31 protein-coding genes and 2 tRNA genes (1 of these 33 running past the window's edge) are annotated in these 41,077 nt (G+C 75.6%); 14 read left to right on the top strand and 19 right to left on the bottom strand.

The genetic code is table 11. From position 1 onward, the window contains the following. The 7 genes from U5M74_RS03855 to mqo all read left to right on the top strand — a co-directional run. Positions 1-84, top strand: the 3' portion of a protein-coding gene (locus tag U5M74_RS03855; protein ID WP_410906310.1) for a MerR family transcriptional regulator. It extends 330 nt beyond the left edge of the window; only the last 84 of its 414 coding nucleotides appear in the window; its start codon lies off the left edge, out of view; the stop codon is at positions 82-84. Positions 85-195: 111 nt separating this feature from the next. Further along, a complete protein-coding gene (locus U5M74_RS03860; protein ID WP_410906312.1) occupies positions 196-1,377 on the top strand; it encodes a hypothetical protein in 1,182 nt (393 codons plus the stop codon). Continuing rightward, positions 1,374-2,705: a sensor histidine kinase gene (locus U5M74_RS03865; RefSeq protein WP_410906314.1), complete on the top strand. Its 1,332-nt coding sequence runs from the start codon at positions 1,374-1,376 to the stop codon at positions 2,703-2,705. Before U5M74_RS03860 ends, U5M74_RS03865 begins: the two co-directional genes overlap by 4 nt. Next, a complete protein-coding gene (locus tag U5M74_RS03870; protein ID WP_410906316.1) occupies positions 2,702-3,361 on the top strand; it encodes a response regulator in 660 nt (219 codons plus the stop codon). The genes U5M74_RS03865 and U5M74_RS03870 overlap by 4 nt, the downstream gene beginning before the upstream one ends. A 79-nt stretch (positions 3,362-3,440) precedes the next feature. Next, positions 3,441-4,667, top strand: a complete 1,227-nt coding sequence (gene eis, locus U5M74_RS03875) for an enhanced intracellular survival protein Eis (protein WP_410906318.1) — start codon at positions 3,441-3,443, stop codon at positions 4,665-4,667. A gap of 58 nt (positions 4,668-4,725) precedes the next feature. Continuing rightward, complete coding sequence (locus U5M74_RS03880) at positions 4,726-5,376, top strand: pyridoxal 5'-phosphate synthase (protein WP_410906320.1); 651 nt, start codon at positions 4,726-4,728, stop codon at positions 5,374-5,376. A gap of 256 nt (positions 5,377-5,632) precedes the next feature. Next, on the top strand, positions 5,633-7,159 hold the full coding sequence (mqo, locus tag U5M74_RS03885) for a malate dehydrogenase (quinone) (RefSeq protein ID WP_410906322.1): 1,527 nt from the start codon (positions 5,633-5,635) through the stop codon (positions 7,157-7,159). Between the two features lie 82 nt (positions 7,160-7,241). Here the strand turns inward: mqo and U5M74_RS03890 are convergent, their stop codons facing one another. Further along, complete coding sequence (locus U5M74_RS03890; protein WP_410906324.1) at positions 7,242-7,880, bottom strand: DUF6891 domain-containing protein; 639 nt, start codon at positions 7,878-7,880, stop codon at positions 7,242-7,244. An 84-nt stretch (positions 7,881-7,964) separates the two neighbouring features. Continuing rightward, positions 7,965-8,888 (bottom strand): LysR family transcriptional regulator ArgP, encoded by a 924-nt coding sequence (locus U5M74_RS03895; protein ID WP_410906326.1) that lies wholly within the window; start codon positions 8,886-8,888, stop codon positions 7,965-7,967. 73 nt (positions 8,889-8,961) lie between these two features. Between U5M74_RS03895 and U5M74_RS03900 the strand changes: the two genes are divergently transcribed. Next, complete coding sequence (locus tag U5M74_RS03900) at positions 8,962-9,585, top strand: LysE/ArgO family amino acid transporter (protein WP_410906390.1); 624 nt, start codon at positions 8,962-8,964, stop codon at positions 9,583-9,585. A gap of 35 nt (positions 9,586-9,620) precedes the next feature. Here the strand turns inward: U5M74_RS03900 and pntB are convergent, their stop codons facing one another. From pntB to U5M74_RS03915, 3 genes are all read right to left on the bottom strand, one after another. After that, complete coding sequence (gene pntB / locus U5M74_RS03905) at positions 9,621-11,057, bottom strand: Re/Si-specific NAD(P)(+) transhydrogenase subunit beta (protein WP_410906328.1); 1,437 nt, start codon at positions 11,055-11,057, stop codon at positions 9,621-9,623. A 1-nt stretch (position 11,058) separates the two neighbouring features. Beyond that, positions 11,059-12,633 (bottom strand): Re/Si-specific NAD(P)(+) transhydrogenase subunit alpha, encoded by a 1,575-nt coding sequence (locus tag U5M74_RS03910; protein ID WP_410906330.1) that lies wholly within the window; start codon positions 12,631-12,633, stop codon positions 11,059-11,061. A 285-nt stretch (positions 12,634-12,918) separates the two neighbouring features. Beyond that, positions 12,919-13,431 (bottom strand): GNAT family N-acetyltransferase, encoded by a 513-nt coding sequence (locus tag U5M74_RS03915; protein ID WP_410906332.1) that lies wholly within the window; start codon positions 13,429-13,431, stop codon positions 12,919-12,921. Positions 13,432-13,525: 94 nt separating this feature from the next. Here U5M74_RS03915 and treY point away from each other — a divergent pair, with 94 nt between their 5' ends. From treY to U5M74_RS03935, 4 genes are all read left to right on the top strand, one after another. Further along, entirely contained in the window at positions 13,526-16,069 is a 2,544-nt protein-coding gene (treY, locus tag U5M74_RS03920) for a malto-oligosyltrehalose synthase (protein WP_410906334.1), read from the top strand. After that, a complete protein-coding gene (treZ, locus tag U5M74_RS03925) occupies positions 16,066-17,886 on the top strand; it encodes a malto-oligosyltrehalose trehalohydrolase (protein WP_410906336.1) in 1,821 nt (606 codons plus the stop codon). The genes treY and treZ overlap by 4 nt, the downstream gene beginning before the upstream one ends. 95 nt (positions 17,887-17,981) lie before the next feature. Continuing rightward, complete coding sequence (locus U5M74_RS03930) at positions 17,982-19,139, top strand: ThuA domain-containing protein (protein ID WP_410906338.1); 1,158 nt, start codon at positions 17,982-17,984, stop codon at positions 19,137-19,139. A gap of 220 nt (positions 19,140-19,359) precedes the next feature. Then, positions 19,360-19,773 carry a cupredoxin domain-containing protein gene (locus tag U5M74_RS03935; protein WP_410906340.1) on the top strand — a complete coding sequence of 138 codons (414 nt, stop codon included), beginning with the start codon at positions 19,360-19,362 and terminating at the stop codon, positions 19,771-19,773. Between the two features lie 19 nt (positions 19,774-19,792). Here U5M74_RS03935 and U5M74_RS03940 read toward each other — a convergent pair whose 3' ends face one another. The 5 genes from U5M74_RS03940 to U5M74_RS03960 form a co-directional block, all read right to left on the bottom strand. After that, the gene (locus U5M74_RS03940) at positions 19,793-21,553 is read right to left on the bottom strand and encodes a DUF222 domain-containing protein (protein WP_410906342.1); all 1,761 of its coding nucleotides are present in this window, start codon (positions 21,551-21,553) and stop codon (positions 19,793-19,795) included. Positions 21,554-21,801: 248 nt separating this feature from the next. Beyond that, positions 21,802-22,935 carry a hypothetical protein gene (locus U5M74_RS03945; RefSeq protein WP_410906344.1) on the bottom strand — a complete coding sequence of 378 codons (1,134 nt, stop codon included), beginning with the start codon at positions 22,933-22,935 and terminating at the stop codon, positions 21,802-21,804. 47 nt (positions 22,936-22,982) lie between these two features. Next, positions 22,983-24,254, bottom strand: a complete 1,272-nt coding sequence (locus U5M74_RS03950; RefSeq protein WP_410906346.1) for a cellulase-like family protein — start codon at positions 24,252-24,254, stop codon at positions 22,983-22,985. After that, complete coding sequence (locus tag U5M74_RS03955; RefSeq protein WP_410906348.1) at positions 24,245-26,659, bottom strand: beta-galactosidase; 2,415 nt, start codon at positions 26,657-26,659, stop codon at positions 24,245-24,247. Before U5M74_RS03955 ends, U5M74_RS03950 begins: the two co-directional genes overlap by 10 nt. Next, the gene (locus U5M74_RS03960) at positions 26,656-30,078 is read right to left on the bottom strand and encodes a DUF5107 domain-containing protein (RefSeq protein WP_410906350.1); all 3,423 of its coding nucleotides are present in this window, start codon (positions 30,076-30,078) and stop codon (positions 26,656-26,658) included. The genes U5M74_RS03955 and U5M74_RS03960 overlap by 4 nt, the downstream gene beginning before the upstream one ends. Positions 30,079-30,134: 56 nt before the next feature. Between U5M74_RS03960 and U5M74_RS03965 the strand changes: the two genes are divergently transcribed. Beyond that, positions 30,135-31,037, top strand: coding sequence for a helix-turn-helix domain-containing protein (locus tag U5M74_RS03965; RefSeq protein WP_410906352.1), 903 nt, complete (start codon positions 30,135-30,137; stop codon positions 31,035-31,037). Positions 31,038-31,087: 50 nt separating this feature from the next. Here U5M74_RS03965 and U5M74_RS03970 read toward each other — a convergent pair whose 3' ends face one another. The 4 genes from U5M74_RS03970 to U5M74_RS03985 all read right to left on the bottom strand — a co-directional run bounded on the left by U5M74_RS03970 (position 31,088) and on the right by U5M74_RS03985 (position 37,337). Beyond that, positions 31,088-34,156: a glycoside hydrolase family 2 TIM barrel-domain containing protein gene (locus U5M74_RS03970; RefSeq protein ID WP_410906354.1), complete on the bottom strand. Its 3,069-nt coding sequence runs from the start codon at positions 34,154-34,156 to the stop codon at positions 31,088-31,090. After that, positions 34,153-34,950, bottom strand: a complete 798-nt coding sequence (locus U5M74_RS03975; RefSeq protein ID WP_410906356.1) for a carbohydrate ABC transporter permease — start codon at positions 34,948-34,950, stop codon at positions 34,153-34,155. The genes U5M74_RS03970 and U5M74_RS03975 overlap by 4 nt, the downstream gene beginning before the upstream one ends. 4 nt (positions 34,951-34,954) lie before the next feature. Continuing rightward, positions 34,955-35,866: a carbohydrate ABC transporter permease gene (locus tag U5M74_RS03980; RefSeq protein WP_410906358.1), complete on the bottom strand. Its 912-nt coding sequence runs from the start codon at positions 35,864-35,866 to the stop codon at positions 34,955-34,957. 154 nt (positions 35,867-36,020) lie between these two features. Then, positions 36,021-37,337: an ABC transporter substrate-binding protein gene (locus U5M74_RS03985; protein ID WP_410906360.1), complete on the bottom strand. Its 1,317-nt coding sequence runs from the start codon at positions 37,335-37,337 to the stop codon at positions 36,021-36,023. A 272-nt stretch (positions 37,338-37,609) separates the two neighbouring features. Between U5M74_RS03985 and U5M74_RS03990 the strand changes: the two genes are divergently transcribed. Further along, entirely contained in the window at positions 37,610-38,641 is a 1,032-nt protein-coding gene (locus U5M74_RS03990) for a LacI family DNA-binding transcriptional regulator (protein WP_410906361.1), read from the top strand. A 171-nt stretch (positions 38,642-38,812) separates the two neighbouring features. Here the strand turns inward: U5M74_RS03990 and U5M74_RS03995 are convergent. The 5 genes from U5M74_RS03995 to U5M74_RS04015 form a co-directional block, all read right to left on the bottom strand. After that, positions 38,813-38,885: transfer RNA gene (locus U5M74_RS03995), tRNA-Ala, on the bottom strand. A gap of 338 nt (positions 38,886-39,223) precedes the next feature. After that, positions 39,224-39,296: transfer RNA gene (locus U5M74_RS04000), tRNA-Ala, on the bottom strand. 119 nt (positions 39,297-39,415) lie between these two features. Next, positions 39,416-40,117 carry a histidine phosphatase family protein gene (locus U5M74_RS04005; RefSeq protein WP_410906363.1) on the bottom strand — a complete coding sequence of 234 codons (702 nt, stop codon included), beginning with the start codon at positions 40,115-40,117 and terminating at the stop codon, positions 39,416-39,418. A gap of 5 nt (positions 40,118-40,122) precedes the next feature. After that, positions 40,123-40,527: a ribosome silencing factor gene (gene rsfS / locus U5M74_RS04010; RefSeq protein WP_069984085.1), complete on the bottom strand. Its 405-nt coding sequence runs from the start codon at positions 40,525-40,527 to the stop codon at positions 40,123-40,125. After that, positions 40,524-40,859, bottom strand: coding sequence for a hypothetical protein (locus U5M74_RS04015; RefSeq protein ID WP_410906365.1), 336 nt, complete (start codon positions 40,857-40,859; stop codon positions 40,524-40,526). Before U5M74_RS04015 ends, rsfS begins: the two co-directional genes overlap by 4 nt. Positions 40,860-41,077: the final 218 nt, after the last annotated feature.

The raw sequence follows: 41,077 nt of genomic DNA on the forward strand, positions 1-41,077 counted from the left end.
GCGGCGGCGCAGGAGCGCCGGGCCGAGCTGGCCCGCAAGCTCGACATGGCCGACGAGCTCATCGCGCTGCTGCGGGCGCTCTAGCCCCGCGCGCCTCCCCCGCCAGGCACGGCATCTCCCCCGCCCGGGGGAGGGCCGCGGGCCCGCGGTCGCCGAGCGTGGTCGTACCCGCTCCCGCGACGAAAGGGTCCCGCCATGTCGTCCCCCGACCTCCTCCCCCGCCGCCCCGGCGACCGCCCCGGCGACCGCCCCGGCACCGGCGCCGACGCCGACGGCCGCCGACGGCCGGCCGGCCGGTGGTCCCGCCGCACGCTCGCGGCGGGCACCGTGCTCGCCGCGGCCGCCGCGCTCGTCGGCCTCGCCGCCCTGACAGGCCTGTGGCCCGCCGCCCTCCTCGACCCCGGGGCGGCGTGGCTGGCCGGCGCCGCCTCCCCGCGCGCCGCCGTCGTCGTGCAGACCGTCGCGGCCCTCGTCGGCACGGGCGGCGGCATCGCCGCCCTGGCCGGCGCGCTGCCCCGGCGCGCCGGCGCCGTGCTCGCCACGGCCGAGCTCGCCGTGTTCGGGATCCTGCTGCAGGGCACCGCGACCCTCGCCGTGCTCGGCTACCTCGTCGCGATGGCGCTGCCGGCGGCCGTCGTCGTGGTGCTGGTCCAGGTGGTGCGGCGCTACCCCACCGCCCGCTGGGCCGTCGGCGTGCCCGCGCTGGCGCTCCTCGCGGCCGGCGCGGTCGCGGCGCGCGAGCCGCTCGCCGCCCTCGCGGCGCACCTGGGCGGGGCGCTCGCCGCCCAGGCCGGCCGACTGGTCACCGTCCTGCTCGTCCTCGGCGTCGGCACGGCGTGGGCCGGCGTCCTGGCCGCGACGCTCGCCGGGACGCCCGCGCTCGACCGGGCGACGGCGTGGGTGGTGCGCCACCGGGTCCCGATCACGGTGGTGGCGGCCTGCGGACCGCTGCCCTACGCCCTCGTCCGGCTCACCTGGCTTACCCCGTGGCCCCTGCTGGGCCACGAGGCGCTCGACCTGCCGACGCGCATCTGGGGCCTGACGCTGTCGGGCGGCGCGTGGCTCGGCGTGGTGCTCACCCTGGGCCTGGTCCGCCCGTGGGGCGAGGTCTTCCCCCGGTGGGTGCCGCGGCTGGCCGGACGTCCGGTGCCCGTCGCCGCCGCGGCCGTGCCGGGCGGCCTGGTCGCGGCGGCCGTGACCTTCGCCGCCGTGCCCATGCTCCTGCTGCTGCCCGACGACGGGCTCGTCCCCGTGCTCGTGTCCGCCGTCGTGTTCCCGTGCTGGCTGTGGGGGCCCGCCCTCGCGCTGGCGGTGTGGGGGTACGTCGGGCACCGCACCTTCTCCGGCGCCCGCGCCCCGGGCAGGATGGCGCCATGACCGTGCCGCGCCGCCCCGCCGCGCCCCGGGCCGCCTCCCGGGTCGTGCGCGTGGTCGTGCGCGTGGTCGTGCGCCGGGTCGCGTGGCTCATGCTCGGCGCGGCGATCGGGCTGGCGGCGGCGCTGCTCGGCGTCTCCCTGGTCCGGTCGGCCGCCCCCGGGGCGCCGGTGGGCGTGGTCGCGGGCGTCACTGTCGCGGCCGCGGCGGCGCTGGGCCTGGTGCCGGGCGCCCGGGAGCTCGAGGTGACGGCCGCGCGCACGATGCTGGGCACCGGCGCGGAGCTCGTCGCCCCCCGCCGGCCACGGGCGACGCACCGGGCGCGCACCGCGGCGTGGGTGCTGGGCCACCAGGTCGCCGGGCTCGCCGTCGCGGCCGCCCTGTTCGCCGGCGTCCCGCTCGCCGTGCTCGTCGCCGCCGAGGCGGTGACCGGCCGGCCGCTCGGCTCCCCCGTCCCGCTCCCCCCGGCCGGCGCGGCCGCGGCGCTGCACGTCGCAGGGGCGGCCGTCGTCGGGGTCGCGCTGCTCGTCCTCGCGGTGCCCGTCGGCGCGGCGGCCGCCGCGCTCGCCGGGCGGGTGCTCGGCCCGACGCCGCACGACCGGCTGGAGACGGCGCTCGCCCGCGCCGACCGCGAGGCCGAGCACGTGCGCCTGGCCCGGGAGCTGCACGACGGCATCGGGCACGCGCTCACGATCGTCAGTGTGCAGGCGGCGGCAGGGCGGCGGGTCGTCGACCGGGAGCCCGCGCTGGCCGCCCGGTCGCTCGCCGCGATCGAGGACACCGCGCGGCGGGCCCTCGAGGAGCTCGACGAGCTCCTCGGCGCCCTGCGGCGGGACGCCGACCCGGCCGGTGCCGACCCAGCCGGTGCCGACCCAGCCGGCCCGGACGGTGCTGTCGGCCCGCCGCGCGACGCCGCCGGCACGGCGGTCGGGCTCGCCGACGTCGTCGCCGCCCACCGGCGCGCGGGCCTGGACGTCGAGGCGACGCTCGACCTGCCCGACCGGCTCCCGGCGCTGCTGGACCGCACGGTGCGGCGCGTCGTCGGCGAGGCGCTCGCCAACGCCCACCGGCACGGCGGGCCCGGCACCGTGCGCCTGGTCGTGGCGAGCACGCCGGGCGAGGTCACCGTCGACGTGCGCAGCCCGCTGCCCGGCGGGCGACCCGCCCGCGGGCCCGGGCGCCGCGCGGGCGGCGGGCGCGGCCTGGCCGGCGTGCGCGAGCGGGCCGCCCTCTTCGGCGGCGCCGTCGAGGCCGGGCCGCGCGGCGAGAGCTGGGTGCTGCGCGCGGTCCTGCCCCGGCCCGCGCCGCCCGACCGCGAGGAGGCCCCGTGACCGCACCCGCCGGCGCCCGTCCCGTCCGGGTCGTCGTGGCCGACGACGAGCCGCTCGTGCGCAGCGGGCTGCGGCTGATCCTCGACGCCGAGCCGGACCTCGAGGTGGTGGGCGAGGCGGGCGACGGCGCCGCGGCGGTCGAGGCGGTCCGGCGCCTGCGGCCCGACGTCGTGTGCATGGACGTGCGCATGCCCGGCGTCGACGGCCTGCGCGCCACCGAGCTCGTGCTGCGGCTGCCCGACCCGCCACGGGTGCTGGTGGTGACCACGTTCGAGCACGACGACCACGTGGTCGACGCGCTGCTGGCCGGGGCGTCGGGGTTCCTGCTCAAGCGGGCCAGCGCCGAGGCCATGGTGCAGGCGGTGCGCACCGTGGCCGCGGGCGAGAGCCTGGTGTTCCCGCAGGCGGTCCGCGAGCTGGTGCGGGGCACCCGCGCGCCGCGCGCCGCGCACACCGGGCCCGCGCTGACGCCGCGCGAGACCGAGGTGCTCCGGCTCGTGGCCCGCGGCATGACGAACGCCGAGATCGCAGCCGACCTCGTCGTCGGGGTGGAGACCGTGCGCACCCACGTCGCCGCGGTGCTGGCCAAGCTGCAGGCGCGCGACCGCACGCAGGCCGTGGTGCTGGCCCACCGCGCCGGCCTCGTCGAGCTCTGAGCGGACGCCGTGCATGAACGTCCTGCACGTGGGGGCATATGGGGGCGACGCCGCGCGCCCGGCACCGTAGCGTCGGGTCGTGACCGTCACCGTGCGCCCCGTCGACCTCGCCGACGCCCCGGCCTTCCAGGCGCTGGGCGCCGAGGCGTTCGGCGTCCCCGCCACGCCGCCGCCCGCCCCCACCGCCGAGACGTGGCCGCCCGCGGAGGCCCGCCCGTGGGGCGCGTTCGACGGCGACACGCTCGCCGCCCGCCTGCTGGTGCGCGGCTTCACGTCGTGGTTCCACGGCGCCACGCTGCCGACGGCCGGGTTCGCCGGTGTCACGGTCGCCGCCGAGGCCCGCGGCGGCGGGCTCGTGCGCAGGCTGTTCGACGCGGCGCTCGGCGAGGCGCGCGAGCGCGGCGAGGTGATCTCCACCCTCTACCCCAGCGCGGCCGGCATCTACCAGGGCCTCGGCTACGCGACCGTCGGCGCCTTCGACACCGTGCACGTGCCGCTCTCGGCGCTGGCGCGCGTGCCGGCCCCGGCCGACGGCACCCGCGCCCGGCGCGCCGGGGCGCGGGACCTGCCCGCGGTCCGCGCCGTCTACGACGCGTGGGCGGCCGGCCAGAACGGCCCCCTCACCCGCATCGAGGCGCCGTTCGCCGTCGACGAGTCCGTGCTCGACGAGCACACCGGGGTCACGCTCGCCGTCGACCCCGCCGACCGCGTCGTCGGCTTCGCCACCTGGGACCGCGGGTCCGGCCACGACCGCACCGGCCGGCTCGAGGTCGAGGACCTGGTCGCCCTCACGCCCGACGCCGCGCGGACGCTGTGGCGGGCGCTCGGGTCGTTCGGCATGGTCGTCGGCGCGGTCGCGCTGAGCACCTCCGGCCTCGACCCGGCCCGGCTGGTGCTGCCCGACCACGCCGCCACGCTCGCCGCGCACGACCCGTACATGCTGCGCATCCTCGACGTGCCCGGCGCGCTCGGCGCCGCCCGCGTCGCGCACCTCACCGCGCGCGTGCCCTTCGCCGTCGCCGGGCGGGGCCACGGCGTCGGCCCGAGCGACCGGCTGCGGGGCGCCTGGACCCTCGAGGTCGCCGACGGCGCCGTCCACGTCGCGCGCGACGGCGACGCCCCCGCCTCGCCCGCCGAGGCCGACCGCCCCACCTTCACGCCGGCCGGCCTCGCGGCGTCGTGGGCGGGCGCGCAGTCGGCGGCGAACCTGCGCCTCGCCGGCCACCTGGCCGGCCCGCCAGCCCACGACCTGCTCTGGGACGCCGTGTGGGGCGGGCGGCAGGTCCACGTGCGTGACTACTTCTGAGGCCACACCGCTCCGGGGGCCGCACCGCTCCCGGGGCACCACCGCGAAGGAGACCCGCATGAGCGACTTCCGCGACCGGCTGCGCGGGCTGCCGACCTTCCCCGACGACCTGCCGCCGTTCGAGGTGGAGGCCACGCCGACGGACCCGCTGGCGCTCTTCGCCGCGTGGTTCGACGACGCGGTGGCCGCCGGCGTGCCCGCGCCGCACGCCGCCAACCTCGCGACCGCGGACGCGGCGGGCACCGTGCACGCCCGGATGCTCACCCTCAAGGACGTCGACGCCGACGGCTTCTGGTTCGCCGCGCACGCCACCAGCCCCAAGGGCCGCGACCTGGCGGAGAACCCGCACGCGGCGCTGACCTTCTTCTGGCGGGACCTGGGCCGGCAGGTGCGCGTCAGCGGTGCCGTGCACCCGGGGCCCGAGGCGGTCTCGCGGGCCGACTTCCTGGCGCGCCCGGAGACCTCCCGCGCCGCGGGGCTGCTCACCCACCAGAGCGAGCCGCTGACCGACCAGGCGCAGCTGCGCGAGGCGTTCGACGAGGCGCTCGGGCGGGTCCGGGCGGACCGCGCGCTCGCCGCGCCCACGTGGACGGCCTACGTCCTGGCGCCGACCGAGATCGAGTTCTGGCAGGCGGCCGAGGACGGGCACGTGCGCCTGCGCTACCGCGCCGGCGCGGCCGGGTGGACGAAGGGGCTGCTGTGGCCGTGAGCCGCGCCGCCCGCGACACGCCCGACAACCCCGACACCCCCGCTATCTGACGTCGCTGCTGGTCGGGCGCGCGGCGTCGGGTACGGTGTGCGCCGGACATCCCGGCGGACGCCTCCCGTGACCGCCCCGGCGGACGGGCTCGCGCGCGGCGCGCGTGTGAGCGATCCCACCCGCCCCGTAGCCTCGTTTGTGACCGGTGTCATAGACGATCCCGCCATTTCGTGACGGTTTTCACGTGCTCCTACACTGGCGGATCGTGACTTCTGTTTCCACGAGCACCCGGGACGCCGTCGACGTCGTCCTGATCGGTGGCGGCATCATGAGCGCGACCCTCGGGACGCTGCTGCAGCAGCTGGAGCCCGACTGGTCGATCGACGTCTACGAGCGGCTCGACGACGTCGCGCAGGAGTCGTCGAACCCGTGGAACAACGCGGGGACCGGGCACGCCGCGCTCTGCGAGCTGAACTACACGCCCGAGCGGCCCGACGGCACGATCGACGTCACCAAGGCCGTCACGATCAACGAGCAGTTCGAGGTCTCCCGCGAGCTGTGGAGCCACCTGCTCACCACGGGCCGCCTGACGAGCACGGCGTTCATCAGCCGCACGCCGCACATGACGTTCGTGCGCGGCGAGGCCAACGTCGACTACCTGCGCCGCCGGTACGAGACGCTGTCGGCCCACCCGCTGTTCAGCGACATGGAGTTCAGCACCGACCGCGCGCAGATCGCCCGGTGGGCTCCCCTGCTCGTGGAGGGCCGCGACCCGGCCGAGCCCGTGGCCGCGACCCGCAACGCCCTGGGCACGGACGTCGACTTCGGGACGCTGACCCGCCAGCTGCTCGACACCATGGTGGCGAACGGCGCCCGGCTGCGCCTGCAGCACGAGGTGAGGAGCATCAAGCGCACCCGCGACGGGCGCTGGCGCCTCAAGATCAAGGACCGCTCGTGGAACGCGCCCGAGCGCACCCGGACCGTCACGGCGCGCTTCGTGTTCGTCGGCGCCGGCGGCGGCGCGCTGCCGCTGCTGCAGTCGGCCGGCATCCCGGAGATCCAGGGCTTCGGCGGCTTCCCGATCTCCGGCGAGTTCCTCCGCACGGCGAACCCCGAGCTCGTCGCCCGCCACCAGGCGAAGGTGTACGGCAAGGCCGACGTCGGCGCGCCGCCCATGTCGGTGCCGCACCTGGACACCCGCGTGGTGGACGGCCGGACGTACCTGATGTTCGGCCCGTACGCCGGGTTCAGCCCCAAGTACCTCAAGAAGGGCAAGTACCTGGGCCTGGTCACCTCGCTGCGCGCGCACAACCTCACCTCGATGCTGGGCGCCGGGCTCAAGAACCTGGACCTCACGCAGTACCTGGTCAAGGAGCTGCTCAAGAGCCCCGAGGCGAAGTTCGAGTCCCTGCAGCAGTTCTTCCCCGAGGCCATGCCCGGCGACTGGGAGAAGATCGTGGCCGGCCAGCGCGTGCAGGTGATCAAGCGCGACAAGGACGGCAAGGGCGTGCTGGAGTTCGGCACCGAGGTGGTCGCCGCGGCCGACGGCACCATCGCCGGCCTGCTGGGCGCCTCGCCGGGCGCCTCGACGGCGGCGTCGGCGATGGTCGGCGTGCTCGAGCGCTGCTTCCCCGCGCGGGCCGAGGCGTGGCGCCCGCGTCTGGCCGAGATGATGCCGAGCCTCGGCGGCGTGCCCGCCGACACCGCGGCGCTCGACGCGGCCCTCGACGGCGCCGAGCGCACGGTGCTGGACGCCTCGGTCTACGAGTCGCAGGCCGACTCGCGGGTCTGACCCGCCCGCCGACGCACGACGGACGGCGCGCCCGGGAGGTCCCGGGTGCGCCGTCCGCGTCTGGCCGTTCGCGTCTGCAGGCTCAGGCCACCGAGCCGCGCACGCCGGGCAGCCGACGGCGCCAGCGCGGCACCCGCACCACGATCCCGTCGTCGTCCGCCGTCGCCGCGAGACCGTGGCGCTCGAGCACGGCCACCACGCGCCGCGCGAGCTCGGCCGCGCGGGCCGGGTCGCCGTCCGGCGTGCCGCTGGCGAGCCGCAGCGTCCCGGTCGAGAGCGTGTCCAGCGAGCCGGCCGGGAAGAAGACCCAGCCGCGCGCGGACGCCCCGGCCAGGGCCCGCGCCTCGCGCTCGCCGCACTCGACGCAGTCGCCCAGGCTCGCGCGGGCGAGGACGCCCTCGGCCTGCAGCTCGGCGAAGGCGGCGTCGAGGCGGCGGTCGTCGCCCTCCTCGCCCGCCCAGGCGCGCTGGGCCGCCAGGCCGGCCTCCCACTCCTGCCGGACCACGCGCTCCACGGTGCCCGCCCGCGGCGTCACCGGCGCGAGGGCGGCGAGCTCGAGGCAGCGCGAGAGCACGTCGTCGAGGGTCGCGAAGCCGCCGCGCGTCATGGCCCGCGCGGCGCTGCGCACGTCCGCCAGCACGTCGTCGGCGGTGATCTCGTCCAGCACGTCGGCCTCCTCGCTCGTCAGCCCGTACACCTGCTCGGCCGTCTGCTCCGACATCGCGCTCCCGTCCTTCCGGTCGTCCCGCGGGGTCACGGCGCCCACGTTAGGACGGCCCGGTGACACTCACGGCGGCAGCGACGCTCACGGCAGCAGCGCGGCCGCCGCGGCGCGGCGCACGGCCCGGGCGACGGCGCCGAGCACCGGGGTGCGCAGCGACCACTGCTGCCAGTGCAGCTCGACGTCGACGTGCGCGCCCGCCTCGAGCTCGACCAGCGCGCCGGCGGCCTCGGGCCCGTCGGAGTGCTCGTGCGGCAGCAGCCCCCACCCGAGGCCGTGCACCACCGCGCGGGCGTAGTCGGCGGTGGAGGGCACGTAGTGCCGGGGCGGCTCGACGTCGCGGCCGGCCTTGGCACGGGCGTAGCGGTCCTGCAGGTCGTCCTTGCGGTCGAACATCACCATCGGCGCGACGGCGATCGCCTCGGGCGTCACGCCGTCGGGGAACCAGCGGCGCGCGAACGCCGGCGTCGCGAACGGCCGGTAGCGCATGACGCCGAGCCGCACGGCGGTGCAGCCCTGGACCGGCACCGCCTGCGTCGTGATGGCGGCCATCACCTCGCCGGAGCGCAGCAGCTCCGCGGAGTGGTCCTGGTCCTCGCGGTGCACGTCGAACACCGCGCGGTCCGCCACCTCCGCCAGCGCCGCCATCGCCCAGGTGTTGAGCGAGTCGCCGTTGATGGCGATGGGCACGCGGGCGAGCGGGGCGCCGGCCCCCGCGTCCCCGCCCGCCCCTGCATCCCCGGCCGCGCCCGGGCCGGACGTCCGGCCGGGCAGGCCGGACTCGCGCACCACGGCGAGCACCTGGCGCGCGAGCCGCACGTAGTCGGACCCCACCTCCGTGGCCGCCACCGGCCGCGAGCGCCGCACGAGCACCGCGCCCGCGCTCGTCTCGAGCGCCTTGATGCGCTGGCTCACGGCGGACGGCGTCACGTGCAGCACCCGGGCGGCGCCGTCGAACGAGCCCTCGTCCACGACGGCGAGCAGGGCGTCGAGCTGGGCGATCTCCATGAAGCAACGCTAAGGCAACCTGAGAAACATTCGTTGGACTGACGCTGGGAGGGCACCTAGCGTCGTGGTCGTGATGCTCCACGCGCTCGCCGGCCTCGGCTTCGGCCTGTCCCTCATCGTCGCCATCGGGGCGCAGAACATGTTCGTGCTGCGCCAGGGCCTGCGCCGCGAGCACGTGGGCGTCGTCGTCGCCGCGTGCACGCTGTCCGACGTCGTCCTCATCGGCGCGGGGGTGGCGGGCGCCGGCGCGCTGCTCGGCGCCGTGCCGTGGCTCGTGACCGTGATGCGCTGGGGCGGTGCGGCGTTCCTGCTCGTCTACGCCGGCCTCGCGGCGCGGCGGGCGCTGCGCCCCACGGGCGCCTCGCTGCAGCCCGACCACGCCGCCCGCCCGTCCGGCGCCGGCCGCGCGGGCGCGGGGACGGTGCTCGGCACGGCGCTGGCGATCACCTGGCTCAACCCGCACGTCTACCTCGACACCCTGGTGCTGCTGGGGTCGGTCGCCGGGGGCCACGGCGAGGGCCGCTGGTGGTTCGCGGCGGGGGCGATGGTCGGCAGCCTGGTGTGGTTCACGGCGCTCGGGTACGGCGCGCGGCTGCTGCGCCCCGTGTTCGCCCGGCCGGGCGCGTGGCGGGTGCTCGACGCCGTCATCGCCGTCGTCATGGTGGCGCTGGCCGTGGGGCTGCTGCTCGCCGGCTGAGGATCACAGCGCCCGAGGATCAGAGCGCCCGAGGATCAGAGCGCCTGGACGATCTTCTCCACCTGCTCCTTGGCGTCACCGAAGAGCATCGCGGCGTTCTCCCGGGCGAACAGCGGGTTGGGCACGCCCGCGTAGCCGGCGGCCATCGAGCGCTTGAAGATTACGACCTGCCCCGCCTCCCACACCCGCAGCACGGGCATGCCCGCGATGGGGCTGCGCGGGTCCTCCATGGCGGCGGGGTTGACCGTGTCGTTGGCGCCGATGACCAGGACGACGTCGGTGCCCGCGAGGTCGTCGTTGATCTCGTCCATCTCCAGCACGATGTCGTACGGCACCTTGGCCTCGGCGAGCAGCACGTTCATGTGCCCCGGCAGGCGCCCGGCCACCGGGTGCACGCCGAAGCGCACCGCGACGCCGCGGGCGCGCAGGCGGGCCACCAGCTCGGCCACCGGGTACTGCGCCTGCGCCACGGCCATGCCGTACCCGGGCGTGACCACGACGCTGCGCGCGCCGCGCAGCATCCGGGCGACGTCCTCGACCTGCACCTCGCGGTGCTCCCCCGCCCCGGCGGCGGGCCCGGCGCCGGGTCCGCCCGTGGGGGCGCCGAACCCGCCCAGCACGACGGAGACGAACGAGCGGTTCATCGCCCGGCACATGAGGTAGCTGAGGATCGCGCCGGAGGCGCCGACCAGCGCGCCGGTGACGATGAGCAGGTCGTTGCCGAGCATGAAGCCCGCGGCGGCGGCGGCCCACCCCGAGTAGGAGTTGAGCATCGAGACGACGACGGGCATGTCCCCGCCGCCGATCGCCGCCACGAGGTGCGCGCCGAGCGCCAGCGCCACCACCGTCATGAGCAGCAGGGGCACGAGGGCCGCGGGGCCGTCGGCGGCGAGGAACCACGGCAGCAGCCCGAGCGCCACCGCCACCGCGGCCAGGTTCAGCGCGTTGCGCCGCGGCAGCACCAGCGGCGCGGACGACATGCGCGCGGCCAGCTTGAGGTAGGCGACCACGGAGCCGGTGAGGGTCACCGCGCCGACGAGGACGCCCAGGAAGACCTCGACGCGGTGCACCGCCTCGTCGTCCGGGCCGCCCGCGAGGCCGCCCGTGAGCAGGGAGTTGTAGCCGACCGCGACCGCCGCGAGGCCGACGGACGAGTGCAGGATCGCGATGAGCTGGGGCAGCTCCGTCATCGCGACCCGCCGGGCGCGCCACGCCCCGACGGCGCCGCCGAGCACGAGCGCGGCCAGGGCCAGGCCGAGCGTCACGCCGACCGGCCGCTCGGACCGCTCTGCCGCCAGCAGCACCGTCGCGCCCAGCGCCAGCGCCATGCCGACGATGCCGAGCGTCACGCCGCGCCGGGCCGTCGTCGGCCGCGCGAGCCCGGCGAGGGACAGCACGAACAGCAGGGCGGCGACGACGTACACGGCCTGCGCGAACGCGGTGGCCGTCCCGGCGTCCGTGCCCGGCGCCACCTCAGGCGTCCTTCCGGAACATGGCGATCATGCGGCGGCTGACGCCGAACCCGCCGACGATGTTGACGCTCGCCACGGTGGCCGCGACGAACGCGAGGGCGGTGACCACGGGGTCGTCCACGCCGAGCTGCAGCAGCGCGCCGACCAGGATGATCCCCGAGATGGCGTTGGTCTGGGCCATCAGCGGGGTGTGCAGGGAGTGGCTGACGTCGGAGATGACGTAGAACCCCACGACGACGGCCAGCGCGAACACCGTGAAGTGCCCGAGGAACGCCGGCGGCCCGAGCGTCAGGGCCAGCACGACCAGCACCGCCGCCAGCGCCGCGCCCACCGTGCGGCGCCACCGCCGCAGCCGCCCGCGCGCCGCGGCGTCGGCGGGAGCGGGCGGGGCTCCCGGCGGGGCCGCCGGCGTCGCCACCGGCACCGGGGGCGCCGCCGAGACCGCCACGGGCGGGGGCGGCCAGAGCACCTGCCCCGCATCCCCGTCCTTGCCGAGCGTCACCGTCATCCCGCGCTGCACCGGGTCGTCGAGGTCGAGCACGGGCCGGCCGTCCTTGCCGGGGGTGAGCAGCTCGAGCAGGTGGACCACGTTGGTGCCGTACAGCTGCGAGGTGTGCGCGGGCATGCGGCCGGGCAGGTCCGTCCAGCCGAGCACGACGACGCCGTTGTCGGTGACGACGCGCCGGCCCGGCACGGTGACCTCGGCGTTGCCGCCGCCCGGCGCCCCGAGGTCGACGATGACCGAGCCGGGCCGCATCGCCGCGACCGTCTCGGCGGTGATCGTGCGCGGGGCGCGGCCGCGGACCAGGGCCGTGGTGATGACGACGTCCGCCCGGGCGCACTCCTGCGCGTACAGCCGCAGCGCGGCCTCCTCCTGGGCGGGCGTCAGCGGGCGGGCGTACCCGTCGGCGCTGACCTCCTGCTGCGCCTCCTCGGCCCGCACGAACGTGGCGCCGAGCGACTCCACCTGCTCGGCCGCCTCGGGGCGCACGTCGAAGGCGCGGACCGCGGCGCCGAGGCTGACCGCGGTGCCGGTCGCGGCGAGCCCGGCGACGCCGCCGCCGATGACGAACACCGCCGCGGGCGGGGTCTTGCCGGCCGCGGTGACCTGGCCGGCGAACATGCCCTGGTACTCCGCGGCGGCCTCGATGACGGCGCGGTACCCGGCCACGTTCGACATCGTGGAGAGCGTGTCGATCGCCTGCGCGCGGGACACGCGCGGCACGGCGTCCAGCGCCAGGGCCGTGACCCCGCGGGCCGCGAGCGCCGCGAGCCGGTCGGGGTGGGCGGCCGGGGCGAGCTGGGCGACGAGCACCGCGCCGGGCCGCAGCAGCGCCAGCCGGTCGGCGTCGGGCGCGCGGACCGCGGTGACGACGTCGGCGCCCCAGACCTCCGCCGTCGTGCCGAGGGCGGCGCCCGCCTCGGCGTACGCGGCGTCCGGGAACGTGGCCTCGCTGCCGGCGCCGGCCTCGACGACGACGTCGTACCCCAGGCGCCGCAGCCGCGGGACGGTGGCGGGCGTGGCGGCCACGAGCCGCTCCCCCGCGTGGTGCTCCCGCGGTACGCCGATGCGCATGCGGACCTCCCGGGCCGGTCGAGCGCAACCTATCGGGATCGGGCGCCGCCGGCACGGGCAGGTGGCGGCACCACTGGTGGTGGAAGCAGGAGAGGCCGCCGGCGGCGGCCTCTCCGCTGACGACCGTGCGGGGGCGGCGCGGCCGGACGTCCAGCCCCCTGCGCGGGAGGTCCGGCAGCGCGCCCCGCCTCCCGGGTCAGCGGCAGGCGGACTGCCGCGTGCTCGGGGCGACGGGTCGCTGATCAGGAGTGTGGCACACGTTTTCCCGGAGCACGCGGGCGATCTTCACTCCTTTCGCCGACCGGCGGCCAGGTCCTCGAGCGCGTCGCCGGCGAGCCGGTACGTGGTCCAGTCGTCCTGGGGCCGCCCGCCGACGGCCTGGTAGAGCCGGATGGAGGGCTCGTTCCAGTCGAGCACCGTCCACTCCAGGCGCCGGTAGCCGCGCTCGACGCAGACCCGGGCCAGCGCGCGCAGCAGCGCGACGCCGTAGCCGTGCCCGCGGTGCTCGGGGTGGACGAAGAGGTCCTCGAGCCAGATGCCGTGGGTGCCGGTCCAGGTGGAGAAGGACAGGAACCACACCGCGATGCCGGCGATCTCGCCGTCGCGCTCGACGACATGGGCGAAGGCGGCCGGGTGCGGGCCGAACAGGGCGCGGGTGAGGTCCTCGGGCGTCGTCGCGACGGCGTCGGGCTCGCGCTCGTACTCGGCCAGGGCGTGGATGCACGCGAGGATGCCGGGCTCGTCGCCGGGGGCGGCGGGGCGCAGCACGGCGCCGCCGGGAAGGGTGAAGGGGTTCACGCCCCGATCCTAGGGACGGCCGTACCGACGACCGCACCACCGCCGGACGTGCCATCCCGGTGCGTGGTCCCGCGCCTCGTGGCACGGTGTGGCCGTGCATCCCCACCTGCCACGGCCCGGCCGGCGAACCCCCGTCAGCACCTACCGGCTCCAGCTCGGCCCCGACCTGTCGTTCGACGCCGCGCGCGACGCGCTGCCCTACCTCGACGCGCTCGGCGTCACCGACCTGTACCTGTCGCCGGTGCTGCAGGCGGCGCCCGGCTCCACGCACGGGTACGACGTCGTGGACCACGCGCGCATCAGCGACGTCATGGGCGGGCGCGAGGGCCTCGAGCGGCTCGCCGCTGCGGCCCACGAGCGCGGCATGGGCGTGGTCGTCGACGTCGTGCCCAACCACATGGCGGTGCCCACGCCCGCGTGGCACAACCGCGCGCTGTGGTCGGTGCTGCGGCACGGCCCGGACTCGCCGTACGCCGGCTGGTTCGACGTGGAGGTCGACGGCGGCGAGGCGCTGCTCATGCCGGTGCTCGGCTCGCGCATCGGCGACGTGCTCGCGTCCGGCGAGCTCACCGTGGAGCGGATGGTCGTGCCCGGCCACGAGGACGAGGGCGAGCAGCCCGTGCTGCGCTACTACGACCACGCCTTCCCGGTGCGCCCGGAGACCGAGCACCTGCCGCTGGCCGAGCTGGTGGGCCGGCAGCACTACCGGCTCGCCTACTGGCGGGTGGCGGACGAGGAGCTCAACTACCGGCGGTTCTTCGACGTCGGCACGCTCGCCGCGATCCGCGTCGAGGACCCGGAGGTCTTCGACGCCACGCACGCGCTGCTGCTGGAGCTGTACCGCGACGGGGTGGTCGACGGCTTCCGGATCGACCACCCGGACGGGCTGGCCGACCCGCGCGGCTACCTCAAGCGCCTGCACGAGGCGACCGACGGCGCGTGGATCGTCGCCGAGAAGATCCTCGAGGCCGACGAGGACCTGCCGCACGACTGGCCGGTGGCCGGAACGACGGGGTACGACGTCGCGTGGCGGCTGCACGCGCTGCAGGTGGACCCCGCCGGCGCGGCCGACCTCACGCGGCTGCAGACGGAGCTCACCGGCGAGACGACGACCCTGCCCGAGGTGGTCGAGGCCGCCAAGCGCCAGGTGGTGGCCACGTCGCTGTACGCGGAGGTGGACCGCGTCACCACCCTGCTGGCCGAGATCTGCGCGCAGGACGTGCGCCTGCGCGACCACACGTTCCGCGCGCTGCGCGACTGCGTCGTCGAGCTCGTCGTCGCCCTGCCCCGCTACCGGGCCTACGTGGTGCCGGGCGAGCCCGTGCCGCCGGCGCAGGAGAAGGTGCTGCGCGAGGCCGCCGACGTCGCCCGCGAGCAGCTGCAGCCCGACCGGCACGACACGCTCGACCTGGTCGTGGACCTGCTGCTGGACCGGGAGGTCGGCAGCGCCGGCCGCCGCGGCGAGGACCGCCGCGCCGAGCTCGTGGTGCGCTTCCAGCAGGTGTGCGGCGCGGTGATGGCCAAGGGCGTGGAGGACACGGCGTTCTACCGCTGGACGCAGCTGACCAGCCTCACGGAGGTCGGCGGCGACCCCGCCCGGGTGGGCATCGACCCGGACGAGCTGCACGCCTTCGCCCGCCGCACCGAGTCCGTCTGGCCGGCGACGATGACCGCCGGCACGACGCACGACACCAAGCGCAGCGAGGACGTGCGCGCCCGCATCGGGGTGCTCAGCACGGCCGCGCACGACTGGGCCGCGCTGGTCCTCCGGCTGCGCGAGGCGACCGCGGACCTGCGCCCGGCCGACCTCGACGGCGCCGCCGAGAACCGGCTGTGGCAGACGCTGGCCGGCACCTGGACGGCGGCCGGGCCCATCGAGGCCGACCGGCTCACCGACTACCTGCTCAAGGCGGCGCGCGAACAGAAGTCCTGGACCACCTGGACCGCGCCCGACACCGCGCGCGAGGAGGCGATGACCGCCTACGCGACCGCGCTGCTCGAACACCCCGCCGTCGTCGAGGCGTTCACCGCGTGGGTGGAGCGCACGACGCCGACGGCGCGCCGCAGCGTGCTGGCGACCAAGGCGCTGCAGCTCACCGTGCCCGGCGTGGCCGACGTCTACCAGGGCAGCGAGGTCACGGGCACGTCGCTCGTGGACCCGGACAACCGGCGCCCCGTGGACTTCGACCGCCTCGCCGCGCTGCTCGCCCGCCTCGACGGCGGCCACGCGCCGGCCGACCTGGCCGAGGAGAAGCTCGCGCTGACCGCCGCCGCGCTGCGCCTGCGCCGGCGCCACCCCGCGGCGTTCGTCGGCCCGGACGCGAGCTACGAGCCGCTGCCGACGACGACCGGGCACGCCGTCGCGTTCGTGCGCGGGGACGGCGAGGGGCCGCGCGCCGTGACCGTGGCGACGCGGCTGGGCACCGAGGCGCCCGCCGCCCGCGACCTGCCGGACGCGTCGGTGGTGCTGCCGGACCTGCCCGGCGGCGCGACCTGGCGGTCGGTGCTCACCGGCGCCGACCACCCCGGCGGCGCGGTGCGGCTGGGCGACCTGCTGGGCCCCTGGCCCGTGGCGCTGCTCGAGCGCGCCGCCGCGGGCGACGTCGAGGGAGCTGCTGACGAGGAGGAGAACCGATGACCGCCACTGCTGAGACCCCGGCGACCGCCGGGACCCCGGCGCCGGTGCGGGTCTGGGCGCCGCGCGCCGCGGCGGTGGAGCTCGTCGAGACGACGCCGGCCGGCGCCCAGGAGGCGCGCACGCCGATGGTCGGCGAGGCGGGCGGCTGGTGGCGCTCTGCCGCGCCGCTGGCGCCCGGGACCGACTACCTGTTCTCGCTCGACGGCGGCCCCGGCATCCCCGACCCGCGCAGCCCGTGGCAGCCCGACGGCGTCCACGGCCCGTCGCGCACGTACGACGCGGCGGCTTTCGGCTGGACCGACGGGAGCTGGGCCGGGCGCGACGTGCTCGGCGCCGTCGTCTACGAGCTGCACGTCGGCACCTTCACGCCCGAGGGCACGCTCGACGCCGCCGTCGGGCGGCTCGACCACCTGGTGCGGCTCGGCGTGGACATGGTCGAGCTCATGCCGGTGGCCGCGTTCCCGGGCGAGCGCGGGTGGGGGTACGACGGGGTGGCGCTGTGGGCGGTGCACGAGGCCTACGGCGGGCCCGAGGCGCTGCAGCGGTTCGTGGACGCGGCGCACGCGCGCGGGCTGGCCGTGTGCCTCGACGTCGTCTACAACCACCTGGGCCCGTCGGGCAACTACCTCGGCGAGTTCGGCCCGTACTTCACCGAGCGGCACCACACGCCGTGGGGCGCCGCGGTGAACCTCGACGGCGACGACGCGGCCGAGGTGCGCGCCTTCGTCGTCGAGAACGCGCTGCGGTGGCTGCGGGACTTCCACGTCGACGCGCTGCGGCTCGACGCCGTGCACGCGCTCGTCGACGACTCGCCGCGGCACCTGCTGGCCGAGCTGTCCGACGCCGTCGCCGAGCTGTCCGCGCAGGTCGGCCGGCCGCTGTCGCTGATCGCCGAGTCGGACCTCAACGACGCGGCGATGGTCACCCCCACCGGGCGCGACCTCGAGGGGCGGCCCGGGCGCGGCATGACGGCGCAGTGGGCCGACGACTTCCACCACGCCCTGCACGCGCTGCTCACCGGGGAGCGGCAGGGCTACTACGTCGACTTCGGGGCGCCGGAGACGCTGGCCAAGGCGCTGCGGCACGCGTTCGTGCACGACGGCGAGATGTCCACGTTCCGCGGCACCGAGTGGGGCGCGCCGGTGCCGGACGAGGTCGACGGGCGCCGGTTCGTCGTCTTCGACCAGGACCACGACCAGGTGGGCAACCGGGCGCTCGGCGACCGGCCCTCGCGCGTGCTCGACCCCGCGCGGCAGGCCGTCTCGGCCGCCGTCGTGCTGCTCGGGCCCGGCACCCCGATGCTGTTCATGGGCCAGGAGTGGGGCGCCACCACCCCGTTCCAGTACTTCACCGACCACCAGGAGCCGGAGCTCGGCGAGGCCGTCCGCAAGGGCCGGGCCGAGGAGTTCGGCACGCACGGCTGGGCCGAGCTGTACGGGCACGACGTGGAGGTGCCCGACCCCCAGGCGCGCTCGACGTTCGAGGCGTCCCGGCTGGACTGGTCCGAGCCCGACGACGGCCCCGACGGCCCGCACTCCCGGCTGCTGGGCTGGTACACCGACCTGGTCCGGCTGCGGCACACCGAGCCGCAGATCGCCTCCGGCGACCGCACGCGGACCGAGGTGCGCACCGGCGACGGGTGGCTCGTGATGTCGCGCGGCGACCTCGACGTCGTGGCCGTGTGGGCCGACGACGGCGCCCGCGTGCCGCGCGCCGGGGCGGGCGACGTGGTGCTCGCCTGGGACCCGGACGCCGTCGAGGACGGTGACGGCGCGGTGACGCTGCGCGGGCCGGGCGTGGTGGTGCTGCGGGCCTGAGCGCCCGGGAGGGGCGTCCCGGACCGTTGACCGGGTGCACCGGCCCGCATAAGTTGAACGGGCTGACAAAAAGCGCCACCTCGCAAAGGAGCGACATGGCCCACCTGAAGCACACCCTGCCCCGCCGCGCGGCCGCCCTCGCGGCCACCGCTGCCGCCACCACCCTGGCCGCCACGGCCGTGGGCGCCGCGCCGGCCTCCGCCGGCGACGAGGACGACTACCGCGTCCTCGTCGTCGGCGAGACGCTCGGCTTCCGGCACTCGCACATCGACGAGACCACTCACGCGCTGATCGACCTGGGCGCCGAGCACGGCTTCACGGTCGACGTGTGGGACCCGGCGAACACCAGCTCCGGCTGGTGGGGCCCCGGCTCCCCCGGCCAGCCCGACCTGACCCTGGCGTCGACGCCGTTCACGAGCAGCGAGGACCTGGCGCAGTACGCCACGATCGTCTTCGTCTCGCCCGTGGACAACACCAACAGCCTGAACCCTGCCGTGCCCCGCCTGCTCGACGATGCCGAGCTGGCGGCGTTCCAGGGCTACATCCGGTCCGGTGGCGGGTTCGTCGGGCTGCACGCCGCGACCGACACGCTGCACACGGCCGACTGGTACACCCGGCTCGTGGGTGGCGGGGCGCGGTTCGCCAACCACCCCCAGCAGCAGACCGCGACGATGCGCGTCGAGAGCCCGGCGCACCCGTCGATGGAGGGCGTCCCGCTCGAGTGGACGCGCTGGGACGAGTGGTACAACTACACGCTCAACCCGCGCGGCGACGTCCACGTGCTCATGACGCTCGACGAGTCGACCTACAGCGGCGGGAGCATGGGCGACGACCACCCGATCGCCTGGTGCCAGAACTTCGAGGGCGGACGTTCCTGGTACCAGGGCGCCGGCCACGTCGAGGCCGCGTGGGAGGACGCGACCTTCCTCACGCACGTCCTCGGCGGCATCGAGTGGACCGCCGGCCGCACGAGCGGCGGCGGCGACTGCGTCACGTGGCGCGAGGTCGACGCCCTCGTCGAGGACGCCCAGGTCCAGGGCAAGGGCCAGCAGACCGTGCTCGCGCGGGTGGCCGACCGTCTCGACGCCGCCGAGGCGGCCGTCGAGGCCGGCGACCGGGACAAGGCGCTCGGGCAGCTGCGGGCCGCGGAGAAGCTCGCCACCACCCTCCGCAGCGACGACACCGACCTGCTGGTGAGCAAGATCGCCGACCTGCGGGAGTGGCAGCAGGGCGTGCTCGACGCCGGTCTCTGACCGGCGCCGCGCCACCGGAGGCCGGTCGCGCCACCACGCGGCCGGCCTCCGCCGTGGCTGCCACGCCCGGACACGGTCTGGACGCGGTCTGGACGCGGTCCTGACGCGCTCTCGACGCCGTGGCGCCGGGCGCGCGACGATGGGGCCGGCTCTCCCTGCGGCCGGAGGCGGCACCATGTCGGACAGCACCCGCTCCCCTCGCTCGACCGTTCGACGGCGCGTGGCCGCCGGCGCACTCGCGGTCCTCCTCTCGGCCGTGCTCGCGGCGTGCGGCGGCTCGGGCGACACGCCGTCGCCCGAGACGGACGAGCCCGGGGCGACGCCCACCGGGCAGACGGGCGGGACGGACACCGGGCAGCCGAGCAGCCCGAGCAGCCCCGGCGCCGAGGAGACCGTCATCGTCATCAGCGACTTCGCGTACGACGTCCCCACGAGCGTGACCGCCGGCGGCACCGTGACGGTCCGCAACGAGGACCCGGTCGCGCACACCGTGACGTCGGACGAGCCGGGCGTCTTCGACGTCGCCGTGGGCCCCGGGGAAGAGGTGGAGATGACGGCTCCCGCCTCCGGCGGGGACTACCCGTTCCACTGCACCCCGCACCCGAACATGACGGCGACCCTGACGGTCCGGTAACAGCTCACCGGGGACGCGCTCAGAAGGGCGGCTCGCCGGGCCATCCCGCGATGTCGTCGGGCGGCCGGCCGGGCAGGCGGGTCAGGTCCTGGTCCGGGGTGTGCACGGTCGCCGGCGGCGGCTCGGGGCGCGTGCGGGTGCGTCGCCCGGTCGGGCTCGTCCACTCCAGCGTGCCGGCAGTCGTCTGGCGCACCTGCCACCGGGTCTGGTGCTTGAGCTGGTGGTGGTGGCGGCACAGGGTCGCGAGGTTGCCCGCGGCCGTGTGCCCGCCGTCGGCCCAGGCGACGGTGTGGTCCGCCTCGGCGGTGTGTGCGGGGCGGGTGCAGCCGGGGAACCGGCAGGTGGCGTCGCGCAGCGCGACCCATCGCTGCAGCCCGGCCGGCGGCGTGTAGGCGCGCCGCCCCACCGACAGCGGCACCCCGCGCTCGGGGTCGGTCAGCAGCCGGGTGAACGACCCAGCGAGGCCGGCGAGCTCTCGTGCCGCGTCCGGGCCGATCGGCGTGACCCCGTCCAGCAGCCCGGGCTCCTCGGCGCGACCCAGCAGGGTCAGCGCCGGCACCGTCACGGTGACGTGCGGACGGATCGAGCGGGCCAGCCGGGCCAGGTGGAACCGGTGGTCAGGCGGCCCGTGGGGCGGATGCTCGGGGCGCTCGGCCGGCGCGCCTCCCGGCCCGAGGGACCCTGTGCCGACCGGTGGCCGTCCGGGTGCGTCGCCGTGCGCCGTGGTCGGGTCAGGCGTGCCCTCGTGCGCGGCGGCCGGATCGAGGGTGCCCTCGTGTGCCGCGGCCGGATCGAGCGTGCCCTCGTGTGCCGCGGCCAGGTCGAGCGTGCCGTCGTCGAGGCTCAGGTCGACGAGGGCGTCGGCACGCAGCTGCGCCAGGGTCCGCCCGTCGCCGTCGGCGCGCGCCGCGCGCCCGGTCCGGGTCAGTCGGTCGAACACCGCGTGCGCCGCGGGAGCGGGCAGGTAGGCGTGCAGGTGCGCCATCCCGTCGGCGCCCGGGTCGAGCGCGACGTACCGCTTCGCCGTGGCCTCCTCGTGCCGCACCGCCACCGGCGTGGGGTGCACCTGCTCCCGCACCCGGCGTGCCCTCGCGCGCAGCCGTCGGCCGTTGGTCGCGGTGGCCGGTCCGGCCAGCGCGCGGTCCACCTCGTCGGCCGCCTCCGCCGACAGGTCCGCCACCGCGCGGGCCACGACCCGCGCGTTCGCCCACGGCACCGCGCCGGTCACAGCGGCACCGAGGGTGCGCGGCGCCTTGGCCACCAGTGCCTGCGCGCGGTCGGCCCAGTCGGCCACCTGGTCCTCGCTCGCGCACACCGCCACGGCCACGTCCGCGACGACGGCCCGGTGAGCCAGCTCGCGCCGCCGCGGTGCCGAGGCCAGCGCCGCGTGCGGGTCGGCGCCGTCCACGAGGAGGTCGGGTGCCCGCATCGCCTGGCGACGGGCACGCTCGAGCAGGAGCGCGGCCACCGCCTGGGCGCGGTTGACCAGAGCCTGCACGGCCGCGAGCGCGTCCACCGTGGCGGCCAGCTCGTCCGCGGCGACGGCACCGCGCACGTCCACCAGCGCCGCGATCAGGCCTCGCGCGTCCGTCGACTGCTCCGCGACCGCCGGCGCCACCACCGTGTGCGGGTCGGTCAGGTCGCGGCCCAGCATCGCCGCCGCCACGTCCGGTACGCCGATCGCGGCCAGCCGGGACGCGAGGGTCCCGTCGTCGGCCAGCGGCGCCCACGCCAGGGCGGCGGCCCGCGCCGCAGTCGACTCCCCCGCCAGCACCGTCACGCCCGCACCCCCTGCGTCTGTGTCGCGGCCGCTCCCCTGCGGCCACTTCGAACACTAGTACGAGCCACCGACACGGCGCCTACGATGATCGGCGAGGCGGCCGGGTCGCGAGAGTCGGCTCGGCGGTCGGCGCCGCCGTGGCGCCCCGTGGCCCGAGCCTCTCGCCGCGGGGTTTCCGCCCGTGCTCGCCGTCGTTACGGTCGCGGCGCGACTTCCTCTCACGCCTGCGCGCCGCCGTGAGAGGACGCTCAGGCGGGGCGCCACCCGCCGTCGTCGTCCGTCCACGCCCGTGCCGGCCCGACCGGCCGGGCGGAGGCCGTCAGCCAGTACGTCGCGTCCGGGTCCCAGCCGGCCAGCACCGACGCGACGCCGTCGTCCACCTCGACGGCGCGCCCCGCGGTGGTGAGGTAGCCCGCGACCGTGAGGTGCACCGCGTCGGCCTCCGCCGCGACGGCCCGCCAGTCGGGCAGCACCCAGCGCAGGTCGTCGCGGCCGGTGGCGCGGAACCAGTCGTGCCGGCGCGACGCCGTGACCTCGAGCGGGTGACGCCGGCACAGGTCGGCCCACGCCGCCGGGCCGTCGAGCTCGAGCACGCGGGCGCCGGGGTCCACCGCCACCGCCGTGACCTCGGCGCGCTCCGGGCCGAACGAGTCCTCGACGAACCACAGGCCCGCCGCGCCGCGGTCCCCGAGCTCGCGGGTGGTGCGCAGCAGGTCGTGGGGCGGGGCGGACCACCAGTGACCGCTCCACGGCGCGCGCGGGTCGGCCGGGCGCTCGGCGAGCGCACGCTCCTCGTCCGCGATCGTGTCGGCGGCCCAGCGGGCCAGGACCTGCGGGGCGGGACGCCGCACGCGCACGGCGGCGACGTCGACGGGGTCCTCGAACGCCACCGTCCGCTGCGTCCCGGGCTCCAGGGGCGCCGTCCACCACGCCGCCCCCGGCGCGGCGACGACGCTCGCCGCCGTGGGCCGCAGCGCTCCGACGACCTCGGGGGTCGCGGCCAGCACGTCCTCCCCGTCGGGCTCCTGCCAGTACCGGGCCGTGTCGACCGCCGCCCCGAGCGCCTCGTGCAAGGTCGACGGGCTCGGCGTCCCGGCCGGCACGCCGGCGAGCAGCGCGGCGACCTCGGCCACCGACGGGCGGGGCAGCTCGTCGTCCCGGGGGTTGCGCCCGTCGGTCGTGAGGACCCGGACCGACCGGCCCCGCCCGGGGTCCAGGGAGTACGCGGCCCACATCACCGCCTCGCGCAGCGTGCCCGCCCCGTCCTCCTCCGGGACGGCGGCCTGGGCGAGCGCGAGGCACAGGCGGCGGCCGCGCGGCCCGGCGAGCAGCGCTGCGGGGTCGAGGGGCACCACGGGACCGAGGGGCGCACCGGCGTCCATGCCGTCACGCTAGCGGCCCGGGACGGCAGGGGTCAGGCCCGTCGGCGTCACCGCGTCCGGCCGGTGATCACCGTGGTGCACTCGCGCTGGAGCGTCTCGTCGGCCCACATGGCGTGCTGGGGCGCCGCGTTCGAGCACACGACCGCGCCCCAGGCGCCCACCCGGGCCGCCAGGGTGACGGCGTCCCGGCAGATCTGCGCCCCCACGGGGCCCTCCTCGAACCGGCTGTCGCGCGGGGTGTACCCCACCCAGCCCTCGCCGAACACGAGCGGGACGCCCAGGCGCCGGGCATGGTCGGCGGCCGTGCCGATCCACTCCTCGAGCCGGTTCGCCATGGCGATGCGGTGGGCGCCGTAGCGCTCGTACAGCCACCGGTCGACGGCGGCCGGGTCGCACCAGTCGTGCAGGTAGATCTCGGCGTGGCCGACTATCGAGGCGTGCCGCTTCCACTCCTCGTCCGCCGGCGGCGCCCAGTCGGCCAGGCGCGGCGCGCCCGGCCTGAGCAGCTCGGCGTCCGCGCGGGCCTGCGGGAAGTCGGCAGGGTCCCCGCGGAGCGCGAACTCCGTCACGAGGTCGTCCAGCACCCCGTACACGTAGGGGTGGAACACCAGGACGCCGGCGTTGCGCGGCAGGCCTCGCATCGCCGTCACCGGCACGGCGGCGTAGCTGGGACCGCACAGCACGTCCGGGTGGCGGACGGCGAAGGCGGCGATGCCCGCCTCGAGCCGGTCACGCAGCTCCACCACAGGGTCGTCCGCACCGGGCAGGCCCGCGGTGAGGTGACCGGCCTGGACCTCGTTGTGGGGCTCGACGAACGCCAGGGTGTGCCGCAGGCCGTGCTCGTCGAGCAGGTCCACCAGATCGGCGAGCGCCTCGCCGAGGACGACCAGCCGCTGGTCGGGGGCGACCGCCTCGAGAGCGTCGTACCAGGCCCGGTCCGCGGCGAACGCGGGGCTCTGCTGGTACTCCCAGGAGGAGGCGATCACGACCACGCCGTGGCGGCCGGCTGCGCGGAAGAGCTCCAGCAGGTGCTGCCGGGCGTCGATCATCGTGGGCTGCTGGACGTCGTACCAGCGCACGCGTCCGGCGTACCCGTTGCCGATGGGTCCGAGGCGCAGGGCGGTGGTGTCCAGTCCGGACCGGAAGAGCAGGAACGGCATCGCGCAGATGCGGACGGCGTTGTAGCCCAGCTCCACCGCGCGGGCGAAGGCGGCGTCGAGATCCTCGAACGGCTCGCCCGGACCGGTGCGGACGTACCAGGAGAAGTCCCACAGGGTGATCGCCAGCCGGTCGGGCAGGTGGGTGGGGCTCAGCTCCATGCGCCCGGCTCCCCGACCTCGAGGCGCACCCGGGCGACCCGCACGACGTCGACCGCGTCCACGACGACGCCGTCGTCCAGGCCGCGGACCGTGGGATCGACCCACACCCCTGCGCCGGCGCTCCACGGCAGCAGCTCGAGGCGGAGGCCACCGGCCGCGACCTCGTCGCGCCAGGGAGTGAGGTCGACGTCCCACGGACGGCCGTGCCAGAAGTGGTCGCTGACCAGGCGTTCCCCGACGTACGCCCGGCCGGCGTCGCCACGCCAGGTGATTCGCAGGAGGGCGCGGTCGACGCCGTCGAGCGCGTCCCGTGGGACCGCCACGCGCAGGTGCGCGGCGCCGGACCAGTCGGTCGGCGCGGAGAGGCGGTCCATCGGCCCGCCGTGGACGGGCTCCGGGGCGGTCGCGTCCAGGGGGCGGGCGCCGGTCAGGACCGGTCGGTGACCGCCCGACGGGACGTCCAGCGACCACGTCCGCCACGGGCCGTCGTCCCGCCCCTCGGTGACCCGCCCCTCGGAGGCGCGCACCGCGACCGGCGGAGGGAGCAGCGACACCGTCGCCCGGCCGGTGTCCGGGTGCAGGACCAGCGCTCCGTCCTCGACGTACAGCGGGGCGTCGGACAGGACGAGGCGCTCGCGCCCGCCGACCTCCAGCCGGTAGAGGCGGTCGGCCGACGCGTCGTCGAGCACCAGCACCCGCACCCCCGGCAGCACCACGACGCACGTCGGTCCCGGCGGCGTGCGGAGCTCGACGACCGTGGCGCCGTCGCGGTGCTCGCCCTGCCCCGCACCGCCGACCGGGACGTCGCCGTCCAGCACGAGCTCCACCGGGACGCCTGCGGTCGCCGCCAGCACGACGACCTCGTCGCCGTCGACCGCGAGCCGGGTGACGACCTGGGCGGTGGCGCCGCGCAGCTCGACGTCCGGGGTCAGGGCGTACCGCAGCGGCCACGCCAGCGAGACACCCGCAGGGAGGTCGACCGGCACGGTCGGGACGGTCACCTCGGCGCCGTCGTCGAAGGCGACGGTCACCTGCACGCCGTCCTGCGCGGTCAACGGCTGCCGCTCCGGCTGGTACGTGGTGAGGAACAGGTAGCCGCGACGCCCGTCGCTGCGCACGGCCCACCGCAGCTCGTCGGTCCGCTCGCTCCCGCCGCCCACGGTGGTGGTCATGGCCGCGAGCCGCTCGCCCTCGGCCTGCAGCCACAGGTGCTGGCGCCGCAGCGCATGGTGGTGGGGCCGGACCTGTCCGTGCTCTCCGACGGGGGCCCAGAAGTCGTAGGTGAGCTCCGGGACGTCGTTGGGGTAGCCGGTGGCGTGCGACTCCTGCTCGCCGCCGACCTGGCCGGGCACCGCGGCGGTCCGTTGGGTCCCGCCGGCGTACATGTAGTAGCCCTGCCAGATCGAGCCGCTGCCGATCTTGGCCAGGGCGAGCGCGGCGACGTCGGCGGCGGTCACCAGGGGACGCCGGTGGTAGGCGACGTGCATCCCGCCGCCCAGCTCGCAGGTGGCGAACGGCAGCGCGTCGTCCTCGAGCGGGACGGACGCCGGGTCGAGGACGATCCCGTCGAGCGCCTCGCGCAGGTCGGCGCCCACGGAGAGGTCGTCGCGGACCGGGCTGTACCGGAAGTGGGCCGCCGCGAACTCCGGCCACTCCGTGCGCGAGTCCTCCCAGAAGCCGTCGGCGTACGCGCTGTACACGGGCAGCAGCGTGTGCGGGACCTGCGCCCCGCCCCAGCCGGTGGCCGTCCACAGCGGGACGCGCAGCCCGAGGTCCTCTGCGGTCCGGCGCAGCGTGGCGAGGTGTGCCGGCTGGTCGTACAGCTCGTTGTCCACCTGCGCGGCGACGACCGGCCCTCCCTCGGCGTGGGTGAGCCCGGTCAGCTGGGCGATCGACTGGGCGTAGAAGGCCCGCACGAGGTCGAGGTAGGCAGGGTCGTCCGTGCGGGTGCGCAGGCCACGCTCGACGAGCCAGTCCGGGAAGCCGCCCAGACGCGACTCGCCGTGCGCCCACGGGCCCAGCCGGACGACCACGTCCAGCCCGTGCGACGCGGCGAGCTCGACGAAGGCGCGCAGGTCCAGGTCGCCGTCCCAGCGGAAGTCACCCGGCTGCGGCTCGTGCGCCCGCCAGAACACGTAGGTCGCCACCGAGTCCAGGCCGCCGGCCCGGGCATGACCCAGCACCTCCGGCCAGCGCTCGCGCGGGATCCGTGAGTAGTGGATCTCGCCGGTGACCGGGAACCACGGGCGCCCGGCACGTCCGATCCACCGGCTCGTGACCTCGATGCGGTCAGGGCTGCCGGCGGGCTCGCCGAGCGGGAGGTGGTCGCGGCGGGGCTCGGGCGGCGTGGTGACCCGGACCCGGTGGCCGGCGCGCGGTGGTGCCTGCAGGACGTCGTCGTTCACGGTTCTCCGTTCGTCGAGCGCCGACGCGGGCGACGGCCCTGGACCCGAGCGGGCGCCAGGAGCGCGCGGGCGTGCGTGTTGAGGGGGTCGCGGACGAGGACGTCGGCCGCCAGCGAGGTCGCCTCGGCGACGCTGCCGTCGATCCGGGCGAGCTGGGCGCGCAGGACGGCGACGCGGGTGTCGTGCTCGTGCTGGACGTCCTGGGTGAACAGCAGCATGGTCGGCAGGGACGTGGCGAAGTAGTCGATCCGGGCCTGCGCTCCCGCCTGCGCGTCCGCGTACCGGGCCAGCCCGTCCCGCAGTTGCGCGGCCTCGTCCGACCGTCCCAGTCGGCGCAGGGCGACGACGGCGTCGGCGGTGCGCTCGGAGTACGCCTGGACCTGCATGGACTGGAAGTCGCCCTGCTGCCCGGCGGCGATCTCCCAGGAGTCGCGGGCGGAGGCGTCGTCGCCGACGGCGGCCAGCGCGTCTCCGAGCACCAGGTACAGGTGGGCGGTGTTGGCGAGCGGGTGCCGCGCCTCGCCGAGAAACGCGGGCGGGTGGAGCGATGCCGTCACGTGCTCGACCGCTGCCTCCGCGTCGCCGGCGTCGAGCGCCTGCCGGGCCCGGGCGAGGCAGGCGTCCTCCCAGGCCGCGAGCACCCGTCCCTCGCCGCCCTCCCAGGGCTGGAAGTCGCGGCCGGTCAGCACGTCGAGGGCCTCGTCGGCCCCGCCCACGGCGGTGAGGATCTCGGCGAGCTGGACCGACAGGTCGTCGCGCCGTGCGACGAGGTCGAGGCGGCTCCGCAAGGTCGCCGCCCGTTCGGCCGGATCGGCGCCCCGGCGTCCTTCGAGCTGGTCCGCCTCGTACAGCAGCCGAGCGTCATCGGGCGCCAGAGCCCGCGCCCGACGGTAGTACTGGGCGGCGAGCTCGGCGTCGCCACGGACGTTGTGCGAGGCGACGCCGAGGTTGCGCAGGACGACGGAGTCGGACGGGTCGGCGGCCGCGGACGCCTCCCAGGCGTCGATCGCCTCCTGGCGACGGCCGGCCGCGTACAACCTGTGGCCGGCCAGCCCGGCGAGGACCGGGTCCTCGGGCCACCGGCGGCGCAACCGCGCGAGCATGTCGTCGTCCCCGGCAGAGGGGAAGCACCACGTGCGGTCCAGCGATGCCGCCACGCTGCGGGCATGCTCGGCGGCGGCGTCGTCGCCGCGGCGGAGCTCGAGATCGGCCCGGTGCAGCCAGGCCAGCGGGGCGACGTTGCGCTGACCGGGCGTCAGCGGCAGGTGGGCCACGTGCTCGAAGAGGTCCACGGCGGCGTCGTCCTCGCGGACGGCCGCGTACTCCAGGGCGACGTCCAGGGCCGTGGTCGGGTCGCACGTCGGCACGACGTCGAGCCCGAGCCGGGCGGCCAGGTCCCGCGACCAGGCGTCCAGCGGGTTGGTGGCGAGCGTCCCGGTGACCAGCTCGGCGGCGAGGCCGGGGTCGCCGCAGCGGCGCGCGGCGATCGCCGCCAGGGCGCGCGCCTGCGGGTGGTCGGGTGCGTGGGCGATCAGCGCGGTCAGGTGCTCGAGCACCTCCGCGTGCCGACCGGCGGCCAGGTCCAGCCGGGCGCTCGCCACCACCGCGGCGGCGTGCCACGACGCGTCCCACGACGCGGTGCCCAGGGCGGCGCGGGCCTCGTCGTCACGGCCGAGCCGCGCGAGGACGACCCCGAGCCGGTAGTGCGCCTCGCCGTCGCGCGGGTTGGGGTTGCGGCGGGTGAGGCGGGCGACGGCCGCCCGCAGGTGCTCCTCGGCCGCGTCCAGCCGGCCGTCGCGCTGCCGGCGGGCGGCGAGCGCGACGTGACAGCGGGCGTCGCCGGGGTCGCGGCGCAGCCCTTCCGTCCAGTAGGGCTCCGGTGAGCGGGTGGCGTGCCGGTACTGCTCGAGGTGCAGCCCGGTCAGGTACAGCTCGTCGACGGACGGGACGTCGGCCGGCGCGGGCACCTCCTCGGCGGGCTCCGGCAGGGTCGCCACCGGGTCGTCGGCGTCCGCGGGACGCGGACGCCAGCGCACCAGCACCTCGCCGGAGTGCTCGACGAGCACCTCGCACGACGTCGGGTCCAGCCGCGCGTCCAGCCGGAGCTCGTGGACGTACGGGCGCCCGGGCGCGATGTCGGCGGTCCGGTCGTGCAGGACGCCGTCGGGCCCGTGCAGCACGACGCGGCTGCCGGCGCGCGGTGCCGTGGTGCCCACCGCGACCCGGACACGGGTCCCGGCGCCGTCCGCCACCACGTCCAGCCGGACCGCGGCGTCGCGGGTCGCCTGGTGCACCGGGCCAGTCTCCTGGATCGGGTACCAGTACTGGGAGAAGGTGCGCGTCTCCCCCGGCCGCAGGAACGCGAAGTCCGGCTGGTTGTCGGTGAAGACGCCGGCCATGAGCTCGACGTACGGCGTCCCGTCGTCGCTCAGGTGCGCGTCCCACGCCCGCCCGAACGCCGCGTTACCCCACGTCCACTGCTTCTTGCCCGGCGCGATGCGATGATCCGCCCAGTGCACGAAGCCTGCACCGGCGCGATGGTCGTAGCCGCCGAAGAAGTCGTCCTGCGTGCCCAGGCACATGTACGAGGTCGGGACCGGGATGTTGCGGTACCAGTCCAGCCGGTCCGCGTCCGGCCGGTCGGCCGTCCGGCGCGACGGGTAGTCCACGCCGTAGTACCGGTCGCGCGCGGCCGGGAAAGCCGTCACCGCCCGCTTGGCGTGGTCGGCCACGACGTGCACGTCGGTCGGGAAGAACGACTGGTAGTCGTCGTGGACCGCGGCCGCGACGTTGGCCCACCACAGGAACGTCTGGACGTCGTCCGTGCGGTTCACCAGGTGCCCGCGGACCTCCACCAGCGCGCTGCCCGGTCGCAGCCGCACGCCGTGCATGCCCTGCATGCGCGCGAACGGGTCGTGGTCGGAGCACCACACGGTCACCGCGCCGTCGTCCTCGTGCTCGAGGGTCGCCTCGGTGGGCAGGTAGGTGCCGGGCCGGTGGTGCTGCGGCCAGTTGAGCTCCACCCCGCCGGCCACCCACGGGCCGGTCAGCCCCACCAGGGCCGGCTTGATGACGTCGTTGCGCATGAAGAAGTCGTAGCCCCGGGTCTTGTCGTGCCCGACGTGGATCCGGCCGCCGAGCTCGGGGAGGATCATCAGGCGGACGTACGCGTTCTCCAGGTGGACGGCGTCCCACGAGCGCGGCGCCTTGTGCCGCGCGACGCCGTCGACGAACGGCAGCGGGTACACCGCGCCGGAGGACCCCTGGTAGACGCGCTGGTCCAGGTAGGCGGGGTACCGGTCCGGCCGGTCCGGCTCGTAGGTGTCGATGACGACGGGCTCCCGCCACGCCCGCACCGCGCGGCCGGCGATCTCGGCCGGCGCGGACGGCAGCACGATCCGTGACTCTTCTTCGGGCACGTCTCGGACAGTACAGCGGCTTGACCCGCGGACCGATGGCAGATTCGATGCTGGCCATGGACGAATCGCCGGTCACCGCGGGACCGCCGCTGCTCCGGGACGGCTTCGTCGGGCAGCGGATCCTCGTGGTCCCCAGGCCGGCGGTCGCGAGCGCGCTGGGTCGCCCGGTGACCGGACGCCTGACCGTCACCGACGTCGGTTTCTTCCCGCACGCGGCTCGCCACGGGCGCTCGCGGCCGACGGGCGCGGACCAGCACGTCCTGCTCGTCTGCTCCGACGGGACGGGATGGTGCCGCACACCGGAGGGACGGTTCGCCGTCGCTCGCGGGGACGCCGTGCTCCTTCCCGCCGGCGTGCAGCACGAGTACGGCGCCTCGGTGACCGACCCCTGGACGGTCTGGTGGGTGCACGTCGCGGGGCCCGACGCCGGCGAGCTGGTCGAGGCGGCACGCGCCGCGGCGCGGGGGCCGGTCACCCACCTGCCCGACCCGGCGCCCGTGGCCAGCCTCGTCTCGCAGACGATCGACGCCCTGGACGGCGGGCTCACCACGGCCGCGCTGGTGCGCGCGACCGGCCTGATCTGGAACGCCCTGGCGCACGTCGTGGCGACCGGGCGCCGGCGGTCCGGGCCGAGCCTGAGCCCGGTGGAGCGGGCGGTCGAGCACCTGCGCGCCACCGTCCCGCACCGCACGTCCGTGGCGGCGCTGGCCGCGATGGTCGGCCTGGGAGTCTCGCAGCTCGGCCAGCTGTTCCGCCACGAGCTGGGCATGTCACCGCTCCAGTACCAGACGGAGCTGCGCATGGCGCGCGCGCGAGAGCTCCTGGACAGCTCGTCGGTGCCGGTGAGCGCGGTGGCGAGGGACGCGGGCTATGCCGACCCGCTGTACTTCTCGCGTCAGTTCGCCCGCGTGCACGGCATGTCGCCGTCGGCGTACCGCGACCGGCCCGCCCGCGCCTGACCGGGCAGCCTCGAGGACCCCGGGTCCGGGGTCCTCGAGGCGGGCAAGCTTCAGCCGATGCCGTGGAACGCGAACCGGAACGTCAGCTCCCGGCCGGCGGGCAGGAGGAACTCCGGATGGGTGCGAGCGCCCCAGGAGTTGTCGCCGCCCACGCCTCGGCGCTGGAGGGCCGGGCGCAGGACCGTGCGGTGGACGGGGGGCAGCTCGTTCGGGTGCGCCGCGTTCTCGATCTCGAACGGCGTCCACGGCAAGGCGGACAGCTCCATGCCGCCGGTCGGGCCGGGCTCTCCCGCGTGCTCCAACCGGATCCCGACGCCGTCGTCGTCCGTCACCTCCGCCCACCGCACGCCCGTGCGGCTGCCCGCCTCCTGCGGACGCAGGTAGCGTGTGAGCGCCGTACGGACGTCGAAGGTGTGGACGCCGAGGCGGGCACCTGCGCGCCGGTCGACGTAGCACTCCTCGGGGCCCTCGCCGTACAGCCGCACCCGGTGCAGGTCAGGGTCCGTGGTGAGCAGCATGCCCATCTCGGGCATGTCCCCGAGCCCCTCACCGGGGCGCACGACCTGGGCCACCTCGACGCGGCCCGTGCCGTCGACGCGGTACGTCACGTCGCAGGAGCTCACGGGCGCCGTGGGCAGCACGTATCGGAAGGTGAGCTCCACCGCGTCGTCGCGCCGGACGACCTCGGGCTGCGGCGCGTCGCGGTCCAGGGTCGGATACCGGCTGGCCAGCAGCCACGCGCCGTCCTCCGACGGGCCGCCGTAGCCGCGCTCGTTCGAGGTGGGGGCGTGCCAGAAGCACGGCTGCGGCACGGAGCGCAGGAGCTCGCGCCCCTCGCCCGTCGCGGTGCCCGGCCCCGTGCGGTAGGACAGCAGCCCGCCGTGCAGCCGCGAGAAGAGCGCGCTGAAGCCCTCCCCGTGGACGCCGACGTTGTGGATGCCCTCGACGACCGTCGGCGCCGGCGCGGCAGAGGCCGGGGCACGCGCGGGCTCGGCCACCCGGACCACGGCCTGCTCGTGCGCGACCTCGTGGCCGGCGTCGGCCCACCGGGTGGCGGCTCGCAGGCGGAAGGACACGTCGACCGTGTACTCCCCCGGGTCCCCCGGCACCTTCACGGGCAGCGCGTACGCACCCTCGTCGCCGGGCGCCACGTCGGTGTCGAGCGTCTGCTCGACGAGCACCTGCCCCTCCCGCGCGAGCGTCACGACGCAGGCGTGGGCGGAGGACGGCGTGAACAGGTGGCGGTTGCGCACCACGACGACACCGGCGTCCGCGCCGTCAGTGATGCCGTCGAGGCGCAGCTGCACCTGGTACGGCTGGTAGAGGTACCGGACCTCCTGGACGACCGGCTTCGGCGTGCGGTCGGCGAAGAGGATGCCGTTGCCGGAGAAGTCCGCGTCGTGCGGCACGTCGCCGAAGTCCCCGCCGTAGCCGTCGAACGTGCGGCCGTACCGGTCGGTCACCGGCAGGGCCTGGTCGGCGAAGTCCCAGATGAAGCCGCCCTGGAACAGCCGGTCGCGGTACGCCAGGTCGAGGTACCTGCCCACGGCGCCGAACGAGTTGCCCATCGAGTGGGCGTACTCGCAGAGGATCACCGGCCTGTCGCGGTGCTCGGTGAGGAACGCCGCGACGTCGGCCGCCGGGGTGTACATCGTGCTGACCACGTCCGTCGTCTCCGGGTACCGCGGGTCCCAGTGCACGCCCTCGTAGTGCACCGGCCGGTCGTCGACGGAGCGGAACCAGTCCGCGACCGCCCGGATGCCCGTGCCGCCGTAGGACTCGTTGCCGCAGGACCACATCACCACCGACGGGTGGTTCTTGTCGCGCTCGAGCATGTTGGCGGCGCGGTCGAGCAGCGCCGGCAGCCACTCGGGCCGGTCGCCCGGCAACGCCTCCTCCACGGGGAGGTCCTGCCGCAGCAGCCGGTCCCACATGGCGTGGGACTCCAGATTCATCTCGTCGACGACGTACAACCCGTAGTCGTCGCACAGGTCGTAGAAGAAGCCGTTGTTCGGGTAGTGGCTGGTGCGGACCGCGTTGATGCCGATCTGCTTCATGAGGCGCAGGTCGGCCTCGGTCTCCTCGCGCGTCATCACCCGGCCCTGGGACCCGAACTCGTGGCGGTTGACGCCGGTGAAGACCACCCGCCGGCCGTTGACGGACAGGACGCCGTCCTCGATGCCGAACCGGCGCAGACCCACGCGGAGCGGGACGTGCTCCGTCACCGCACCCGCCGCGTCCCGCACCTCGAGGCGCAGGTCGTACAGGTGCGGGTCCTCGGCGCTCCACAGCCGCGGGCCGGCCACCTCGACGACGAGCTCGCCGTCGGGTCCGGGCCCCAGGGGCCCGACGCCGTCGAGCACCGCGGTGACGGCGCCCTCCCCCTGGAGCGCCACCCGCACGCGCACGACCGCCCGGTCGAGCCCGGGCGCCACGTCCGTGACGACGCGGACGTCCTCGGCGTGCACCACCGGGCGGTGCCGGAGCACCACGTCGCGGAACAGGCCGGAGAAGCGGAAGAAGTCCTGGTCCTCGATCCACGAGCCGGACGTCCACATGACGACCTGCGCGGCGACCGTGTTCTCCCCCTCGACGAGGGCGTCCGTGACGTCGAACTCCGACGGCGTGAAGGTGTCCGCGCCGTAGCCGACGTACCGGCCGTTGACCCACACCGCCACGGCGCTCTCCGCGCCGTGGAAGGTGACGGTCACGCGCTCGCCCTCGCCGGGCCGGCGGTCCAGGGTGAACGTGCGCACGTAGCTGCCGACGGGGTTGCTGCGCCGGGGCGCCTGCCCGGGCTCGAGCGCCTCGCTCCCGTCCCAGGGGTACTGCACGTTGACGTACTGCGGCCGGTGGTAGCCCTGCAGCTGCAGGTGGCCGGGGACGGTCACCTCGTCCCAGCCGCTGCGGTCGAGGCCGGGCTGCTCGAAGCCCGGCAGGACGCCGGCCGGGTTCGCGGCGTAGTGCAGGCGCCACGTGCCGTTGAGGCTCTGCTCGAACGAGCTGGTCCCGGTGGCGGCCTCCTGGGCGGAGGCGAACCACCGGTGGTCGGAGTGCGGGGCCGTCCGGTGCTCGGCGACGAAGCGCGGGTCGGAGACGCGGTCGAGGCTGAAGGTCACTTGATGGCTCCGGTGATGCCCTGGGCGAAGCTCTTCTGCAGGGCGAGGAAGACGAGCATCGCGGGCAGCGACGCGATGAGGACGGCGAGCATCAGCATCCCGTAGTCGGTGACGTACCCGGCCTGGATGTTGGTCAGCAGCATCGGCAGGGTCAGCACCTCGTCGTTGACGAGGACGACCTTCGGCCACAGGAAGTTGTTCCACGCCGCCATGAAGGTGATGACGGCGGCGGCCGCGAACGTGGGGCGCATCGTCGGCACGTAGATCCGCAGGAAGATCTGCAGCTCCTTCAGGCCGTCGATCCGCGCGGCCTCGATGATCTCGTGCGGGAACGACCGGGAGGCCTGCCGGAACAGCAGGACGAGGAACGGCGTCGAGATCGCGGGGAGCACCACGGCGATCCAGCTGTTGACGAGCCCGAGGTCGCCGAACATGCGGAACAGCGGGATCATCGTCGCCGCGAACGGGATCATGATGGCCAGCAGGAGGAAGCCCATGAACCGGTCCTTGGCCTTCGTGTGGAACACCTCGAAGCCGTAGCCCGCGACCGAGGTCACGGCGAGGGCGAGGACCGTGGTGCCCACCGCGATGAGCGCGGAGTACCACAGCGCCGTGCCGAGGGGCTGCGCCCCGACGAGGGTCCGGAAGTTCTCCAGCAGGTGGGTGCCCGGCAGCAGCTTGGACGCCAGGACCTCGTTGCTGGTGTTCGTGGCCGAGACGACCATGAAGTACAGCGGGAACACCGACGCCACCGCTGCGAGGGTGAGGAAGACGTAGCCCGTCACGTTCTGCATCGACCTAGTCACGCTTGTCACCGACCTTGAGCTGCACCACGGCGAGCGCGGCGACGATGATGAGGATCACGTAGGAGATCGCCGACGCATAGCCGAAGTTGGGGCTGTTGCGGAACGACACCATGTACAGGTAGTGCGAGATGGTCATCGACGTGTTCGCCGGACCGCCGGCGGTGAGCGCGTAGGACTCGTCGAAGAGCTGGAGCGTGCCGTTCGTCGACAGGATCGCGGTGAGCAGGATCATCGGCTTGAGCTGCGGCACCGTCACGTACCAGAACGCCTTCGCCGAGCTCGCGCCGTCGATCTTGGCGGCCTCGATCGTCGAGCGGTCGACCGTCTGCAGCGCCGCCAGGTAGAAGATCATGTTGTAGCCCGTCCAGCGCCACAGCAGGCCGAGGATGAGCACGAAGCGGGCGGTTCCTGTCTGACCGAGCCAGTTCACGGGCGCGTCGACGAGGCTTAGGCCTGTGAGCAGGTCGTTGACGAGGCCGTCGTTGGCGAACATCGTCCGGAAGACGAGGGCGTAGGACACGAGGCCGACCGCGCTCGGGAGGAAGATGGCGGTGCGCCACATGCTCTTGAACCGCAGGTTCGGGTTGTTCAGCAGGTTCGCCAGGACCAGCGCCATGACGAGCATGAGCGGGACCTGGATGATCAGGTAGATGAACGTGTTCTGCAGGGTGAGCTTGAAGGTCTCGTCCTCGAGCAGGCGCGTGTAGTTCGACCACAGCGGCTCGGCGAAGCTCAGCCGCGTCCCGCGGCCGGTCTGCAGCGACAGGATCGCCGCCTGGATCATGGGCCAGAAGCTCAGCCAGAGGATGAGCAGGGACGCGGGGAGCAGGAAGACCCAGCCCGTGAGGCTCTTGCGGCGCTCGAGCGGCGAGATCTTGGGACGGGGCGGCAGGGGCGCAGCCACGGTGCCGGTGACGGGAGCTTCTCCCGAGACGGACCGCTGCGCCGTTGCAGTCGGACGAGCCACGGCGGGCCCACCTTTCAGATGCGCGTGCGACGGGACAGAGCCCGCGCGCGGCAGGACGGCGTGGGCCGCCCCGCCGCGCGCGGGGAGTGGGTCAGGAGCCCATCGCGAACTCGACGGTCGACTGGGCCTCTTCGAGCGCGGCCTTCGGGTCGGCCCCGTTCATGATGTTCGTGATCGCGACGCTGACCGCGTCACGCCCCTCGTAGTAGTAGGCGCCGGTGTTGTTGCTCGGCACCTCCGCGGCGTAACCGACGACCTTGCTGTAGATCGAGTCGCCGCCGAAGAACTCCTGGGGCTCGCCGTAGACGTCGCTCTCGCTGGCGGGGAGCCAGTTCGCCAGGGCGCCCGCCTCGGGCAGGATCGTGTCGTAGAGCTCCGACGAGCCGGCGAACGTCTTCGCCAGGAAGTCCTGCGCGAGCTCGACGTCCGCGTTGGAGCTGACCGCCCACGAGGAGCCGCCGTTGGCGGTGTAGTTCGTCGCGCCCTCCACGCCGTCGAGCGAGGGCACGTTCGTGATGGCCCACTTGCCGGACTGGTCCTCGGCGCTCTGGATGGAGCCGAGGATCCACACGCCGTTGACCGTCGCGGCGACCGTGTCGTTGACGAGCGTGTTGATGTACTCGTCCCAGGTGTTCACCTCCACCAGGACGCCGGACTCGACGAGCCGCTGGTAGGTGTCGATGGCGGCGGTGAGCGCCGCGTTGTCGACGATGGTCGGGTTGCCCTCCGCGTCGAACAGGCTCGCGCCGGCGCTCTGCAGCATCATGACCGGGATGTCGGCAGACCCCGCCTGCCCGGACAGCAGGGGCTTGCCCGTCTTCGCCAGGACGTCCTCGCCCAGCGTGATGAACTCGTCCCAGGTGATGTCGGTGAAGTCGTCGGCGGTGTAGCCGGCCTCCTCGAGCACGTCCGTGCGCAGTGCCGTGACGGCGGTGCCGTTGTCGAAGGGCACGCCGTAGTTGACGTCGTCGACCGTGGAGTACGCGACGACGGACTCGGGGAACTCGGAGAAGTCGACGTCGCTGCCCGAGAGGTCGCTGAAGAGGTCCGGGTAGTTGAGGACGTTCTTCTGGAACGCGTTGTTCTGCATGAGGAAGATGTCCGGCAGCTCGCCTGTCTCCTGGGACTGCGCGAGCGTCGTCAGGCGCGTCTGGACGTCCTCCCAGGGCACCTCCTGGATGTCGAGCTTGAAGTCCGGGTTCTCCTGCTGGTAGACCTTCTCGGCCTCCTGGAGGGCGTAGATGTTGAACGCCGGGTCCCACGCCCACACCGTCAGGGTGTTGTCGCCGTCGCCCCCGCCGCCCTCGCCGGAGCCGGTCGTGCTGCCACCGCCGCCGCAGGCGGCGAGGGCGAGCCCGAGCGGCAGGACCGCTGCCATGACTCCGAGCTTGCGTGCTGTAGTCCTCATGGAACGCCGTCTCCTTCTGGTGTGTGTCGCGTCGTTGCGTGCCACGTCCGACGGCTGCGCCGCGGGAGCGGCGGCCGGGCAGGCTGCCCGCCACCTCCACCGATGCGGACGTCGTCGTCCCGAATGGTGACGTGAACATAGCAGCGCGGCTCGGCGACGGGGCAAGGATGAAAGGTCACACTCCTGTAACGATGGGAACGCTCGGGTGCGGCTTGTCCGGCCCGTTGGCAACGTCACCATCAGCGGCCGAGCGGGCCGTCTATCATGGCGCCATGCCCACACCGACGACGGCGCGGCGGAGGTCGACCGGTCCCTCCATCGAGGACGTCGCGCGCCTGGCTGGGGTGTCGGCGCAGACAGTCTCCCGGGTCGCGAACGGGGCGCCGTCCGTGCGGCCCGTCACCCGGGACCGCGTGCTCGACGCCATGGGCAAGCTCGGATACTCGCCGAACCGGGTGGCACGGGCCCTGCGCAGCGGGCACTTCGGCACCATCGGGCTCCTGGCGCACGCCTTCGACCGCACGGGCGAGGCCGGCATCACCGAGGCCGTGCTCGAGGCCGCGGAGCTCGAGGACTACACCGTCACGCTCATCCACGTGGGCACGCCCGGCGCCGCCGACTGGCAGCACGCCGCGCGGCGCCTGTCGCAGCGGGCGGTCGACGGCCTCGTCATCATCCGCGCCGAGGAGAGCGCTCCCGAGACGCTGGCGCTGCCGCCCGGGCTCCCGGTGGTCGCCTCGTACTCCCGGCTCGTCGGGCAGTACCCGGCGGTGGCCGCCGACCAGGTGCAGGGCGTGCGCGACGCCGTCGAGCACCTCCTCGCTCTCGGCCACCGGACCGTTCACCACGTCGCAGGTCCGGTCGACTCGGAGCCCGCCATGAGCCGCCTCGCCACCTGGCGGCGCCGCCTGCTGGAGGCGGGCGTCGCGCCGCCCCCGCCGTGGCCCGGGGACTGGACCCCGCAGGCGGGGTACGCCGCCGGCCGGCACGTCGCGACCGACCCTGACGTCACCGCGGTGCTCTGCGCGAACGACGAGACCGCGTTCGGACTGCTCCGTGCCCTGCACGAGCACGGCCGCCGCGTCCCGGAGGACGTCTCCGTCGTCGGCTTCGACGGCATCAGGCTGTCCGAGTACAGCATCCCCCCGCTGACCACGGTGCAGCAGGACTTCCACCGGATGGGCCGCGAGCTCGTCACGCTGCTGCTCGGCCAGATCCGCGGCGGCGAGACGCCGGGCCTGGAGCCCGTCATGGTGCCGACCCGTCTCGTCGTCCGCGCGAGCACGGGCCCTCCGCGACGCTGAGCGCGCGGCACAGGGCCGTGGGAGCGCGGTGGAGCCGGGTGCCTGTCCGGAGGACCCCAGACGCCGGCCCAGCAGGTCCTGCGCGACGGTGAGGTGCTCGGTGAACGACCAGAGGCCATCCCGCGCCCCTTCGTGAAGGACTCCGAGATGGCCTCTGATCAGCATCGACGGTGGAGCTGAGGGGACTCGAACCCCTGACCCCCTGCATGCCATGCAGGTGCGCTACCAGCTGCGCCACAGCCCCGCGGCTCCGGCCACCGGTCCCCCGGCGAACGAGCCTCGGAAATCGTACCCGATCCGCCGGCCCGGTCCCGCACCGGGTTCCGCACCGCAGCCACCATCAGCCCGGGACCATGGGCCGGGCCTTCCCCACGAGCACCTCGGGCTTGCCCTCGCCGGTGACCATCGCCTCGGCGACGACGGCGCCGAGCGCCGCGGGGTCGTCCTGCCCGTGCACGCTGTCGTCCGGCGCGGCCCACGAGAAGCGTCCACTGTGGCAGGCCGCCGGCCGGCACGGGCGTCGGCCTGCGAAGCCCCGGGAACGCAAGAACGCCGGGCTCGACGAGCCCGGCGTTCCTCCGGTGGAGCTGAGGGGACTCGAACCCCTGACCCCCTGCATGCCATGCAGGTGCGCTACCAGCTGCGCCACAGCCCCGTGAACCTGGCCGTGACGCCTGATTCGGGTGGTCGTGCCCGGGATCGCTCCGCGGGAACGTCCGTAATACTACGCAGGGTTGCCCCGCGGCTCCAAATCGGCGGGATCCTGCCGCGCCCTCAGCCCAGGTCGGCGGTGTCCGGCTCCTGCTCGACGCCCGTGGCCGGGCCGGCGTGCCACTCCTCCGCCGCGTAGCCGGCGCCCACGTTGTGGGTCACCAGGCGCCACTCGGGGGCCAGGCCGCCGCGCGACCGCCGCAGCTCCGTCCAGTGGGCGTTGGTCAGGCCGACGACGCCGCGCCACGCGTCCGGGTCGAGCCCGAGCAGCGCGGTGAGGCCGGTGGTCAGGGCGGCACCGTGCGAGACGACGACGAGCGTGCCGCCGTCCTCGACCGCGGCGGCGTGCTCCCGGACGGCGCGCAGCACGCGCCGCCCGACCTCGCCGCGGGTCTCCCCGCCGGGCGGGACGCCCTCCACGTCGTGCCCGCCGCGCCAGGCGGCGTGCTCCTCGGGCCAGCCCGCGGCGATCTGCGCGTCGGTCAGGCCCTCCCACTTGCCGAACGCCCGCTCGCGCAGCCGCTCGTCGGGCAGCACGTCGGCGCCGACCAGGTCGGCGTACGCGCGGGCCGTGTCCACGGCGCGCGTCAGGTCCGACGCCACCACCCGCGCCGCGCGGTGGGCGCGCGCCAGGTGCGTTGCGGTCTCGGCCGCCTGCCAGCGGCCGACCTCGTCGAGCGGGACGTCGGTCTGCCCCTGCAGGCGCCCGACGAGGTTCCACTCCGTGCGCCCGTGGCGCAGCAGGACGACGGTGCCCGCGGTCATCGGGCTCAGTCGGCCGTGGCCGGCTGGGCGGGCGTGCCGTCGGCGTTCGTGACGTCGTCCGGCAGCGGCACCACGGGGCAGTCCTTCCACAGGCGCTCGAGGGCGTAGTACACGCGGTCCTCCGCGTGCTGCACGTGCACGACGACGTCGCCGAAGTCGAGCAGCACCCAGCGCGCCTCGGACCGGCCCTCGCGGCGGATCGGCTTGGCGCCGGCCTTGTGCATGGCCTCCTCGACGGCGTCGACGATCGCCGAGACCTGGCGCTCGTTCGTGCCGGACGCGATGAGGAAGACATCGGTGAGCACCAGCTGCTCGCTCACGTCGAGCGCGATGATCTCCTCCGCCTTGCGGTCGGCGGCGGCGCGGGCGGCGACGACGGCGAGCTCGAGAGCGCGCTCGGTTGCGGTCACGGGGTTCCCTCCCAGGGGCCGGGCTCGACGGTCGTGACCGTCGCCGCGGCGGAGTTTTCGGACGAGAAGCTGGGCTGCTCGGTGTCGATGAGCTTCCACAGCAGCAGGCCGAGGACGAACGCGACCACGACCAGGACGATGTAGTGCAGCCACGTGTAGGACGCCCCGTGCCGCTCCTCGGGCTCCTCCTGCTGCGGCTGCTGCCCGACCCGCTGCGGAGCCGGCTGCTGGGCAGGCTGCGCTGCCGCGCGGGCGCGCTGCGACGGCTCGGCGCCGAGGACGGCGTCGAACGGCGAGGCCGGGCGGCCGCCGGGCGGCACGCTCGCCGGCATGCCGGCGACGGTCGCCGCGGGTTCTGACGGCTGCGTGGGCGCCGCGGACGTGGGCGCCGACGACGTGCGCGCCGACGCTGCGGCGCCGGAGACCGGGCCCCAGGCGGGCGCCGCGCCGGGGGCGCGCCCCCGCGCGCAGGGCCGCGCGGGGGGGGGCGGCGCGGGCGGGGGCGAGGCAACCGGGGGACGCCCGTGACGCCGGGGGCGGAGGGGGTGTG

Origin of the sequence: Puerhibacterium sp. TATVAM-FAB25, assembly GCF_046535855.1 — a bacterium.
GTDB lineage: Bacteria > Actinomycetota > Actinomycetes > Actinomycetales > Cellulomonadaceae > Puerhibacterium > Puerhibacterium variabilis_A.

Bases quoted from the DNA above. Each gene is read 5' to 3' on its own strand.
- U5M74_RS03860 (WP_410906312.1), top strand. From the start codon at position 196: ATGTCGTCCCCCGACCTCCTCCCCCGCCGCCCCGGCGACCGCCCCGGC.
- U5M74_RS03865 (WP_410906314.1), top strand. From the start codon at position 1,374: ATGACCGTGCCGCGCCGCCCCGCCGCGCCCCGGGCCGCCTCCCGGGTC.
- U5M74_RS03880 (WP_410906320.1), top strand. From the start codon at position 4,726: ATGAGCGACTTCCGCGACCGGCTGCGCGGGCTGCCGACCTTCCCCGAC.
- U5M74_RS03890 (WP_410906324.1), bottom strand. From the start codon at position 7,880: ATGTCGGAGCAGACGGCCGAGCAGGTGTACGGGCTGACGAGCGAGGAG.
- U5M74_RS03895 (WP_410906326.1), bottom strand. From the start codon at position 8,888: ATGGAGATCGCCCAGCTCGACGCCCTGCTCGCCGTCGTGGACGAGGGC.
- U5M74_RS03900 (WP_410906390.1), top strand. From the start codon at position 8,962: ATGCTCCACGCGCTCGCCGGCCTCGGCTTCGGCCTGTCCCTCATCGTC.
- U5M74_RS03910 (WP_410906330.1), bottom strand. From the start codon at position 12,633: ATGCGCATCGGCGTACCGCGGGAGCACCACGCGGGGGAGCGGCTCGTG.
- treZ (WP_410906336.1), top strand. From the start codon at position 16,066: ATGACCGCCACTGCTGAGACCCCGGCGACCGCCGGGACCCCGGCGCCG.
- U5M74_RS03930 (WP_410906338.1), top strand. From the start codon at position 17,982: ATGGCCCACCTGAAGCACACCCTGCCCCGCCGCGCGGCCGCCCTCGCG.
- U5M74_RS03945 (WP_410906344.1), bottom strand. From the start codon at position 22,935: ATGGACGCCGGTGCGCCCCTCGGTCCCGTGGTGCCCCTCGACCCCGCA.
- U5M74_RS03950 (WP_410906346.1), bottom strand. From the start codon at position 24,254: ATGGAGCTGAGCCCCACCCACCTGCCCGACCGGCTGGCGATCACCCTG.
- U5M74_RS03965 (WP_410906352.1), top strand. From the start codon at position 30,135: ATGGACGAATCGCCGGTCACCGCGGGACCGCCGCTGCTCCGGGACGGC.
- U5M74_RS03975 (WP_410906356.1), bottom strand. From the start codon at position 34,950: ATGCAGAACGTGACGGGCTACGTCTTCCTCACCCTCGCAGCGGTGGCG.
- U5M74_RS03985 (WP_410906360.1), bottom strand. From the start codon at position 37,337: ATGAGGACTACAGCACGCAAGCTCGGAGTCATGGCAGCGGTCCTGCCG.
- U5M74_RS03990 (WP_410906361.1), top strand. From the start codon at position 37,610: ATGCCCACACCGACGACGGCGCGGCGGAGGTCGACCGGTCCCTCCATC.
- U5M74_RS04005 (WP_410906363.1), bottom strand. From the start codon at position 40,117: ATGACCGCGGGCACCGTCGTCCTGCTGCGCCACGGGCGCACGGAGTGG.
- U5M74_RS04015 (WP_410906365.1), bottom strand. From the start codon at position 40,859: ATGCCGGCGAGCGTGCCGCCCGGCGGCCGCCCGGCCTCGCCGTTCGAC.